The organism is Pseudomonas sp. P1_F7 (assembly GCF_056405655.1).
In genome coordinates this window covers 56683-112924 of sequence record NZ_JBFUBR010000013.1, presented here as the reverse complement: position 1 = coordinate 112924, position 56242 = coordinate 56683, and the positions used below count along the sequence as shown (strand labels likewise).

The 56242-nt window shown below is 59.1% G+C and carries 53 protein-coding genes and 1 pseudogene (2 of these 54 running past the window's edge); 25 read left to right on the top strand and 29 right to left on the bottom strand.

Annotation, left to right across the window (positions count from 1 at the left end; translation table 11 throughout):
• The 4 genes from AC1D1M_RS20005 to AC1D1M_RS19990 all read left to right on the top strand — a co-directional run.
• On the top strand, nucleotides 1-987 hold the 3' portion of the coding sequence (locus AC1D1M_RS20005; RefSeq protein WP_338582821.1) for a homoserine dehydrogenase. It extends 318 nt beyond the left edge of the window; only the last 987 of its 1305 coding nucleotides appear in the window; the start codon falls outside the window, past its left edge; its stop codon occupies nucleotides 985-987.
• Between the two features lie 66 nt (nucleotides 988-1053).
• A complete protein-coding gene (gene thrC / locus AC1D1M_RS20000) occupies nucleotides 1054-2463 on the top strand; it encodes a threonine synthase (protein ID WP_477776958.1) in 1410 nt (469 codons plus the stop codon).
• 118 nt (nucleotides 2464-2581) lie between these two features.
• Nucleotides 2582-3937 carry a transporter substrate-binding domain-containing protein gene (locus tag AC1D1M_RS19995; RefSeq protein ID WP_477776957.1) on the top strand — a complete coding sequence of 452 codons (1356 nt, stop codon included), beginning with the start codon at nucleotides 2582-2584 and terminating at the stop codon, nucleotides 3935-3937.
• Between the two features lie 161 nt (nucleotides 3938-4098).
• On the top strand, nucleotides 4099-4386 hold the full coding sequence (locus tag AC1D1M_RS19990; protein ID WP_477776956.1) for a DUF3509 domain-containing protein: 288 nt from the start codon (nucleotides 4099-4101) through the stop codon (nucleotides 4384-4386).
• Between the two features lie 170 nt (nucleotides 4387-4556).
• On the opposite strand, the gene AC1D1M_RS19985 is transcribed toward AC1D1M_RS19990, so the two are convergent.
• Nucleotides 4557-5525 (bottom strand): TIGR02285 family protein, encoded by a 969-nt coding sequence (locus AC1D1M_RS19985; protein WP_477776955.1) that lies wholly within the window; start codon nucleotides 5523-5525, stop codon nucleotides 4557-4559.
• The gene (locus tag AC1D1M_RS19980; protein ID WP_477776954.1) at nucleotides 5479-6678 is read right to left on the bottom strand and encodes a CaiB/BaiF CoA transferase family protein; all 1200 of its coding nucleotides are present in this window, start codon (nucleotides 6676-6678) and stop codon (nucleotides 5479-5481) included. Before AC1D1M_RS19980 ends, AC1D1M_RS19985 begins: the two co-directional genes overlap by 47 nt.
• A gap of 147 nt (nucleotides 6679-6825) precedes the next feature.
• On the opposite strand from AC1D1M_RS19980, the gene AC1D1M_RS19975 reads away from it, so the two are divergent.
• From AC1D1M_RS19975 to AC1D1M_RS19965, 3 genes are all read left to right on the top strand, one after another.
• Nucleotides 6826-7368, top strand: a complete 543-nt coding sequence (locus AC1D1M_RS19975; protein ID WP_477776953.1) for a YaeQ family protein — start codon at nucleotides 6826-6828, stop codon at nucleotides 7366-7368.
• 66 nt (nucleotides 7369-7434) lie between these two features.
• Nucleotides 7435-9144 (top strand): single-stranded-DNA-specific exonuclease RecJ, encoded by a 1710-nt coding sequence (gene recJ / locus AC1D1M_RS19970; RefSeq protein ID WP_150672386.1) that lies wholly within the window; start codon nucleotides 7435-7437, stop codon nucleotides 9142-9144.
• 329 nt (nucleotides 9145-9473) lie between these two features.
• Nucleotides 9474-10580, top strand: a complete 1107-nt coding sequence (locus AC1D1M_RS19965) for an NADH:flavin oxidoreductase/NADH oxidase (protein ID WP_477776952.1) — start codon at nucleotides 9474-9476, stop codon at nucleotides 10578-10580.
• 67 nt (nucleotides 10581-10647) lie between these two features.
• Here AC1D1M_RS19965 and glpD read toward each other — a convergent pair whose 3' ends face one another.
• From glpD to AC1D1M_RS19945, 4 genes are all read right to left on the bottom strand, one after another.
• Nucleotides 10648-12186: a glycerol-3-phosphate dehydrogenase gene (gene glpD / locus AC1D1M_RS19960; protein ID WP_477776951.1), complete on the bottom strand. Its 1539-nt coding sequence runs from the start codon at nucleotides 12184-12186 to the stop codon at nucleotides 10648-10650.
• Nucleotides 12187-12433: 247 nt separating this feature from the next.
• Nucleotides 12434-13189, bottom strand: a complete 756-nt coding sequence (locus AC1D1M_RS19955; protein ID WP_046042004.1) for a DeoR/GlpR family transcriptional regulator — start codon at nucleotides 13187-13189, stop codon at nucleotides 12434-12436.
• A 95-nt stretch (nucleotides 13190-13284) separates the two neighbouring features.
• Nucleotides 13285-14790 (bottom strand): glycerol kinase GlpK, encoded by a 1506-nt coding sequence (glpK, locus tag AC1D1M_RS19950; RefSeq protein WP_477776950.1) that lies wholly within the window; start codon nucleotides 14788-14790, stop codon nucleotides 13285-13287.
• Between the two features lie 74 nt (nucleotides 14791-14864).
• Nucleotides 14865-15716, bottom strand: a complete 852-nt coding sequence (locus tag AC1D1M_RS19945; protein WP_477776949.1) for an MIP/aquaporin family protein — start codon at nucleotides 15714-15716, stop codon at nucleotides 14865-14867.
• A 349-nt stretch (nucleotides 15717-16065) separates the two neighbouring features.
• On the opposite strand from AC1D1M_RS19945, the gene ybaK reads away from it, so the two are divergent.
• Together ybaK and AC1D1M_RS19935 are read left to right on the top strand one after the other, a co-directional pair.
• Nucleotides 16066-16536, top strand: coding sequence for a Cys-tRNA(Pro) deacylase (ybaK, locus tag AC1D1M_RS19940; RefSeq protein ID WP_477776948.1), 471 nt, complete (start codon nucleotides 16066-16068; stop codon nucleotides 16534-16536).
• Nucleotides 16537-16625: 89 nt separating this feature from the next.
• Nucleotides 16626-17408, top strand: coding sequence for a PhzF family phenazine biosynthesis protein (locus AC1D1M_RS19935; protein ID WP_477776947.1), 783 nt, complete (start codon nucleotides 16626-16628; stop codon nucleotides 17406-17408).
• A gap of 114 nt (nucleotides 17409-17522) precedes the next feature.
• Here AC1D1M_RS19935 and AC1D1M_RS19930 read toward each other — a convergent pair whose 3' ends face one another.
• From AC1D1M_RS19930 to AC1D1M_RS19920, 3 genes are all read right to left on the bottom strand, one after another.
• Nucleotides 17523-18632: an ABC transporter ATP-binding protein gene (locus AC1D1M_RS19930; RefSeq protein WP_477776946.1), complete on the bottom strand. Its 1110-nt coding sequence runs from the start codon at nucleotides 18630-18632 to the stop codon at nucleotides 17523-17525.
• Entirely contained in the window at nucleotides 18629-19549 is a 921-nt protein-coding gene (gene argF / locus AC1D1M_RS19925) for an ornithine carbamoyltransferase (protein ID WP_477776945.1), read from the bottom strand. Before argF ends, AC1D1M_RS19930 begins: the two co-directional genes overlap by 4 nt.
• Before the next feature lie 306 nt (nucleotides 19550-19855).
• Nucleotides 19856-20092 carry a hypothetical protein gene (locus tag AC1D1M_RS19920; RefSeq protein ID WP_477777079.1) on the bottom strand — a complete coding sequence of 79 codons (237 nt, stop codon included), beginning with the start codon at nucleotides 20090-20092 and terminating at the stop codon, nucleotides 19856-19858.
• 33 nt (nucleotides 20093-20125) lie between these two features.
• On the opposite strand from AC1D1M_RS19920, the gene AC1D1M_RS19915 reads away from it, so the two are divergent.
• The gene (locus tag AC1D1M_RS19915) at nucleotides 20126-22234 is read left to right on the top strand and encodes a molybdopterin oxidoreductase family protein (RefSeq protein WP_477776944.1); all 2109 of its coding nucleotides are present in this window, start codon (nucleotides 20126-20128) and stop codon (nucleotides 22232-22234) included.
• A gap of 97 nt (nucleotides 22235-22331) precedes the next feature.
• Nucleotides 22332-22673, top strand: coding sequence for a Grx4 family monothiol glutaredoxin (grxD, locus tag AC1D1M_RS19910; RefSeq protein WP_007971318.1), 342 nt, complete (start codon nucleotides 22332-22334; stop codon nucleotides 22671-22673).
• Nucleotides 22674-22834: 161 nt separating this feature from the next.
• Here grxD and bfr read toward each other — a convergent pair whose 3' ends face one another.
• Both bfr and AC1D1M_RS19900 read right to left on the bottom strand, forming a co-directional pair.
• Complete coding sequence (bfr, locus tag AC1D1M_RS19905; RefSeq protein ID WP_477776943.1) at nucleotides 22835-23308, bottom strand: bacterioferritin; 474 nt, start codon at nucleotides 23306-23308, stop codon at nucleotides 22835-22837.
• A 198-nt stretch (nucleotides 23309-23506) separates the two neighbouring features.
• A complete protein-coding gene (locus tag AC1D1M_RS19900; protein ID WP_008053520.1) occupies nucleotides 23507-23725 on the bottom strand; it encodes a bacterioferritin-associated ferredoxin in 219 nt (72 codons plus the stop codon).
• Between the two features lie 311 nt (nucleotides 23726-24036).
• Here AC1D1M_RS19900 and AC1D1M_RS19895 point away from each other — a divergent pair, with 311 nt between their 5' ends.
• Nucleotides 24037-24639, top strand: a complete 603-nt coding sequence (locus tag AC1D1M_RS19895; RefSeq protein WP_007971324.1) for a peroxiredoxin — start codon at nucleotides 24037-24039, stop codon at nucleotides 24637-24639.
• Between the two features lie 188 nt (nucleotides 24640-24827).
• On the opposite strand, the gene rnt is transcribed toward AC1D1M_RS19895, so the two are convergent.
• The gene (gene rnt, locus AC1D1M_RS19890; RefSeq protein ID WP_477776942.1) at nucleotides 24828-25505 is read right to left on the bottom strand and encodes a ribonuclease T; all 678 of its coding nucleotides are present in this window, start codon (nucleotides 25503-25505) and stop codon (nucleotides 24828-24830) included.
• Nucleotides 25502-26548, bottom strand: coding sequence for a dihydroorotase (gene pyrC, locus AC1D1M_RS19885; RefSeq protein WP_477776941.1), 1047 nt, complete (start codon nucleotides 26546-26548; stop codon nucleotides 25502-25504). The genes rnt and pyrC overlap by 4 nt, the downstream gene beginning before the upstream one ends.
• Before the next feature lie 158 nt (nucleotides 26549-26706).
• Here pyrC and AC1D1M_RS19880 point away from each other — a divergent pair, with 158 nt between their 5' ends.
• Nucleotides 26707-27612: a flagellar protein MotY gene (locus tag AC1D1M_RS19880; protein ID WP_477776940.1), complete on the top strand. Its 906-nt coding sequence runs from the start codon at nucleotides 26707-26709 to the stop codon at nucleotides 27610-27612.
• Between the two features lie 129 nt (nucleotides 27613-27741).
• Nucleotides 27742-28959, top strand: a complete 1218-nt coding sequence (locus AC1D1M_RS19875; protein WP_477776939.1) for an argininosuccinate synthase — start codon at nucleotides 27742-27744, stop codon at nucleotides 28957-28959.
• A 144-nt stretch (nucleotides 28960-29103) separates the two neighbouring features.
• On the opposite strand, the gene AC1D1M_RS19870 is transcribed toward AC1D1M_RS19875, so the two are convergent.
• Nucleotides 29104-29799 carry a hypothetical protein gene (locus AC1D1M_RS19870; RefSeq protein ID WP_477776938.1) on the bottom strand — a complete coding sequence of 232 codons (696 nt, stop codon included), beginning with the start codon at nucleotides 29797-29799 and terminating at the stop codon, nucleotides 29104-29106.
• Nucleotides 29800-30341: 542 nt separating this feature from the next.
• Here AC1D1M_RS19870 and AC1D1M_RS19865 point away from each other — a divergent pair.
• On the top strand, nucleotides 30342-30968 hold the full coding sequence (locus AC1D1M_RS19865; RefSeq protein WP_008053528.1) for a response regulator transcription factor: 627 nt from the start codon (nucleotides 30342-30344) through the stop codon (nucleotides 30966-30968).
• An 80-nt stretch (nucleotides 30969-31048) separates the two neighbouring features.
• Here AC1D1M_RS19865 and AC1D1M_RS19860 read toward each other — a convergent pair whose 3' ends face one another.
• From AC1D1M_RS19860 to metG, 8 genes are all read right to left on the bottom strand, one after another.
• A complete protein-coding gene (locus tag AC1D1M_RS19860) occupies nucleotides 31049-31228 on the bottom strand; it encodes a PA3496 family putative envelope integrity protein (RefSeq protein WP_223459949.1) in 180 nt (59 codons plus the stop codon).
• A 106-nt stretch (nucleotides 31229-31334) separates the two neighbouring features.
• Nucleotides 31335-31973 carry an endonuclease III gene (nth, locus tag AC1D1M_RS19855; RefSeq protein WP_007972326.1) on the bottom strand — a complete coding sequence of 213 codons (639 nt, stop codon included), beginning with the start codon at nucleotides 31971-31973 and terminating at the stop codon, nucleotides 31335-31337.
• A 25-nt stretch (nucleotides 31974-31998) separates the two neighbouring features.
• Nucleotides 31999-32583 carry an Rnf-Nqr domain containing protein gene (locus AC1D1M_RS19850; RefSeq protein ID WP_477776937.1) on the bottom strand — a complete coding sequence of 195 codons (585 nt, stop codon included), beginning with the start codon at nucleotides 32581-32583 and terminating at the stop codon, nucleotides 31999-32001.
• Entirely contained in the window at nucleotides 32576-33187 is a 612-nt protein-coding gene (locus AC1D1M_RS19845) for an RnfABCDGE type electron transport complex subunit G (RefSeq protein ID WP_477776936.1), read from the bottom strand. The genes AC1D1M_RS19850 and AC1D1M_RS19845 overlap by 8 nt, the downstream gene beginning before the upstream one ends.
• Complete coding sequence (locus AC1D1M_RS19840) at nucleotides 33184-34170, bottom strand: RnfABCDGE type electron transport complex subunit D (RefSeq protein ID WP_477776935.1); 987 nt, start codon at nucleotides 34168-34170, stop codon at nucleotides 33184-33186. Before AC1D1M_RS19840 ends, AC1D1M_RS19845 begins: the two co-directional genes overlap by 4 nt.
• On the bottom strand, nucleotides 34157-35170 hold the full coding sequence (gene rsxB, locus AC1D1M_RS19835; RefSeq protein ID WP_477776934.1) for an electron transport complex subunit RsxB: 1014 nt from the start codon (nucleotides 35168-35170) through the stop codon (nucleotides 34157-34159). The genes AC1D1M_RS19840 and rsxB overlap by 14 nt, the downstream gene beginning before the upstream one ends.
• On the bottom strand, nucleotides 35167-35736 hold the full coding sequence (locus tag AC1D1M_RS19830; protein ID WP_477776933.1) for an electron transport complex protein RnfA: 570 nt from the start codon (nucleotides 35734-35736) through the stop codon (nucleotides 35167-35169). Before AC1D1M_RS19830 ends, rsxB begins: the two co-directional genes overlap by 4 nt.
• A gap of 239 nt (nucleotides 35737-35975) precedes the next feature.
• Nucleotides 35976-38027, bottom strand: a complete 2052-nt coding sequence (metG, locus tag AC1D1M_RS19825; RefSeq protein WP_477776932.1) for a methionine--tRNA ligase — start codon at nucleotides 38025-38027, stop codon at nucleotides 35976-35978.
• Nucleotides 38028-38210: 183 nt separating this feature from the next.
• On the opposite strand from metG, the pseudogene apbC reads away from it, so the two are divergent.
• Nucleotides 38211-39236: pseudogene (apbC, locus tag AC1D1M_RS19820) on the top strand (iron-sulfur cluster carrier protein ApbC); the annotation flags it as partial.
• Nucleotides 39237-39296: 60 nt separating this feature from the next.
• On the opposite strand, the gene AC1D1M_RS19815 reads toward apbC, so the two are convergent.
• On the bottom strand, nucleotides 39297-40055 hold the full coding sequence (locus tag AC1D1M_RS19815) for an SDR family oxidoreductase (RefSeq protein WP_477776931.1): 759 nt from the start codon (nucleotides 40053-40055) through the stop codon (nucleotides 39297-39299).
• A gap of 163 nt (nucleotides 40056-40218) precedes the next feature.
• Between AC1D1M_RS19815 and AC1D1M_RS19810 the strand changes: the two genes are divergently transcribed.
• From AC1D1M_RS19810 to groL, 4 genes are all read left to right on the top strand, one after another.
• Nucleotides 40219-40950 carry a HugZ family pyridoxamine 5'-phosphate oxidase gene (locus tag AC1D1M_RS19810; protein WP_477776930.1) on the top strand — a complete coding sequence of 244 codons (732 nt, stop codon included), beginning with the start codon at nucleotides 40219-40221 and terminating at the stop codon, nucleotides 40948-40950.
• A gap of 66 nt (nucleotides 40951-41016) precedes the next feature.
• Nucleotides 41017-41493 (top strand): FxsA family protein, encoded by a 477-nt coding sequence (locus AC1D1M_RS19805; protein WP_477776929.1) that lies wholly within the window; start codon nucleotides 41017-41019, stop codon nucleotides 41491-41493.
• 248 nt (nucleotides 41494-41741) lie between these two features.
• Nucleotides 41742-42035: a co-chaperone GroES gene (locus tag AC1D1M_RS19800; protein ID WP_007985847.1), complete on the top strand. Its 294-nt coding sequence runs from the start codon at nucleotides 41742-41744 to the stop codon at nucleotides 42033-42035.
• 49 nt (nucleotides 42036-42084) lie between these two features.
• Nucleotides 42085-43731, top strand: a complete 1647-nt coding sequence (gene groL, locus AC1D1M_RS19795; protein ID WP_150728305.1) for a chaperonin GroEL — start codon at nucleotides 42085-42087, stop codon at nucleotides 43729-43731.
• 142 nt (nucleotides 43732-43873) lie between these two features.
• Here groL and AC1D1M_RS19790 read toward each other — a convergent pair whose 3' ends face one another.
• Both AC1D1M_RS19790 and AC1D1M_RS19785 read right to left on the bottom strand, forming a co-directional pair.
• A complete protein-coding gene (locus tag AC1D1M_RS19790) occupies nucleotides 43874-44617 on the bottom strand; it encodes a phosphatase PAP2 family protein (protein ID WP_477776928.1) in 744 nt (247 codons plus the stop codon).
• A gap of 54 nt (nucleotides 44618-44671) precedes the next feature.
• Nucleotides 44672-46621 carry an LTA synthase family protein gene (locus AC1D1M_RS19785; protein WP_477776927.1) on the bottom strand — a complete coding sequence of 650 codons (1950 nt, stop codon included), beginning with the start codon at nucleotides 46619-46621 and terminating at the stop codon, nucleotides 44672-44674.
• Between the two features lie 202 nt (nucleotides 46622-46823).
• Between AC1D1M_RS19785 and colR the strand changes: the two genes are divergently transcribed.
• From colR to AC1D1M_RS19760, 5 genes are all read left to right on the top strand, one after another.
• Entirely contained in the window at nucleotides 46824-47507 is a 684-nt protein-coding gene (gene colR, locus AC1D1M_RS19780; protein ID WP_007985839.1) for a two-component system response regulator ColR, read from the top strand.
• The gene (locus tag AC1D1M_RS19775) at nucleotides 47497-48765 is read left to right on the top strand and encodes a sensor histidine kinase (protein ID WP_477776926.1); all 1269 of its coding nucleotides are present in this window, start codon (nucleotides 47497-47499) and stop codon (nucleotides 48763-48765) included. The genes colR and AC1D1M_RS19775 overlap by 11 nt, the downstream gene beginning before the upstream one ends.
• A gap of 160 nt (nucleotides 48766-48925) precedes the next feature.
• Nucleotides 48926-49594 (top strand): class I SAM-dependent methyltransferase, encoded by a 669-nt coding sequence (locus tag AC1D1M_RS19770; protein WP_477777074.1) that lies wholly within the window; start codon nucleotides 48926-48928, stop codon nucleotides 49592-49594.
• 4 nt (nucleotides 49595-49598) lie between these two features.
• Nucleotides 49599-50312: a lipopolysaccharide kinase InaA family protein gene (locus tag AC1D1M_RS19765; protein WP_477776925.1), complete on the top strand. Its 714-nt coding sequence runs from the start codon at nucleotides 49599-49601 to the stop codon at nucleotides 50310-50312.
• Nucleotides 50313-50314: 2 nt separating this feature from the next.
• Complete coding sequence (locus AC1D1M_RS19760) at nucleotides 50315-50542, top strand: hypothetical protein (protein ID WP_015096670.1); 228 nt, start codon at nucleotides 50315-50317, stop codon at nucleotides 50540-50542.
• Between the two features lie 99 nt (nucleotides 50543-50641).
• On the opposite strand, the gene AC1D1M_RS19755 is transcribed toward AC1D1M_RS19760, so the two are convergent.
• The 4 genes from AC1D1M_RS19755 to AC1D1M_RS19740 all read right to left on the bottom strand — a co-directional run.
• Nucleotides 50642-53668: a multidrug efflux RND transporter permease subunit gene (locus AC1D1M_RS19755; RefSeq protein ID WP_477776924.1), complete on the bottom strand. Its 3027-nt coding sequence runs from the start codon at nucleotides 53666-53668 to the stop codon at nucleotides 50642-50644.
• Nucleotides 53669-53681: 13 nt separating this feature from the next.
• Nucleotides 53682-54830, bottom strand: coding sequence for an efflux RND transporter periplasmic adaptor subunit (locus AC1D1M_RS19750; protein ID WP_477776923.1), 1149 nt, complete (start codon nucleotides 54828-54830; stop codon nucleotides 53682-53684).
• Nucleotides 54831-55031: 201 nt separating this feature from the next.
• The gene (locus AC1D1M_RS19745) at nucleotides 55032-56132 is read right to left on the bottom strand and encodes a DUF1513 domain-containing protein (protein WP_477776922.1); all 1101 of its coding nucleotides are present in this window, start codon (nucleotides 56130-56132) and stop codon (nucleotides 55032-55034) included.
• Nucleotides 56133-56146: 14 nt separating this feature from the next.
• Nucleotides 56147-56242, bottom strand: the 3' portion of a protein-coding gene (locus AC1D1M_RS19740) for an imelysin family protein (protein WP_477776921.1). Its footprint extends 969 nt past the window's final position; 96 of the gene's 1065 nt are visible here — the last part of the coding sequence; the start codon falls outside the window, past its right edge — the gene reads right to left on this strand; it ends in the stop codon at nucleotides 56147-56149.

The following is a 56242-nucleotide window of genomic DNA, read 5'->3' as shown; positions in this document are numbered from 1 at the left end:
GCCGTTCACGGTAATGAAATTTTCGCCAAGGCCCGCGAGAAGGGCGTGATCGTTGCGTTCGAAGCGGCGGTAGCCGGTGGCATCCCGGTGATCAAGGCGATCCGCGAAGGCCTGTCCGCCAACCGCATCAACTGGGTAGCCGGCATCATCAATGGCACCGGCAACTTCATCCTGACGGAAATGCGCGAGAAGGGTCGCACCTTCGAAGACGTATTGGCCGAAGCCCAGGCCCTGGGTTACGCCGAAGCGGATCCGACCTTCGACGTTGAGGGTATCGACGCCGCCCACAAGCTGACGATCCTGGCGTCCATCGCGTTCGGTATTCCGTTGCAGTTCGACAAGGCTTACACCGAAGGCATCACCAAGTTGACCACCGCCGACGTGAACTACGCCGAAGCGCTGGGTTACCGCATCAAGCACCTGGGCGTGGCGCGCAGCACCGCGGCCGGTATCGAACTGCGCGTGCACCCGACGCTGATCCCGGCCGATCGCCTGATCGCCAACGTCAACGGCGTGATGAACGCGGTGATGGTCAACGGCGATGCTGCCGGTTCGACCCTGTTCTACGGCGCTGGCGCCGGCATGGAGCCGACCGCTTCGTCGGTGATCGCCGACCTGGTGGACGTGGTTCGCGCCATGACATCCGACCCGGAGAACCGCGTGCCGCACCTGGCGTTCCAGCCGGATTCGCTGTCGGCTCATCCGATCCTGCCGATCGAAGCCTGCGAAAGCGCCTACTACCTGCGCATTCAGGCCAAGGACCATCCGGGCGTATTGGCTCAGGTCGCGAGCATCCTCTCGGAGCGCGGCATCAACATCGAGTCGATCATGCAGAAGGAAGCCGAGGAGCACGACGGCCTGGTGCCGATGATCCTGCTGACCCACCGCGTGCTGGAACAGCGTATCAACGACGCCATCGCTGCATTGGAAGCCTTGGCGGGTGTGGTTGGTCCGGTTGTACGGATCCGTGTCGAGCACCTGAACTAAGCCGATATCGTTGACCGGGCTCGCTTGCGGGCCCGGCACTACGAACACTGTCCATTGGAGTCAGTCATGCGTTACATCAGTACCCGCGGCCAGGCACCGGCCCTGAATTTCGAAGACGTCCTGCTGGCAGGCCTTGCCACCGACGGCGGTCTGTACGTCCCGGAAAACCTGCCACGTTTCACCCAGGAAGAAATCGCTTCCTGGGCCGGCTTGCCGTATCACGAGCTGGCTTTTCGGGTGATGCGCCCGTTCGTCACCGGCAGCATTCCCGATGCCGATTTCAAGAAAATCCTTGAAGAAACCTACGGCGTGTTCGCCCACAGCGCCGTTGCACCTCTGCGTCAGCTGAACGGCAACGAATGGGTGCTGGAGCTGTTCCACGGCCCGACCCTGGCGTTCAAGGACTTCGCCCTGCAATTGCTCGGTCGTTTGCTCGACTACGTGCTGGAAAAGCGCGGCGAGCGCGTGGTGATCGTCGGCGCCACCTCCGGTGACACCGGCTCGGCCGCCATCGAAGGCTGCAAGCACTGCGAAAACGTCGACATCTTCATCCTGCACCCGCACAACCGTGTGTCCGAAGTGCAGCGTCGGCAGATGACCACCATTTTTGGTGAGAACATCCACACCATCGCCATCGAAGGCAACTTCGATGACTGCCAGGAAATGGTCAAGGCTAGCTTCGCCGACCAGGGCTTCCTCAAGGGCACGCGCCTGGTGGCGGTGAACTCGATCAACTGGGCGCGGATCATGGCCCAGATCGTTTACTACTTCCATGCGGCCCTGCAACTGGGCGGCCCGGCGCGTTCGGTGGCGTTCTCGGTGCCGACCGGCAACTTCGGCGACATCTTCGCCGGTTACCTGGCGCGCAACATGGGGCTGCCGATCAACCAGTTGATCGTCGCCACCAACCGCAACGATATCCTGCACCGCTTCATGAGCGGCAACCAGTACGTCAAGGAAACCCTGCACGCCACGCTGTCGCCGTCCATGGACATCATGGTGTCGTCGAACTTCGAACGCCTGTTGTTCGACCTGCACGGTCGCAACGGCGCGGCCATCGCCGGGCTGATGGATTCGTTCAAGCAGGGCGGCGGTTTCAGCGTCGAGCAAGAGCGCTGGACCGAAGCCCGCAAGTTGTTCGACTCGCTGGCCGTGGATGACGCGCAAACCTGCGAAACCATCGCTGAAGTCTACGAGCAGACCGGTGAAGTGCTGGATCCGCACACTGCCATCGGCGTGAAAGCTGCGCGGGAATGCCGTCGCAGCCTGGACATTCCAATGGTGATCCTGGGCACTGCCCACCCGGTAAAATTCCCGGACGCCGTGGAAAAAGCCGGTGTAGGAAAAGCTCTTGAACTGCCTGTACATCTTTCTGATTTGTTTGAACGAGACGAACGTTGCACCGTATTGCCAAATGACCTGAAGGCCGTGCAGGCCTTTGTCAGTCAGCATGGCAACCGCGGCAAGCCGCTGTAACCTTCAGCGCCGTAACATTTTGAAGCCCGTCTCCTGACGGGCTTTTTCATTTCTGCATGCACACTTGTCGTGTTATCGCCGCGAAAGGACAGGCGAGTGGATCACCAAGGACGTGGGAATGCTGTTTACAAGTGTGTTCAAGTCGGTTGTGCGCTGGCTGTTTTTGCTCGGCATCCTGGGTGTTGCCCAATGGGGAGGGGCGAGCCCTGCATCGATTCAGGAGCGTGGGAAGTCTGTCGCTCGTTCAATGGTCGTGCTGGATGACCAGGAGTTGCAGTGGATGGCCAGCCATCCACGGGTCGTGGTCACGGCACTGGAATACCCGTTGTACCTGTTCAAGGATGAACATGGCCAATGGACGGGCTTGAACAGTGACCTGCTCAAACGCATCAGTGACATGACGGGGTTGCAGTTCGTTTACGAACAGTCTTTTTCCACCGATCAGATGCTGGCCCATCTGGAAAGCGGCGCGGCGGATTTGAGTACGACCCTGTCGATGAATGAAGAACGCAAGGCGTTTCTCGACTTCAGCCATGCGTTCGGCGGTGCAGGATGGGTCTTTGTCGGGCAGGTTGGGGCGCCGCCGGTGCAGTCGCTGGAGGATCTGGCGAAGCGGGTACTGGTGCTGCCGACCCGGCATGCACTGGAAGCGATGATCCGTCGCGATTATCCGTCTATCGAATTGCGTTCGGTTAAAACCTACGCCGAAGCCCATGCCTGGGTTGAAAGCGGCGAAGCCTACGCCACCATCGAAAGCGAAATCGGCGCCCGGCTTTTTCCGTCGGGCCGGTTGCAGATCGGGGCTGTGGTGCCGGGCAAATGGGATGCGGATTATCTGGCGGTGCGCAAAGGTCAGCCGCAGTTGCTGAGTATCCTCAACAAGGCGCTTGAGGCGTTTCCTGCGCAGGAGCTGCGCGATCTTCGCCTGAAGTGGTTCGGTGGCGCTACCGTGCCACAGCCGCCTGGCCTCTGGCAGCGGATTGACCAGTGGGTTTGCTGGGGGGTGTTGGTGCTCAGCCTGTTCGGCCTGTTGTCCCTGCTGTGGAATCGGCGATTGGCGGTGGTGGTCAGGCAACGGGTCGAGGCCCAAAGGAGTCTGCGCGATCAGCTCGCATTCCAGCATGCCCTGATGGATGCCATGCCTGACCCGATGTTTGTCCGTGATCTGCAAGGGCGTTTGATCATGTGCAACAAAAGTTATGAGGACGCCTTGTCGACGCGTTTTGACCGGATGCAGGGGCGGCAGTTGATCGAGGTCGATGTCATGCCCAGACAAACCGCGGAACTGCTGCATGCTGAGTTTCTGGCGCAGTTGAGTACGCGCAGGACGCGCTTCTTCGAGCGTCAATTGATGTTCAAGGAAGGTGTCAGGGATATCTACCAGTGGACCGTGCCGTTCTACACGGCGGATGGCCAGCTACGAGGATTGTTGGGGGGCTGGGCTGACATCGCCCGGCGTACTCGACAGACGTGATGGTTGCGTTTTTTCTCTGTCATGTTCGCCGTGCATGCTCTCTTGACTGGGCTGCAGGTTCGCTTGCGGTCAGTACCCAGAACTTTCTTCTCGGGCCAGTGGTTATCTGTTGCAGGCATACCCCAGGCACGTTGTTTTCGGACTATTGAGTGGTGATCGGGATGGAAAGTATCAGTTTGTTGCTCGGTGAGGCGCTGAGCCCGTATCAGGTCACACTGACCCCGTCAGGCATTCGTGGCGAATGCCGGGTGACCCTGAAGGATGCTATCGGCGCGACAGTGGTCGAGCGCGAGTTCAATCAGGTCCAGTTGAAAGATAAACGCTTGCTGACGGATGTGGTCGACGGTTTGCATCGCGACGTGCTGATCGCTGAAGGACGCCTTGAGCCTTGTGTCATCGCGGCATTGCGTAATGCGGCACAGGACAAGCTTCTGGCCAGCCGCAATTGAACGGATATTTGTGGGAACCTTCCCGCGCCCAGGTCAGTCAGACTTTGTAACAGCAGGATCAAGCATTGTGCTCCGGTGCTTGTAGCTTGCTGCTACTGGTCTCCAAGCAGGCCATGTTTAACCCCGAGTCGTCTCCCCACTTCTCGGGGTTTCTTTTTGCCCGGGATTTGTCATGGCTGCGCCAGATTGTCGAAAAACGCCTTGGTGTCTTTCAGGTAATCGCTACGGCTTTCAGGGTCCAGCCAGGCGGCGTAGGCCTCGTCAAGGCGTTCGCGGGGAAGGGTGCGCAGCACCTGGTTGATCTCGACAATGGCCTTCCGGCCATTTGGCGTGTCGGTGCAACCGATGTAACCGGAGAGGTATTTGCCCGTGCCACGAATCGGATAGAACTGCAGTTCATCCTCGGCGATGCCATGCAGCGAGGCCAGGTAGCGAACTTCCGGACGATAGCCCAACAGCAGACGCAAGCGTCCCAGGCGCTGCATTTGCAGCAGGCTGCCCAAGGCGTCGTTGCCGTAATGAGCGGTCAGCGCGTCGGCTGGCGCTTGCTTGAGCAGTCCGTCGAGGTATTCGCCGTAATTGCGCTCGGCAATAATCCCCAGTTTTTCGCGGCCGCTGGCGAGCAGCTCTGCCAGGTCCACTTCGCCATCCTTGATAAAGGGGGCCAGCACGTTCTGGTCAACGCGCCGCACGGCCAGGCCATTGCTCATGGCGCGGAAGACCGGGATGGAAAAGGCGATCCACTTTTCCCGTTCCTTGCTCCAGTTAAGCGCCGCGTCGCAGACCAGGGACGGTTCGTGGAGCATCTGCAGTCCACGCGCGCGATTGACCCTCATCACGCTGTGCTGGTATTGCGGCATGCCGGCAATCAACAGTGGAAGCAGTTGATCGATAACGCCCTGACCCTTTTTCGGCCCGTCGAAGATCGTCAGCGGCGGCAGGTCACGCTTGAGCCAGATCAGGGTTTCCTTGGATTGCGCCAAGGCTGACGGGGTCGGTTCAAGAAGCAGGATCAAGGTTGCCAGCACGCACAGCAGCCAGCCGCCGCGCGACGGGCAGTGTCGAATGGCCCATACAGGCCGGCGCCTCAGTTCAGATGGCTCCGTCTTTGCGCAACTGTGCGATCTGCATCGCGTCATAGCCAAGTTCCTGGAGTACCTGTGCGTTGTGCTCACCCAGTTGTGGCCCGACCCATTCACATTCACCGGGCGTCTCTGAGAGTTTCGGCACAATTCCCGGCATCTTGAAGTCTTTGCCATCCGGCAGCTTGGCTTGCAGGAACATTTCCCGCGCCAGGTACTGAGGGTCATTGAACATGTCTTCGGCGCTGAAGATCCGGCTGGCCGGCACCTCGGCCTGATTGAGCTGCGCCAGCACCGTGTCGAGCGGCAACGAGTTGACCCAGCGATCGATGACGCCATAAATCTCGTCGCGTCGGGCATCGCGGCCATCGTTGCTGGCAAGCAGAGGGTTGTTGGCCAGGTCTTCCCGGCCAATGATCAGCATGAAGCGTTTGAAAATCGCGTCGCCATTGGCGCCGATCTGCACGTGCTTGCCATCGCCGCTGGTGTGGATCGAAGACGGGGTGATGCCCGGCATGATATTGCCCGTGCGTTCGCGGATGAAGCCGAACACGTCGAACTCCGGGACCATGCTTTCCATCATTGCGAAGATGGCTTCGTACAGCGCCACGTCCACCACTTGCCCCTGGCCGCCGTTGACTTCGCGATGACGCAGGGCCATCAACGCGCCGATCACGCCCCAGAGGGCGGCAATCGAGTCGCCGATGGAAATGCCGGTGCGCACCGGTGGCCGGTCTTCGAAGCCGGTGATGTAACGCAGGCCGCCCATGGATTCACCGACCGCGCCAAAGCCGGGCTGATCTTTCATCGGGCCGGTCTGGCCGAAACCCGACAGCCGCACCATGACCAGTTTCGGGTTCAAGGCGTGCAGGACATCCCAGCCCAGGCCGAGTTTTTCCAGGACGCCGGGGCGAAAGTTTTCGATCAGGATGTCTGCCTCACCCAGCAGCTGTTTCAGGATCGCCTGACCGTCGGGGTGCTTGAGGTTGAGGGTCAGGGACTTTTTATTGCGGGCCTGGACGAACCACCACAGCGAAGTGCCTTCATACAACTTGCGCCATTTGCGCAATGGATCACCGCCGTCCGGGGATTCGATCTTGATCACGTCGGCACCGAATTCAGCGCAAATGCGCGAGGCAAACGGGCCTGCAATCAAGGTGCCCAATTCAATGACTTTCAGACCGGAAAGCGGTTTGGCGGTGAACGGCATGCTGGATCCTGTGGGGCAAAGGTTGGGCGAATAGAGCGTTTTAGCATAGCCGACTGTCCGACGCTCCAGCTTGATTGTGTTCAATTCGTGGATTGCCCGTCGCATCGGTTAGACTTGCCGCCTTTCCTCGTATCAAGAAGCCCGTTCATGGCCCAGCCGTCCACGACCTACAAGTTTGAACTGAACCTCACCGACCTCGACCGCAGCGTCTATGAGAGCGTGAAGCAGACCATCGCCCGTCACCCTTCGGAAACCGAAGAGCGTATGACCGTGCGCCTGCTGGCCTACGCCCTCTGGTACAACGAGCAGCTGTCTTTTGGCCGTGGTCTGTCAGAAGTGGATGAACCGGCCTTGTGGGAAAAAAGCCTGGATGACCGGGTCCTGCATTGGATCGAAGTCGGCCAGCCGGATACCGAGCGCCTGACCTGGTGCTCGCGTCGTACTGAACGCACCAGCCTGCTGGCCTATGGCAGCCTGCGCGTGTGGGAAGGCAAAGTGGTGCCGGCGGTGAAAAACCTGAAGAACGTCAACATCGCTGCCGTGCCTCAGGAAGTCCTGGAAACCCTGGCCAAAGACATGCCGCGCGTCATCAAGTGGGACGTGATGATCAGCGAAGGGACGATCTTCGTCACCGACGACCGTGGTCAGCACGAAGTCCAGTTGCAGTGGCTGGCCGGTGAGCGCGGCTGATTTTTCGCCGCTTTAGCGCATCACCCGGTCTTATCCTACGTATTGAAGAGAAGCATCTTTCACCCCATGCGCATCGAACCTCGCCTGCTGCCCGACACCCTGCCATTCCTCGGTGATATTCCGCCGCTGCTGACCCGCCTGTACGCGGCGCGGGGCGTGCAATCCGAGGCGGAACTGGACAAGAGCCTGGCGCGGTTGATTCCGTTCCAGCAACTCAAGGGCATCGATGCGGCGGTGGATTTGCTGGTCACGGCACTTGAACAGCGTCAGCGCATTCTGATCGTCGGCGACTTTGATGCCGACGGCGCGACGGCTAGCACCGTGGGCACGTTGGGTTTGCGCCTGTTGGGCGCGGCGCATGTCGATTATCTGGTGCCAAACCGTTTCGACTATGGCTACGGCCTGACGCCGGAGATCGTTGCGGTCGCGCTTGAGCGTCAGCCGCATTTGCTGATCACCGTGGACAACGGCATCTCCAGCGTCGAAGGCGTGGCAGCGGCGAAAAAGGCCGGGCTCAAGGTGCTCGTCACCGACCACCACTTGCCCGGTGACGAGCTGCCGTTGGCCGACGCCATCGTCAATCCGAACCAGCCGGGTTGCGAGTTCCCGAGCAAGGCGCTGGCCGGTGTCGGGGTGATTTTCTATGTGCTGATGGCCCTGCGTGCGCGGTTGCGCGAGCTGGGCTGGTACACCAGCAAGCCGCAGCCGAATATCGGCGAATTGCTCGATCTGGTGGCCTTGGGCAGCGTGGCCGACGTGGTGCCGCTGGACGCCAACAACCGGATTCTGGTGCATCAGGGCCTGGAGCGGATTCGCGCTGGACGTGCCCGGCCGGGGATCAAGGCGATCCTCGAAGTGGCCAAGCGCGATCATGCGCGCATCACCTCCACCGATCTGGGCTTCATCGTCGGCCCGCGCTTGAACGCCGCAGGGCGCTTGGACGACATGAGCCTGGGCATCGAATGCCTGCTGACCGAAGACGCAGGTCTGGCCCGTGAAATGGCTGCTCAATTGGACGGCATGAACCAGGATCGCAAATCCATCGAGCAGGGCATGCAGCGTGAAGCGCTGGCGCAGCTCAAGGATCTGCCGGTGGAGTCGATGCCGTTCGGCTTGTGCCTGTTCGATCCCGAGTGGCATCAGGGCGTCATCGGTATCCTCGCGTCGCGGATGAAAGAGCGTTATTTCCGCCCGACCATCGCCTTTGCCGATGCCGGAGATGGCCTGCTCAAGGGCTCGGGGCGTTCGGTCCAGGGCTTTCATATCCGCGACGCCTTGAGCGTGGTGGCGGCGCAGCATCCGAATCTGATCACCAAGTACGGTGGCCACGCGATGGCGGCCGGCCTGACGCTGCCGGAAGCGAATTTCCCCTTGTTCGCCGAAGCCTTTGACGCTGAAGTGCGCCGGCAGATGCGCGAAGAAGACCTGACGGGACGCCTGTTGTCGGACGGCACTCTGGCGGTGGAAGAGTTCCACCTGGAGCTGGCCCGTGCCCTGCGGCACGCCGGTCCTTGGGGGCAGCACTTCCCGGAACCGTTGTTTCACGGGGTGTTCCAGTTGGTCGAGCAGCGCGTGGTGGGCGAACGACACCTTAAAGTCGTGCTCAAAAGTGAATGTGGCTCGGTGAAACTCGACGGCATTGCCTTCGGGATCGACCGCGACATCTGGCCGAATCCGACCATCAAGTGGGTGGAACTGGCCTACAAACTCGACCTCAACGAGTTTCGTGGCAACGAGACGGTTCAACTGATGATTGCCCACATCGAACCGCGTTGAACCCCTGTAGGAGCGAGCTTGCTCCGGGCGGCGTTCCGACGATGGTCGTGAACGATAACGCGCTAAACCTGATGCCCAGCGGCGCCATTGGGTTTTTCGCGAGCGAGCTCGCTCCTACAATAGCTAAAGCAATTTCCCCGACACCAAATCCCTCGGAACCCTCCCTGATCCGTCGATGTCGACTAGGCTCTAAACACTGCTTGATTTTGGTCTTGTGACGTTTTGTCGAATTCTTTTGCCCGCGGGGGCGGGTGCTGTACCTTTTTCCTGTCACTCGTCGACTATTCAAACAGAACCTGGAGCCTGCCCACTGATTCGAGAGGTGCCCCATGAGTCTGCTGCTTGAACCCTTTACCCTTCGCCAATTGACCCTACCCAACCGCATCGCGGTATCGCCGATGTGCCAGTACTCCAGCACCGATGGCCTGGCCAATGACTGGCACCTGGTCCACCTCGGCAGCCGTGCTGTCGGCGGGGCCGGGCTGGTATTTACTGAAGCCACGGCGGTCACCGCCGACGGGCGTATCACGGCCGAGGACCTCGGTCTGTGGAATGACGAGCAGATCGAACCCCTGCAACGCATCACCCGCTTTATCACCGCCCAGGGCGCCGTTGCTGGCATTCAGCTGGCCCATGCCGGGCGCAAGGCCAGCACCTACCGGCCGTGGCTCGGCAAGCATGGCAGCGTCAAACCCGATGAGGGCGGCTGGGTGCCGGTCGGACCTTCACCGATTGCATTCGATCCACAGCACACCCAACCCAGACAACTGGATGACGGCGAGATCGCCAAGGTCATCCAGGCCTTTGTCGATGCGGCAAAGCGCTCACTGACGGCCGGTTTCAAGGTGGTCGAAGTGCACGCGGCCCATGGTTACCTGTTGCATCAGTTCCTGTCGCCGTTGAGTAATCAGCGGCGCGATCAATATGGTGGTTCGTTCGAAAATCGCATTCGGCTGGTGCTGCAGGTCACCGAAGCGGTGCGTGCGGTGTGGCCTGAAGAGTTGCCGGTGTTTGTCCGGGTCTCGGCCACCGACTGGGTGGAAGACGGCTGGAATCCCGATGAAACGGTGGAGCTGGCGCGCCGCCTGAAAGACCTGGGGGTGGACCTGATCGACGTCTCGTCGGGCGGGACGGCGGTGAATGCGGAGATTCCCACAGGGCCGGGTTACCAGACCCGCTTTGCCGAACGTGTGCGCAAGGAGTCGGGCATGGCCACCGGCACAGTCGGCATGATCACCGAGCCGGCCCAGGCCGAGCACATCCTGCGCACCTGTCAGGCGGACATCATCTTCCTGGCCCGTGAGTTGTTGCGCGATCCGTACTGGGCGCTGCATGCAGATGACGATCTGGGCGGGCACAAGGCCGTGTGGCCGGCGCAATATCACCGGGCGACTCACCGTGAACAGCCGATTCACGAATCGGATTTGCGCGACTGAAATCCATCGATACGAAAAAGCCCCTGAATCGCGAGATCCAGGGGCTTTTGTTTATGCCGATGACCGATCAGGCCGCTTCGATCTTGCTGCGGTTCTGTTCAACCTTGTTCAGATAGTCCTTGAGCTTTTCCTGCTCGGCTACCGTCGTGAACAAGCCGAGCTTGCTGCGCCGCCAGAGGATGTCGTGGGCGCTGGTTGCCCATTCTTCACTGCACAGATAGTCGACTTCACGGGTGTAGAGACCGCCGCCGATGTGCTCGCCCATATCGCTGAGGTTCTGTACGCCTTCGAGCATGCGCCAGGTACGGCTGCCGTAGGAGGTGGCCCAGCGGCGCGCGATCTCGCTCGGTACCCAGTCGAATCTGTCACGGATTCGCGAGCTCAAGGCTTGCGGGGTGGTCATGTCTTCACCGCCCGGCAGCGTGGCGCTGGCGGTCCAGCTTGGCTGGATGTGCTTGAAGTACGGTGCCAGTTGCGCCAGCGCCGACTCGGCCAGTTTGCGATAGGTGGTGAGCTTGCCGCCGAACACCGACAGCAACGGAGCTTCTTCGCCAGTGCCAGACAGTGCCAGGGTGTAATCGCGGGTCACGGCCGACGGGTTGTCGGATTCGTCGTTGCACAGCGGGCGCACACCGGAATAGCTGTGCAGGATGTCGTCGCGGCTGATTTGCTTTTTGAAATGGGCGTTGACCACGTTCAACAGGTAATCGGTTTCGCCGTCAGTGATCGCAACGGCTGCCGGATCGCCGGTGTACTCGCGGTCGGTGGTGCCGATCAGGGTGAAGTGATTCAGGTATGGAATGGTGAACACGATGCGCTGATCTTCGTTTTGCAGGATATGCGCGTGTTCGCCTTCATACAGTTTCGGCACGATCAGGTGGCTGCCCTGGATCAGGCGGATGCCGTATGGAGATTCCATCTTCAAGTCATCGCGAATGAACTTGGCGACCCACGGCCCGGCCGCATTGACCAATGCCTTGGCGCGGATCGAAAACAGGCTGCCATCGGCGCGTTCCAGGTGCAGGTGCCACAGGCCCTTGGTACGGCGCGCGCTGACGCAGCGGGTTTGAGTGTGAACGTGGGCGCCGTTTTCCCGGGCGGCCATGGCGTTCAATACCACCAACCGCGCGTCATCGACCCAGCAATCGGAGTATTCGAAGCCTTTGGTGATCTCGCTTTTCAGGGCGCTGTGGGGGCCGAACTTCAGGCTTTTCGAACCTTGTAGTTGCTCGCGCTTGCCCAGGTTGTCATAGAGGAATAGACCGGCGCGGATCATCCACGCCGGGCGCAGGTGCGGGCGGTGTGGCAACACAAAACGCATTTGCTTGACGATGTGCGGAGCCTTGGTCAACAGCACTTCGCGTTCGGCCAGGGCTTCACGCACCAGGCGGAATTCGTAATGTTCGAGGTAGCGCAGGCCACCGTGAATCAGCTTGCTGCTGGCCGACGAGGTATGGCTGGCCAGGTCATCCTTTTCGCAAAGGAACACCGAGAGACCGCGACCGGCGGCATCCGCTGCGATCCCCACGCCATTGATCCCGCCACCGATGACGGCGATATCGTAGACCTCGGCGAGAGGGGGCGTGGGCAATGTGGAAGTGGGCATCGGCTCGGCCTCGGAATTCTTTGATGTTCTGTATTTGAATTCGAACATTAATGTTCATTTGCGAAAATACTAGCCCATAAAGACACGCGCAGCCAGTCAGTTTCGATTGAAAATGCTCATCGAAGGGCCGTTAAAGGAAAATATACGAACATAAAAGCAAAAGATCGCAGCCTTCGGCAGCTCCTACAGGATTGAGTGCATCCGTAGGAGCTGCCGAAGGCTGCGATCTTTTAAGACTGGGAAGGGCTTAAACGACTTCGAGCCGAACCTTGTGCTGGTTCAATAGCTGCGCCAGCGCCGGGGAAGGCTGCTGATCGGTGACCAGGCAATCGACCAGGCTGATCGGCCCCAGGCGAATCATGGCGTTGCGCCCGAATTTGCTGGAGTCGGCCGCGAGGATCACTTGCCGGGCATTGGCGATGATCGCTTGGGATACCCGTACTTCCTGATAGTCGAAGTCCAGCAGGCTGCCATCCTCATCGATGCCACTGATGCCGACCAGGGCGAAATCGACCTTGAACTGATTGATGAAATCGACACTGGCCTGACCCACCACACCACCGTCACGCCGCACGTTGCCGCCGGTCAGCAGCACATCGAAATCGTCCTTGGCGCTGAGCATGGAGGCGACGTGCAGGTTGTTGGTGATGATTTTCAGATGGTTGTGATTGAGCAGTGCCCGGGCAATGGATTCGGTGGTCGTGCCGATGTTGATGAACAACGAGGCATGGTCGGGAATCTGCGCGGCAATGGCTTCGCCGATACGCTGTTTCTCATCGCGCATCTGATCGGCGCGCATGGCGTAGGCGGTGTTTTCGACACTGGAGTCGTAAGCCGCGCCGCCGTGGTAGCGACGCAACAAATTGGCTTCCGCGAGCTGATTGATGTCGCGGCGAATGGTCTGTGGGGTAACAACGAACAGCGTGGCCATTTCCTCGATGCTGACATAGCCGCGTTCGCGGACCAGTTCGAGGATTTGCTGCTGACGGGGAGGCAGATTCATGGGGCGTCCTTTGGGCTGCCGTGCAAAATTTGCCCATGATGCCGCAGGAATCTGCTCCCTACCAGTTACATACAGATACGGGGGCTGGAGTTTACTTATTCAGCTGCGTCTTCAGCCGCCCAATCACGGGTGCGGCTGACGGCTTTTTTCCACCCTGCGTAGAGTTTTTCCTTCGCCGTTTCATCCAGCATCGGCTCGAACTTGCGCTCAATCACTGCCTTGCCACGCAACTCTTCCAGGCTGCCCCAGAAGCCACAGGCCAGGCCTGCGAGGTAAGCCGCGCCGAGTGCCGTGGTTTCGCGCATTTGCGGGCGCTCGACCTGCGTGCCGAGGATGTCGGCCTGGAACTGCATGAGGAAGTTGTTGGCCACTGCGCCGCCGTCCACGCGCAGAGCTTTCAGACGCTCCCCAGAGTCCTGCTGCATGGCGTCCAGCACGTCGCGGGTCTGGTAGGCAATCGATTCCAGCGCAGCCCGAATGATGTGATCCACGCGTACGCCGCGGGTCAGTCCGAACAATGCACCACGGGCGTACGGGTCCCAGTAAGGTGCGCCGAGACCAGTGAAGGCCGGCACCAGGTACACGCCGTTGCTGTCCTTGACCTTGTTGGCGAAGTATTCGGTGTCGTGGGCGTCGTTGATGATCTTCAGTTCGTCACGCAGCCATTGCACGGTGGAGCCGCCGTTGAACACCGCACCTTCCAGGGCATAGGCCACTTCGCCACGCGGGCCGCAGGCGATGGTGGTCAGCATGCCGTGTCGGGATTTCACGGCTTTGTCGCCAGTGTTCATCAGCAAGAAGCAACCGGTGCCGTAGGTGTTTTTCGCCTGGCCTGGCTCGACACACATCTGGCCGAACAGAGCGGCTTGCTGGTCACCGGCAATGCCACCGATGGCGATGCCGCTTTTGGTGTGGCCGTAGATCTCGGACGACGATTTGACTTGCGGGAGCATCTCACGCGGGATGTCGAGGACTTCCAGCATCTTCGCGTCCCACTCCAGGGTGTGGATGTTGAAGAGCATGGTGCGCGAAGCGTTGGTGTAGTCGGTGACATGCACCTTGCCGCCGGTAAATTTCCAGATCAGCCAACTGTCGACGGTGCCGAACAGCAGCTCGCCGTTGCGCGCGCGTTCGCGGCTTCCTTCGACGTTGTCGAGGATCCACTTGAGCTTGGTGCCCGAGAAGTAGGGGTCGGTGACCAGGCCAGTGGTTTCGCTGATGTATTGCTCGTGGCCATCGCGTTTGAGCTGCTGGCAGATCTCGGTGCTGCGTCGGCACTGCCAGACGATCGCGTTGTAGATCGGGCGGCCGGTGTTCTTGTCCCACACCACGGTGGTTTCGCGCTGGTTGGTGATGCCGATGGCCGCCACCTGGTCGTGGTGCAGGCCGGCTTGTGCCAGGGCCTCGACCATCACGGCGCTCTGGGTGGCGAAGATCTCCATAGGATCGTGCTCAACCCAACCGGCTTGCGGGTAATGCTGAGCGAACTCCCGTTGGGCGGTGCAGACCACGTTCGCGTCGCGGTCGAAAATGATCGCGCGGGAGCTGGTCGTACCCTGATCGAGGGCAATGATGTAGTTCTTATTCTGTGTGTCGGTCATGTCGATTGCCTTGGACGAAATAAGGGAGTGAGGTCTGGCGCGCGATCAAAGGGCAGGGGCACGCGCCAACGGTATCAAGAAGTTCTGGGTTTGCCGTCAATGGCAGCTGTTGCATCCTTTGTAGCAGGTACGGCGCTGGGCAGATGGCGGGCAATCAACCCACGATAGGCTGCAGCACCGAGGCAGGCACCGACAATCGGTGCAAAAACAGGAATCAGGAAATACGGAATATCGCGTCCGCCGGTGAAGGAAATTTCACCCCAGCCAGCGAAGAAAGTCATCAGTTTAGGGCCGAAGTCCCGCGCAGGGTTCATGGCAAAACCGGTCAGCGGTCCCATCGAGCTGCCGATCACCGCAATCAGCAGGCCGATCAGCAGCGGTGCCAACGGGCCTTTTGGCAGGCCATTGTTGTCGTCGGTCAGGGACATGATCACGCCCATCAGGATGGCCGTAATGATCACCTCGACCAGAAACGCCTGGGCGGTGGTCAGTACAGGATTCGCGAAGGTAGAGAACACGGAGGCCAATTCAAGGCTTGCCTGGGTTCCGCGGACCATATGGTGCGTTTGTTCGAATTCGAAGAATAGATTGCTGTAAAGCGTGTAAACCAACAGCGCTCCACAGAAGGCACCTGCCACCTGAGCGAGAATGTAGAAAGGCAATTTACGCTTTTCGAAGTCCGCGAAAATGCTCAAGGCAATGCTGACGGCAGGGTTCAGATGAGCCCCGGAAACCCCAGCGCTGAGGTAGATCGCCATGCTGACGCCGACGCCCCAGATAATGCTGATTTCCCACAAGCCAAAACTGGCACCAGCGACCTTGAGCGCGGCAACGCAACCTGTACCAAAAAAGATCAGCAGCGCAGTACCCAGAAATTCGGCCAGGCATTGGCTCGAGAGCGACGGTTGTTGTAAAGCAGTTGTCATTGAAACCTCAGTTTTTTTTGTTGTCTGGCGCTTTTTCCCATCATGGTTGGAGCGCGGTTTTCAGCGAGGCAGGATCCCCATCCTGGTCGCGGTTTACTGCTGGGTACAGCGGTAGGACGTTTCGTGCAGTTTCAGAAACGAAAAAATATAGACAAGAAACGCTGCTGTCAAAGGTCGAAAGTGAACCGTCGGTCATAAAAAAACTATTCATTGCATGAATGAACGAGCCATTGGGGGATGGGATGGCCAGGCAATGGCGTCATGGATGCGCTGCCCTGGAGCCTTTTAATGATCAATGTCCTAGAATCGGGCGCAGTATTTTTCTTCTGTCGCCCAGTCTGGAGCTGTCATGACCCCCGCATTGGATTTGTTGAAAAAGGTTCGGGCCGAACATCGCGTACACAGTTACGAACATGATCCCAAGGCCGCCTCCTACGGGCTGGAAGCAGCGGAAAAACTCGGGCTGGATCCGGCGCAGGTGTTCAAGACTTTGCTGGCGGCCAGCGAAAAGGGCGAGTTGCTGGTGGCCGTGGTGCCGGTTGTCGGCAGCCTGGACTTGAAAGGGCTGGCCCACGCCGCGGGCGTGAAAAAGGTCGAAATGGCCGACCCGGCGGCAGCGCAGCGCTCTACTGGCTATTTGTTGGGCGGGATCAGTCCGCTGGGGCAGAAAAAGCGTTTGCGGACATTCATTGATAGTTCGGCCCAGCCCTTCGCCAGCATTTTTGTCAGTGCGGGTCGGCGTGGGCTGGAAGTCGAACTGGCACCGGCCGTACTGGCCGAACACACCCAGGCGAAGTTTGCCGATATCGGTCGGGTGTGAGCGCTGTATGGTGAAAATCAGCCCGCTCTGTCACTGGTGCTGGTTCGGCCAGCGCGGCATGCTCTGCGGACAAACCAAGGGAGAAGGTTATGCAGCTTGAGTTTCATCAGGTCGACGCGTTCAGCAATCAGCCATTCAGTGGCAACCCGGCAATGGTCTATCGGCTCGATACCTGGCTCGCCGATGAGTTGATGCAAAAGATTGCGGCCGAACACAACCTCGCCGAAACGGCGTTTGTCGTGCGTGAAGGGCAGGGCTGGCACATCCGCTGGTTTACGCCGACCACCGAGGTGCCATTGTGCGGTCACGCGACGCTGGCTAGCGCCTATGTGCTGTTTGAGATCTATAAAGAGCCCGTCGAGCGACTGGACTTTATCTGCCAATCCGGCCCGTTGAGTGTGACCCGTGAAGGTGGGCGCCTGTGGCTGGATTTCCCGGCGATCATCCCCTCGGAAATCGGCGTGACCCTGGATGTCGAGCGTGCCCTCGGCGTTGAGGCTGTCGATGTGCTGGGCTCGAATGAGTTGTTTGTGGTGCTGGAGTCCGAGCAAGCGGTGCTCGACTGCAAGCCGGACATGGTGGCTCTGGCGAAACTGCCGTGGTTGGGCGCCATCGTGACGGCGCGTGGCAATCAGCACGATTTCGTCTCCCGCTATTTCGCACCGGCAATTGGTATCAACGAAGACCCGGTGACCGGATCGACCCATTGCCTCCTGATTCCGTACTGGTCGAAGCGTTTGGACAAGTCGAGCCTGACGGCTTTTCAGCGTTCAGCGCGGGGTGGGGAGTTGTTCTGCCGGCTGGACGGCGAGCGGGTGAAGATCGGCGGCAATGCAACGCTCGTTGCGAGCGGTACGCTGATGTTGGGCTGATCCAAAACCACTGTAGGAGCGGGCCTGCTCGCGATAGCGGTATCACATTCAACAGAGGTGTTGACTGATTCATCGCCATCGCGAGCAAGCTCGCTCCCACAGGGATTGTGTTGTTCAGTTAGCGGTGCTGTAACGGCGGACACCTGATTCAACAGCAGGAATCTGCGCCGCGGTGCTGCCAGACGCCTGGAACAGCACCAGGTGTTCAGCCGCGACACGAATACCCACATCCGCCCCAACCTGACGATCGACATGGCTCGGGAAGATCGACTCCAGCTGTGCGCCTGTCGGCAGCTGCAAGCGATACAGGGTCGACGCACCCAGGAACGTCTTGCCGGCGATTCGCGCCTTCAATTCGCTGTCCGGTGCATAGACGATATCGTCCGGGCGCAGCAGCACGTCCACAGCGCCGCCTACCGGCCAGGTGTAGGCCCGATTGCCGCGCAATTCACCCAGCTCGGTTTGCACCGATTCCGGGCTGCTCAACTGACCGCGAATGAAGTAGCCCTGGCCGATGAAGCTGGCCACAAAGGGTGTCAGCGGTTCGTGATACAGGTTGTAGGGCGTATCCCATTGTTCCAGGCGACCTTCCTTGAACACACCAACGTGGTCGCTGACCGCGAAGGCTTCTTCCTGGTCGTGAGTCACCAGAATCGCGCTAGTGCCACGGGCCTTGAGGATGTCGCGTACTTCGTGGCTGAGCTTGCGGCGCAATTCGCCATCGAGGTTGGAGAACGGTTCGTCGAGCAGCAGCAGTTGCGGTTCCGGCGCCAGGGCGCGGGCCAGGGCGACACGTTGCTGCTGACCACCGGAAAGCTCGTGGGGGAAACGCTTGCCGAGGTTCTTCAGGTTGACCAGTTCCAGCAACTCTTCGGTGATGCGATCCTTTTGCGGATGCTTGCGAATGCCGAAGGCGATGTTGTCGGCCACGCTCAAATGCGGAAACAGCGCGTAGTCCTGGAACACCATGCCGATGCGACGCTTCTCCGGCGCAAGGGTGAAACCGGCGCTGGAGATGGTTTCGCCAGCCAGCTGGATTTCGCCTTCGTGTACCGGTTCGAAACCGGCAATCGCCCGCAACGTTGTGGTTTTACCGCAACCCGAGGAGCCCAGCAGGCAACCGATGTCGCCCGCGTTCAGGTGCAGGTTGAGGTTCTGGACGACACGTTGATCCTGATAGCCGCAGGCGAGGTTGCGCAGGTTTAGCAGTAATGGCTGGCTCATGCGTGGTGGTACGAAGGCGGAACGAGGAATTCGAGCAGGGCCTTTTGCGCGTGTAGACGGTTTTCGGCTTGATCCCAGGCCACAGAGCGCGGGTCGTCGAGCAGGTCGACGCTGATTTCTTCGCCGCGGTGCGCTGGCAGGCAATGCATGAACAGTACGTCTTCAGCGGCCAGGTCGAGCAGGGCGCGGTTGACCTGGTACGGTGCGAACAGCTTCAGGCGCTTGGCGGTTTCTTCTTCCTGGCCCATGGAGGTCCAGACGTCGGTGCTCACCAGATGTGCACCGCGCACGGCATCTTTCGGGTCGCGAACGATGGTGACCCGGTCGCCGGCCTTGGCCACGAACTCAGGATTGGGCTCGTAGCCTTCCGGGCAGGCAACGCGCAACTGGAAGTCGAACTGGATCGCCGCTTCTATATAGCTGTTGCACATGTTGTTGCCGTCGCCGATCCAGGCCACAGTCTTGCCCTGGATGGAGCCGCGGTGTTCGAGGAAGGTCTGCATATCCGCCAGCAACTGGCACGGGTGCAGGTCATCGGACAGGCCGTTGATCACCGGTACACGGGAGTTGGCGGCGAATTCGGTCAGGTTGCTGTGGGCAAAGGTACGGATCATCACCGCGTCGAGCATGCTCGACATGACGATGGCGCAGTCGCCGATCGGCTCGCCACGGCCCAGCTGGGTGTCACGGGGCGACAGGAAGATCGCCTGGCCGCCGAGCTGGATCATGCCGGCCTCGAAGGAGATCCGGGTGCGGGTCGAGGATTTCTCGAAAATCATCCCCAGGACGCGGTTTTTCAGAGGCTCGAACAGTACGCCGCGGTTACGCAGGTCCTTGAGCTCAACGCCTCGACGGATCACGCTGACCAGCTCTTCGGGCGTGCAATCCATCAGGGAGAGAAAGTGCCTTGCGCTCATCATTGACTACCTTTTTGCTACAAACCGCAGATGCTCAAAGCCTTGTTTAACGGAACAACGGGCGAGACCTGCGGCGTAAGCCGCACGGGGCGACGAAATAGGGGAAGGCGCGATCTTATAATTAAATGTCGCGTCTTACCAATAGGGCTACAGTTTTTAGGGAGTTTCAGAGGTGCTACGGGTTCACCGAGGTAGCGCTTTTGAAGCCTGTTTCCTGATAGCAGCGGTTCATTTGTACACCGGCCTCTCGGGGCTTGGCAATCCGGCGGGGCGGCAATGGTGCGCTGACAGTCGGTTTCTGACCTGTCATTCATCAGCACCGGGCTCGACGAACACTGGCGCCTGATCGGCGAACTGACCGGCGTGCATGGCCCCTACGGACCGATTGAAACCCTTCAGGAAATCCAGTTGCAGGCGCCCGCCCAGTCTGCCTTCGAACTGAGCTCTTGCGGCTATCGGCTGGCCTGATAACCCTCGATTCACAAGACGAACGTCGCTGGCGTGGTGGCGGGTCTGGCGCCATAGTTTTGTTTCCGTGGCCAATGTTGCCCGCCCATAACAAGACAGAGACTGGCCATGACCAAGACTCTCCATCACCGTGCTTGCCATTTGTGCGAAGCCATCTGTGGCCTGACCATCGAAACCACCGAAGTCGAAGGCGGTAATGTCCAGATCACATCGATCAAGGGTGACCCCCAGGATACGTTCAGCCGTGGGCACATCTGTCCCAAGGCCGTGGCCCTGCAGGACATTCAGAACGATCCGGATCGCCTGCATCAGCCGATGCAGCGGGTGGGCAATGAATGGCTGCCCATCGAGTGGGAAGCGGCATTCAATCTGGTCGCCGAACGCCTCGCCGCCATTCAGGAGCGTCACGGGCAAAACGCCGTGGCGGTCTATCAAGGCAACCCGAGCGTGCACAATTACGGGCTGATGACCCATAGCAACTACTTCCTCGGCCTGTTGAAAACCCGCAACCGGTTTTCCGCCACCTCGGTCGATCAATTACCCCATCACCTGACCAGTCATTTGATGTACGGCCACGGTTTGTTGCTGCCAATACCGGACATCGATCACACCGATTTCATGCTGATCCTGGGCGGCAACCCACTGGCTTCGAACGGCAGCATCATGACCGTGCCGGATGTGGAAAAACGCTTGAAGGCGATACAGGCCCGGGGTGGCAAAGTGGTGGTGGTCGACCCTCGTCGTAGTGAAACGGCGGCGATAGCCGATCAGCATCTGTTCGTGCGCCCGGGCGGTGATGCGGCGCTATTGTTCGGCCTGCTCAATACCTTGTTCGCTGAAGGTCTGCCCCGAGACAGCCATCTGCCGGTGGACGGCCTGGAAGACGTGCGGGAGGCCGTCGCGCCGTTCACCGCCGAGGCCATGAGCCCGTTGTGCGCCGTACCGGCGGAACAGATCCGCCAGCTGGCGCGGGACTTCGCTGCGGCGCCGAGTGCAGTCTGCTATGGACGCATGGGCGTCTCGACCCAGGCCTTCGGCACGTTGTGCCACTGGGTGGTGCAGTTGATCAATCTGGTCACCGGCAACCTCGATCGCGTAGGTGGTGCCTTGTGTACTGAGCCGGCGGTGGATCTGGTGGCGACGACTTCGGGCGGGCATTTCAATCTGTGGCAGAGCCGGGTTTCCGGGCGCCCGGAATACGCCGGAGAACTGCCGGTGTCGGCGCTGGCTGAAGAGATGCTTACCGAAGGGGAAGGGCAGGTGCGGGCGCTGATCACGGTGGCGGGCAATCCGGTGCTGTCCACGCCCAATGGCCGAAAGCTAGAGCAGGCGCTGGACGGGCTGGAGTTCATGGTTAGTATCGACCTGTACATCAATGAAACCACGCGTTACGCCGACCTGATCCTGCCGTCCACATCGGCACTGGAAAACGACCATTACGACACCACGTTCAACCTGTTCGCGGTGCGTAACGTCAGTCGCTTCAATCGCGCAATCCTCGCCAAACCCAAGGGTGCGCTGCACGACTGGGAGATCTTCGTCGGGCTGGCCAGGGCATTTGCCGCCAGGACCGGCAAAGAGTTGAAGCCCACCATCACCCCGGCGCAAATGATCGATCGCGGCCTGCGCATGGGGATGTACGGCGACACGTCAGAGCACAAGCTGTCGCTGGCAACATTGTTCGATCATCCCCATGGTGTTGATCTGGGCGCGCTCAAGCCTAACCTGGCACCGCGCCTGAAGACTGCCAATCAACGCATCCAGGCAGCTCCGGCCGAGATTCTCGCTGACCTGGCGCGCTTCGCAGCCTTGCAGGCACCGGCCGCCGACGAGTTGTTGATGATTGGCCGCCGGCATGTACGCAGCAACAACTCATGGATGCATAACTATCATCGGTTGGTGAAGGGTAAGCCGCGTCACCAGTTGCTGATGCATCCGGACGATCTGGCCAGTCGCGGGCTCAGTGACGGGCAGCGCGTTCGGGTCAGCTCGCGGGTGGGTGTGATCGAAGTCGAAGTGCTTGGCAGTCTGGACATGATGAAAGGCGTGGTCAGCCTGCCTCACGGCTGGGGCCATGCGCGGCCGGGCGTGCAAATGTCGATTGCCAGCAATCAGCCAGGCTCCAGCGCCAACGACCTGACCGACGAATGCCAGATCGACGAACTGTCGGGAAATGCCGCACTCAATGGCGTGCCGGTGACCGTGGCGGCCGCTTGAATCAGTCTGACGGAGAGACCGAGCAGGGCGCTCGGCTTTCCGTTACAATGCGCCACCGTGCCGACCCATGAGTCGGAAAGTTCAGCCGAGGTGCTCCATGGATATCATCGAAACGATTAAAGAGCAGATTGCCAACAACACCATTCTGCTTTACATGAAAGGCTCGCCGAATGCCCCGCAGTGCGGCTTCTCCGCGAAAGCTGCACAGGCCGTGATGGCTTGTGGCGAAAAGTTTGCGTACGTGGACATCCTGCAGAACCCGGAAATCCGCGCCAACCTGCCAAAATACGCCAACTGGCCAACCTTCCCACAACTGTGGGTTGCCGGTGAGCTGGTCGGCGGTAGCGACATCATGACTGAAATGGCTGCTGACGGTTCGCTGCAGAGCCTGATCAAGGACGCCGCCGCCAAGGCCGCCGCTCCAAAGACTGAAGCCTGATTCGTTTGGCTCCCCTGTAGGAGCTGCCGGAGGCTGCGATCTTTTGATCTTCAGCAATAAAAAGCCCCGCTACTCGAAAGAGTGCGGGGCTTTTTATCAGGTTCGAAAAGTTACTGCATAGTTGCCGCTGCAATCGCCAGGATCGCAGCCTGCGGCAGCTCCTACTCTTCGCCCATCTGCGATTGCAGGTAGTTCTCGATACCGATTTTGTCGATCAGGCTCAACTGGGTTTCCAGCCAGTCGATATGTTCTTCTTCGGATTCGAGGATATCTTCAAGCAGCTCACGGCTACCGAAGTCGCCGACTGTTTCGCAATGAGCGATAGCCACTTTGAGATCCGCGTGACCGGTGCGTTCGATACGCAGGTCGCACTCCAGCATTTCCTTGGTGTGCTCGCCGATGTGCAGCTTGCCCAGGTCCTGGACGTTTGGCAGGCCTTCAAGGAACAGAATGCGCTTGATCAGCTTGTCCGCATGCTTCATCTCGTCGATGGATTCGTGGTACTCGTGCTTGCCGAGCTTGTTCAGGCCCCAATCTTCATACATGCGTGCGTGCAGGAAGTATTGATTGATCGCGACCAGCTCATTGGCGAGGATCTTGTTGAGATGCTGGATGACTGTAACGTCGCCTTTCATGATGGGGTCCTGCCCTGTAATAGCTGTCAATAGAGCAGAGTTTGAGCCGCGTATTTAAGGGTGTCAAACCTAAGTTATTGAAACTTAAATGAAAATTAATCGGAATAAGAATGTTTGTGTTCCGCGTCTAGAGCATAACTAGTTGATTTTGAGGCATAAAAAAACCGGACATATGTCCGGTTCTTTGAAATTCGATATTTAAGCTGCTGTAAATTCTGCTGGAAAAGGAATTGCAGCCTGGGCCGTTTGCAGTTTGGTCAGGGTCTCGCGGACCACTTCCTTGGCGAGGCAGGCACATTTGCCGCATTGACTGGCAACGCCGGTAGCCACACGGACTTCCTTGTAGCTGCAGCATCCTTCATAGATCGCATCGCGGATTTGACCGTCGGTGACGCCAGTGCAGAGGCAAACATACATAAGGAAGGTCCGTCGCTGATTGTGACTCAATTGCGATGGATCTTAATGTTAACGAGAATGATTGTCAAAGTGGTTTCAGGGCGCTTTTCGCCATAAGCGGGTATGGCTGACGAACGGTCGCCCTCGCAAATCGGTGATACAAAACCATCGGGGATTTCATCCTACGGGGAAAAAACAGCTAAGCCAGCTCAAACACGCGGTGTATGATGGCCGGTCTTTTGCGACCGGGGATCGTGTCACAGGGCTGTCGCCTCAGGGTGGCAGGCTGGTGCGAACCCTGTTTCTCACGCTATTACACCAGGAGATATCCAATGAGCGTACTCGTAGGCAAGCAAGCCCCTGACTTCACCGTACCGGCCGTACTCGGCAATGGCGAGATCGTTGACAGCTTCACCCTGTCTTCGGCGATCAAAGGCAAATACGGCCTGGTGTTCTTCTACCCACTGGACTTCACCTTCGTTTGCCCGTCCGAGCTGATCGCTCTGGACAACCGCATGTCCGAGTTCAAGGCGCGCAACGTTGAAGTGGTCGCCGTGTCGATCGACTCGCACTTCACCCACAACGCCTGGCGCAACACCCCGGTCAACAATGGCGGTATCGGCGAAGTTCGCTACACCATGGCTGCCGACATCAAGCAGGAAATCATGAAGGCCTACGACGTTCAGTCCGCTGACGGCGTGGCTTTCCGTGGTGCGTTCCTGATCGACGACAAAGGCGTTGTCCGCTCGCAGATCATCAACGACCTGCCGCTGGGCCGTAACATGGAAGAGCTGCTGCGTCTGGTCGACGCTCTGCAATTCCACGAAGAGCACGGCGAAGTCTGCCCTGCCAACTGGAAGAAAGGCGACAAAGGCATGAACGCTTCGCCAGAAGGCGTTGCGGCCTACCTGACCGAGCACGCTGCCGCTCTGTAAGGCGCACGCTCCAGCTATAAAAAGCAGGTACAAAAAAACCGGCCATCGAGGCCGGTTTTTTTATGGACGTTTTTTGTGTTCTCTGTAGGAGCGAGCTTGCTCGCGATGGACTTGAGAACGCCGCTGGGTGTCAGGCTCCCCGCGTTATCGTTCACGACCATCGCGAGCAAGCTCGCTCCTACAACACATCAATCGTTGAAGTCTTCCCAGCCGCCCATCTGTTTCCAGCGATTGACGATGCCGCAGAACAGCTCTGCCGTCTTCTCGGTGTCATAGCGAGCCGAGTGAGCCTCACGACCGTCGAAGTCGATGTCCGCTGCCTGGCAGGCTTTGGCCAGCACGGTTTGACCGTAAGCCAGGCCAGCCAGCGTTGCGGTGTCGAAACTGGAGAACGGATGGAACGGATTGCGCTTCATGTCCAGGCGCGTAACCGCCGCATTCAGGAAGCCCAGGTCGAAGCTGCTGTTGTGCCCGACCAGGATCGCCCGTTTGCAGCCATTGGCCTTGAGGGCCTTGCGCACGCCGCGGAAGATATCGTTCAGGGCAGACTCTTCACTCACGGCCATGCGCAGAGGGTGATCGAGCTTGATCCCGGTGAATTCCAGGGCAGCCGCTTCGATGTTCGCGCCTTCGAACGGCTCGACACGGAAGAAGTAGGTGTGATCCGGGTAGACAAAACCCTTTTCATCCATGGCGATGGTGGTCGCGGCGATCTCCAGAAGGGCATCGGTGGCCGAGTTGAAGCCACCGGTTTCTACATCGACGACAACCGGCAGGTAACCACGGAACCTTGCCGCCATTGGATGACGAGGGCCGCCTCCGCCGCCGTTGCCTTCCAGTTCGTCGTCGAAATGGTCTTCACTCACGCGTGTTCCTCCAGCAGGCGCCAGCGCAGTTTTTCACCGGCGCGCAGCGGGATAACGGTCAGCTCGCCAAATGGCAGGCTGGTAGGGGCGGTCCATTCTTCGCGGACCAGGGTGATGCGATCGGTGTTGGCCGGCAGACCATAGAACCGAGGGCCGTTGAGGCTGGCGAAGGCTTCGAGCTTGTCCAGCGCATTGCGCTGTTCGAAGGCTTCGGCGTACATCTCGATGGCAGCAAAGGCGGTGTAGCAACCGGCGCAGCCGCAGGCCGCTTCCTTGGCGTGCTGGGCGTGGGGGGCCGAGTCGGTGCCGAGGAAGAACTTCTCGCTGCCGCTGGTGGCGGCGTCGAGCAGGGCTTCCTGGTGGGTATTGCGCTTGAGGATCGGCAGGCAATAGAAGTGCGGCCGAATCCCGCCCACCAGCATGTGGTTACGGTTGTACAGCAGGTGATGCGCGGTGATGGTCGCGCCGACGTTGGCCGAAGCCGAGTTGACGAACTGCACGGCGTCAGTGGTGGTGATGTGTTCGAAGACCACTTTGAGGGTCGGGAAACGCTCGACCACACGACGCATGTGCTCGTCGATGAAGATTTTTTCGCGGTCAAACACGTCGACATCACCACGGGTGACTTCACCGTGAACCAGCAACGGCATCCCGACTTCGGCCATGGCCTCGAGTGCAGGGAAAATCTTGTCGATGCTGGTGACGCCAGAGTCCGAGTTGGTGGTCGCGCCGGCCGGGTACAGCTTGGCGGCGTGAATGAATCCGCTGGCCTTGGCCTCGCGAATTTCTTCAGGCTGGGTGCGGTCGGTCAGGTACAGGACCATCAGTGGCTCGAACAGGCTGCCGGCCGGGCGGGCAGCGAGAATCCGCTGACGATAGCCGTCGGCTTCGGTCGCGTTGCGCACTGGTGGAACCAGGTTGGGCATGATGATGGCGCGACCAAAGGTGCGCGCGACATCCGCGACGGTATTGGTCAACACGGCACCATCGCGAAGATGAATGTGCCAGTCGTCGGGACGCAGCAGGGTCAGGCGGTCGGACATGAGGGGATTCCAGGCGGGTCAAACTAAGGGAATGCTACCGGAAAAGACACTTGCAGGCACTCGCTATCAAGTTTTGCAGGAAGCTTCCGATATCCAACAGGTATGCCGTAAACATGCGTGTGTCGGTCTTTTTGTTGTAGAAGCCAGTGGAGCCTCCCGTGCGCCAGCGTTATTTAGCCTTGCTCAGTGTGTTTGCCAGCCTTCCCGCGATGGCGCTCACTTTTCAGACCCGTCTGGAGAGCATTGAGTGGACGGTCGAGGGTGACAAGTTCGAATGCCGCCTGACTCAGCCGATTACCGACTTCGGTTCGGGTGAGTTCGTACGTCGTGCCGGCGAGCAGGCGACGTTTCGTCTGAAAACCTACAACCCGATGATTGGCGGTGGCTCGGCGACGCTGCTGGCCGCTGCCGCGCCGTGGCAACCGGGACGTGACGATATCAACCTGGGCACGGTGAGAATCGGCAGTGGCAATGTTTTGTTCAACAGCTCACAGGTTCAGGCCGGGCGCCTGATCAGCGGTCTGATGGACGGTCGCAGCCCGGTCGTTCGACATTCCTCGGGGGATGGGCGGGTGTCGGAAGTACGCTTGTTGCCGGTCAGGTTCACCAAAGCATTTGCCGACTACCAGGGTTGCGTGGCGAAACTGTTGCCACAGAATTTCGAGCAGGTGAAGCAATCCGAAATCGCCTTCCCCGGCGGCGGAATCGAACTCGACAGCGCCGCGAAGGCCAAGCTGCAGGTGATGCTGGAGTACATGAAGGCCGATCCGACGGTCAATCACATCGAGCTCGACGGTCACTCCGACAACAGCGGCAACCGCCTGACCAACCGCGACCTGTCGCGGCGCCGAGCCCTGGCAGTGATGGAGTTCTTCAAGGCCAACGGCATCCAGGAGTCGCAAATCACCGTGCGTTTCCATGGCGAACGTTATCCGTTGGCGCCTAATACCAACAACGCCAACCGCGCGAAGAACCGACGGGTAGCGGTACGCCTGGAGCGGGGAGCGCCTGTGGAACAAGTCGCCCCGCAAGCGACGAAGGCGGCCACTTCGGCCACTTCCTGACCCGGCTGTAATCGTCGCGCCTTCGACAGAATCTGTCGCTTCGTCGTCATAAGCTGTCGCGCCCCTGTAAATTATCCTGCATGAGCGGTAGACTTGACGGCTTTCCGTAGAACCCCGTGGAGTGATGGCATGGCGGACGTAAACAAGGTCGTTCTGGCGTATTCCGGCGGCCTGGACACTTCGGTGATCCTCAAGTGGCTGCAGGATACTTATAACTGTGAAGTGGTGACCTTCACCGCTGACCTGGGTCAGGGCGAAGAGGTCGAACCTGCACGCGCCAAGGCTCAGGCCATGGGCGTCAAAGAGATCTACATCGACGACTTGCGCGAAGAGTTCGTGCGCGATTTCGTTTTCCCGATGTTCCGCGCCAACACCGTTTACGAAGGCGAGTACCTGCTGGGTACTTCCATCGCTCGTCCGCTGATCGCCAAGCGCCTGATCGAAATCGCCAACGAAACCGGCGCTGACGCCATTTCCCATGGCGCCACCGGCAAGGGTAACGACCAGGTTCGTTTCGAACTTGGTGCCTACGCCTTGAAGCCTGGTGTGAAAGTGATTGCCCCTTGGCGCGAATGGGACCTGCTGTCCCGTGAAAAGCTGATGGATTACGCCGATAAGCACGCGATCCCGATCGAACGCCACGGCAAGAAGAAATCCCCGTACTCCATGGATGCCAACCTGCTGCACATCTCCTATGAAGGCGGCGTGCTGGAAGACACCTGGACCGAGCACGAAGAAGACATGTGGCGCTGGACCGTTTCCCCGGAAAACGCTCCAGACAAGCCGCAGTATCTGGAACTGACCTACCGCAACGGCGACATCGTCGCGCTGGACGGCGTCGATATGACTCCGGCCACCGTGCTGGCGACCCTGAACCGTATCGGTGGCGAACACGGTATCGGCCGTCTCGACATCGTCGAGAACCGCTACGTGGGCATGAAGTCCCGTGGCTGCTACGAAACTCCTGGCGGCACCATCATGCTGCGTGCCCACCGTGCGATCGAATCGATCACCCTGGACCGCGAAGTGGCTCACCTCAAAGACGAGCTGATGCCCAAGTACGCCAGCCTGATCTACACCGGCTACTGGTGGAGCCCTGAGCGTCTGATGCTGCAACAGATGATCGATGCGTCCCAGGTCAACGTGAACGGCGTTGTGCGCCTGAAACTGTACAAGGGCAATGTGATCGTTACAGGCCGCAAGTCCGACGACTCGCTGTTCGACGCCAACATTGCGACCTTCGAAGAAGATGGCGGCGCGTACAACCAGGCGGATGCAGCGGGCTTCATCAAGCTCAACGCCTTGCGCATGCGCATTGCGGCGAACAAAGGCCGGAAGCTGTTCTGAGACCTTTGAGATCGTGATGGATGCCTGATCTCGTCCAGGACGAGGTCAGGCACCTGAAAAAGGGGGATGACGCCAGTTACTACGTTGTCGGGTGTTTTCGTTTCCGCTGACGGTTTCCTGTTTTTCTCCTTCCAATGGTCTGTTCTACGTGTTGTTTGCCGGTTGTCCGGCTTGATCAACGACCGACAACCTGTGCGAGTCCAGATTGTAGGCAACATAAAAGGCGGCACAGCGCTTCCTGGTCTGCTTTGAATATTTAAGTGCACTGGCTTTCAGTAAAGTCTCCGAAACGGCACAAGTGACAAACAGAATCACGTACGCCATCTTTTCCCGTGGCCGCTGGATTTTTTCCAGCAGCGCTCCAAACTCGACCTCCTTGCTCATCCAGCGTGCATCCACGATGTACAGGTCTTTTATAAGTTCCGGTAGCTGAAGCTGATGCTGAACAAAGACGGTGGTTTGCAGACCAATCTCTGTTGGCGGGTCCTGTGCGCCGCAGGGCGTCCGAGCTGACTTCCGGTCATGCGTTGGCGTCTCCAGAGCGGAATTCCCAGACGACTTCCCGGACGCTTTTTTTTCCGGCCGCCCGGCATCATCCATGACTTTCATGAAGTGTTTTCCCTTTTCAAAGTCGGAAGGTGCATAAAGTGATTTGTAGTTGAAGTTGAGTGTCGCGAAAAAAAGCAAAAGCAAGTAAAACGGAAAGCTGATCAGAAACCAGACATAGAGTTCTCTTTCCTCTTGGTCAAGGAAAGGTAGAGAAACGGCTGCCGAAGTTTCAGAGAGTGCTGCGAATATCGCGATAATTGTCATCGGGTTGGTGATTCGTTTTTTTATCATATTCTGTGCTCATGCTGGATTGTCTTTTTTCGAATGATTATGAGATTGGTTTGATGTGCTAATTATTGTAGTGATTTTTATTTCTTGTTGGTTTTTATAGGTGTTTTTGTTTTGTTGTGTTGCTCTTCGGTTTTTTGAATGTTGGGTGTGTTTTAATGATTGCTCAAAAAATATTATTTGCTGTAAGAGTAATTGGATGCTTGATGTGTGATATTTCTGGTATGAATGTTGAGTGCGAAAATATTAGTTACGTTTTAACGAAGGGGTAAAGGCTTATGTTTGTCAGGGTGCAACCATTCAGGCTGGCTCTCGGAAAATTTTGGTCGTAAATCGATAGAGGCGAGTGCTGGAAAGTGCGACACACTGACGCTGATACAGTTTTCAACTCATTCCGTTCGAGGGATTTTTGTAGGAGGAATCCGTGTTGTTTGTAGGGGATGTCTCTTGGTGTGGGTGTCCGGAAGGGGCGACATGCCATGGGCGAAACGACTAGGCTATTGTGCGGGCTCTAAAAATTCGAACAGCGAAAATTGGACTTGCCCATGAATAAAGTGCTGATCGTGGATGATCACCCCGTCATTCGTCTTGCGGTACGTATGCTAATGGAGCGTCATGGCTACGAAGTTATTGCAGAAACCGATAATGGTGTGGATGCACTGCAACTGGCCCGTGAACTTATGCCGGATATTGTCATTCTGGATATCGGGATTCCGAAGCTGGACGGGTTGGAAGTCATCGCGCGTTTGTCTTCGACCTCAATGCCGATGAAAGTTCTGATTCTGACTTCCCAGGCGCCGGGGCATTTTTCGATGCGTTGCATGCAATCTGGTGCGGCCGGTTATGTCTGCAAACAACAAGACCTGACGGAATTGCTCAGTGCAATAAAGGCTGTGTTGTCAGGCTACAGTTATTTTCCTAATCAAGCCTTGCATACCGTGCGTTGCAGTTTGGGGAACGCCAGTGAGGCCGATATGGTTGATCGATTGTCGGGGCGGGAAATGATGGTCCTGCAACAGTTGGCCCGAGGAAAGACCAATAAAGAGATTGCCGATGGAATGTTTCTCAGCAATAAAACAGTCAGTACTTACAAGACCCGCCTGTTGCTCAAACTGAATGCGCGGTCTCTGGTCGATCTGATCGAGCTGGCACAACGCAATGGTCTGGTGTGATGAGGTAACTGTGCGACAAGGGGCGTCTACCGGAGTATGGCACTTAGAAAAAAGCCTCCGTTTCGGGAGGCTTTCAGGTGTCATAAGTCAAAATCGTAATCGGCCAATTGCTTTTGCAGTCGGCGCTCCTCCAGCAGATTGTCGATGGTGCGGCGTTTGCTCAGATTAGTTTTCGCTGCTTCAACCACCGGCTCGGCGTCATCGGTTTCGGCGGTGGTGAAGTCGTCTTCTACGTCCAATTGCTCTTTGCCAGTACTCATTTAGTTACTCCAGGCTAAGAAGGCCTTTGGCGCTCCTTATATCGACAATCTCCCGGCGGGTAAAAAAGATTTTTTCAATCGACAATTCAATAAACCTAATAGCGCCTCAATCGTCGGAGGTTTTGTGCTTGTATTCGCACAAGTCCTCGATCCGGCAGCTTCCGCATCGCGGCTTGCGGGCCAGGCAAACATAGCGGCCGTGAAGGATCAGCCAGTGATGGGAGTCGAGCAGGTACTCCCTGGGCACGAATTTCATCAGCTTTTTCTCGACTTCCACCACATTCTTGCCGGGAGCAATGCCAGTCCGGTTGCTGACTCTGAAAATATGCGTGTCGACGGCCATGGTCAGCTGACGGAATGCCGTATTGAGTACCACATTGGCGGTTTTGCGGCCGACGCCGGGCAGTGCTTCCAGCTCTTCGCGGGTTTGTGGCACTTCACCGGCGTGACGCTCGACCAGCAAGCGGCAGGTTTCGATCACGTTTTTCGCTTTGCTGTTGTACAGACCGATGGTCTTGATGTACTCCGACAGTCCTTCGACACCCAGGGCATGGATCGCTGCCGGGGTATTGGCGACCGGGAACAGCTTGGCAGTGGCTTTGTTGACGCCGACATCGGTCGACTGCGCCGAGAGAATCACGGCAATCAGCAATTCGAACGGTGAGGAATAGGCCAGCTCGGTCTTTGGTTCCGGGTTGTCCTCGTGCAGTCTGCGGAAAATTTCCAGACGTTTTGCGGCATTCATGGGCAGTACGTTTCCTCGAAGGCAATCAATGTGTGGGCGTGGGGCGCCAGGCCTGCCAGGCGGCGATCAGCAGTCCGAGCAGAATGAACCCGCCGGGGACCAATGTGGCCAGGCGCAGACCGCCATCGGCCACCAGCACCCAGCCTTGCCAGTCAGTTTGCGTTGCGCCGATCAGCCACGCCAGGTGATTTCCGAGTGTCCCGTTGCCGATGAGTTCACGCAGCAGGCCCAGCACGATCATCAGCGTGGCAAACAGGCCATTGAATCGTAGCTGTTGATGCCAGCTGTTCTGAAAGAACCCGGTGTGTTCCAGTACGACGCATTGCAAGGCGATCAAGGCGCCATAAAACCCAAGATGCTGCTGCCATTGCAGCGACCAGGCCTGTGCCATGAGTTCCGCGCAACTGGTGAGCGTGGTCGCCAACAGGACGCTGGCCAGCAAGCGGGTCGCCGGGACCAGTCGGGACCGCAGGGCGCCCATGGCCAGACTGAACAACTGGGTCACCACCATGAACATCAGGCACAGGCCAAGTGCGGCCATCAGCGAGTGGGTGGCGCCGATCAGCGGCGTCAGCATCAAGGCGTTGCGCAGATTCGATGAATTATCCATGGGCAGGGATTCCGAGCAGTTGTTGCCGGTGTTCATCGAAGTAGCGCAAGGCATCGTGGACGGCATTGATCACCGCTCTCGAGGTGATGGTTGCGCCTGCGATCTGATCGAACTGTCCCTGATCCTTTTTCAGCGCCCAGCCGCTGTCACCGGGTTCTGTTCGAGACTTGCCGGAAAAAACCTGGAGCCAGGTATTGGGCCAGTCGGCGATCCGTGCCCCCAGTCCTGGTGTTTCCGACTGTTTGAGGGTTTTGACGCCCAGCAACCTGCCGTTGGCGTCGACAGCGATCAACAGGTCGATGGCACCGGCGTAGCCAAGGGTTTGACTGCGCAGCAACACCGCGACGGGTTGATCGGCCCGGGTCACCAGATAACCACCCAGCAAGGTGCTGTTGGTCAGTGCGGCTGCTTCAATCGTTATGGGGTGTTCGAGTGGTTGATTGTCGTAGCTGTCCGGCGCAATCAGGTCCAGCAGGTTACGGCTGTCGATCAGGCGCTGTTCGGCTGCAATGCGCGGCGCGCTGCCGAGCTGCACGAAGTACGTCACGCCAAGGCCCAGTGCGGCCAACAGCACCACAAACGCGATGCTTGATGTCCGGCTCATGGCGCCTCCGGCTGTTGCCTGGCCGCCACGAACCGCTCCAGCGCCGGCACGCAAAGGTTCATCAACAGCACGGCGAAGGCGATGCCGTCCGGGTAGCCACTCCAGGTACGAATCAGATAAGTCAGAAGCCCCACGCCGACGCCGAACATTAATTTTGCGCCAGGGCTTCTGGCGCCGGACACCGGTTCGGTGATGATGAAGAATGCCCCCAGCATGGTCGCACCGCTCAGCAGATGAAACAGCGGCGAACCGTGGGAGTCGGAGCCCGACCCGTTCCAGCACAGCAGGCTGATGATGAACAGGCTGGCCAGCATGCCCACCGGGGCATGCCAACTGATCACCCTTCGTTGCAGGAGAAACATTCCACCCGCCAAAAAGGCCAGGTTCAGCCATTCCACCCCCCGGCCGCCAAAGTGGCCGAATGCCGGGTTACCGGCAAACAGTTCATCCATGGTCAGGCTTTTGTTGATCCGCAGACTGTCCAGTGCGGTGGCCTGCACCCACGCATCCGGCATATGTCCGATGCCGAACACGTGCTGCAAGCTGCTCGGCAGATCCATGCCATGGGGCGATGGCCAAAGGGTCATTGGTTGTGGAAAGGTCACCAGCACCAGAGCAAAACCGAGCATCGCCGGGTTGAAGGGGTTCGAGCCGACGCCGCCATACAAGTGCTTGCCGAAAATCATCGCAAAAGCGGCAGCACTGAGGGTCAGCCACCATGGGCAGTAAGGCGGCAGCGCCAGAGCCAGCAATGTGGCACTGACCAGCGCGCTGCCGTCACTCAGGGTTGGTCGCAGCGGCCGCTTGCGTAATTGCACGATGGCGGCTTCGACGGCCAACGCGGCAGCGGCCGCCAGAACCAGATTGATCAACACGCCCCAGCCGTACAGCCAGAACGCCACCAGCATTCCCGGCAGCGTGGCCAACAGCACCAGTTTCATCGCCTGTTGCAGGCGATCATCAACCGCTTCAAGGGCTGGCATGAGCGTCCACCTGGCGTTCGGCTTCGCCGAGTGCGCGCTCCAGGGCTTCGATTTGTTCTGCCGGTGCTTCGTTGGCCTGAGCCTTCTTCAGTTCGGCACGGCGCATGGCCAGCTGGATCTTGGCCCGTTTCAGATCGGCATCATTTGACGACGCAGCTGCGACCGTCGGTGCAGGGGCAGGTTGGGCGACGCTTTCCAGTTGCGTCAGGTTTTGTTCGGCGGCTTCGAACTGTTGTTGCAGGACGATCAGCTGCGATTGCTGCTCGAAGGTCGGCGGATGCCCAAAGGCCTTCAGCGATTTGAGCAGCTGCGCCCGACTCATCGCCACATCGATCTTGGCCTTTTTCAGCGCGGCATCGGCATTGGCGGTTTTCTGTGCGCGGACGCGTTCGAGGGCCGCCTGCACCGGGTCGGCTGTCGTCTCGGCAGGTTGCGCGGCTCGCTGCCTTGCCTGGCGCTCGGCGATTTTCTGTTGCTCCTCACGCTGCAAGCGGGCATTGCGTTGTTCGAAGCGGCGCCGAGCGTGATCGCGCTTGAGGGTGCGGGCCTGCCGCGCCTGCGGTGTAAGGGCGAGGCCCCCGACAACGGGCAGTACCGTGTCCGGCGGCAGTGGGCGCATTTCGATGCAGTCCACCGGGCACGGTGCCACGCAGAGGTCGCAACCGGTGCACTCATCGATGATCACCGTGTGCATCAGTTTGGCTGCGCCGACGATGGCATCGACCGGGCAGGCCTGAATGCACTTGGTGCAACCAATGCACTCGGCCTCGCGGATATAGGCGATCTGCGCAGGTGCCGAGCCACGGCTGACATCCAGCTCCAGCACCGGCACCTTCAGCAGTTCGGCCAGGGCCGCGATGGTTTCGTTGCCGCCGGGCGGGCACTTGTTGATTGGCTCACCGCTGGCGATGCCTTCGGCGTACGGCTTGCACCCGGGGTGGCCGCACTTGCCGCATTGGGTTTGCGGCAAGAGTGCGTCGATGAGTTGAATCAGACTCATGTTTTGATCAGTCCGCTGAATCCGAGAAAAGCCACTGCGATCAGGCCGGCACCAATCAGGTCGATCGGCAAGCCGCGAAAGGGCAGGGGAACATCGTTGTCGGCCGTGCGTTCACGCAAATCAGTGAACAGGCTCAACACCAGCCAGAAGCCCAGCCCTGCACCGAGGCTCAAGGCTGTGGCGTGAAAGAAACCTTTGTCTTCCTGAGCATTGAGCAAGACCACGCCGAGCACGCCGGCATTGCCCAGCAGCAACGGCCAGAGGCCTTCGAACGGCAGTGTTGAAAACACCCGTGCCAGCCACTTCAGCAGTGGGCTGATCAGCAGTACGCTCAATGGCAGAAACACAAACAGACGCAGCGGTGTCAATTGAAGCGGCACCAGCAGCCATTGATAGAGCGCGTAGCCGAGCATGCCCACGACCAGCATCAGGCAGGTCGTTGCAATACCCAAGGCATGGACCTGGCGGCGCTGACCGGCCAACAACGGATCGACGGCCAACGGCCAGTGCAACACGATGTTGTTGATCAGGGCGGCGCTGATAAGCGTAAGCAGGATCTCGGTCATTGTTCGTGCCGGCAGGAACGGTAGTTTTTGTAGGAGCGAGCTTGCTCGCGATGGACTCAAGAGCGCCGCGTCAACCTGTGGGCACGCATTATCGTTAACGACCATCGCGAGCAAGCTCGCTCCTACAGGAGATGGTCTGAAAAGCTTAGGCATTATCCGGCAAGGCGGGAGGGTGGGCCAGACATGAAAATCCCACAGTCGCGTCAGGCACGACTGTGGGATCGGTTCAGTGCAGAAATTTACTTGATGCGCTGACCTGGCTTGGCGCCGCTGTCAGGGCTGAGCAGGTAGATTTCTTCACCGCCAGGGCCGGCCGCCATCACCATGCCTTCGGAAATACCGAACTTCATTTTCCGTGGCTTGAGGTTGGCGATCATCATGGTAAGGCGACCATCGAGCTTGGACGGATCCGGGTAAGCACTCTTGATCCCGGAGAACACGTTGCGTTGCTCGTCACCGATGTCGAGGGTCAGGCGCAACAGCTTGTCGGCGCCTTCCACGTGTTCGGCTTTGACGATCAGCGCGACACGCAAATCGACTGCCGCGAAGGTGTCGAACTCGATTTCCGGCGACAGAGGATCCTTGGCCAGTTCGCCATTGCCGGCAGGTGCGGCTTCGCCGGTGTCGGTCTGGCTGGCGGTCAGGTCTTCCTTCGAGGCGTCGGTCATGGCTTGCACCTTGACCGGGTCGATTCGGGTCATCAACGGCTTGAACTCGTTCAGCTGGTGATTGCGGAGCAAGGTCGCGTGGTCGTTCCAGGTCAGCGGAGCGACGTTGAGGAACGCCTCGGCGTCGGCGGCCAGCAGCGGTAGCACCGGCTTGAGGAAGATCACCAACTGGCGGAACAGGTTGACGCCTGTGGCGCAGATGGCCTGGACTTCGTCCTGCTTGCCTTCCTGTTTGTTCAGCGACCACGGCGCCTTGTCGGCGATCCAGGCGTTGGCGCGGTCGGCCAGGCCCATGATCTCGCGCATGGCGCGGGCAAAGTCGCGGGCTTCATAGGCGTCAGCGATGCTCGGCGCGGCGGCCAGGAAGGCTTCGGTCAGTTCAGGCGCGGCGTTGGTGTCGACCATCACGCCGGCATTGCCCTTGTTGATGAAGCCGGCACAACGGCTGGCGATGTTGACGACCTTGCCCACCAGGTCGGAGTTGACCTTCTGCACGAAGTCTTCGAGGTTAAGGTCCAGGTCGTCGACGCCACGGCCCAGCTTGGCCGCGTAGTAGTAACGCAGGTATTCCGGCGACAGGTGGTCCAGGTAGGTCCGGGCCTTGATGAAGGTGCCGCGGGACTTGGACATCTTCTGGCCGTTGACGGTCAGGTAGCCGTGCACGTTGATGCCGGTTGGCTTGCGGTAGCCCGCGCCTTCGAGCATGGCTGGCCAGAACAGGGCGTGGAAGTTGACGATGTCCTTGCCGATGAAGTGGTACAGCTCGGCGGTGGAGTCCTTGCCCCAGAACGCGTCGAAGTCCAGCTCCGGCGTACGGTTGCACAGGTTTTTGAAGCTCGCCATGTAGCCGATCGGCGCATCCAGCCACACGTAGAAGTACTTGCCCGGCTCGTCGGGAATCTCGAATCCGAAATACGGCGCATCGCGGGAGATGTCCCACTGTTGCAGGCCGGCATCCAGCCATTCGGCGATCTTGTTCGCCACAGCGTCTTGCAGGGTGCCGCTGCGGGTCCAGGTTTGCAGCATTTGCTGGAAGTCTGGCAGCTTGAAGAAGAAGTGCTGGGAATCCTTGAGCACCGGGGTGGCGCCGGAAATCGCCGACTTCGGATCCTTCAGGTCGGTCGGTGCGTAGGTCGCGCCGCATTTTTCGCAGTTGTCGCCGTACTGGTCTTCGGTGCCGCATTTCGGGCAGGTGCCCTTGATGAAGCGGTCGGCCAGGAACATTTTCTTTTCCGGGTCGAAATACTGGGTGATCGAGCGCGTGGCGATGTGCCCGGCATCACGCAGCTTCAGGTAGATCTGGCTCGACAGCTCACGGTTTTCTTCGGCGTGAGTGGAGTGGAAGTTGTCGAAGTCCACCAGGAACTCGGCAAAGTCGGCGCTGTGTTCAGCCTGGACGTTGGCGATCAGTTGTTCCGGGGTGATGCCTTCCTTTTCCGCGCGCAGCATGATGGCCGAACCGTGGGCGTCGTCGGCGCAGACATAGATGCATTGATTGCCGCGGTGCTTCTGGAAGCGCACCCACATATCGGTCTGGATGTACTCCAGCATATGGCCAAGGTGGATCGAACCATTGGCATAGGGCAGGGCGCTGGTGACGAGGATCTTGCGTGGCTCGGACATGGGGCTCGGCTACTTGATGAAACGGAGGTCGGCCACTATAAAGCGCCGACGCATATTTTTCACCCTGTGAGCCTGTTTCATTGGATGAGTAACGGGTCGATGCAATTTTTTGAGCATCCCGTCTTACCCTCAGAACAGGTACGATACCCGTTATCTTTTCCAGTCCTGTTTTCGGAGTTGCCCATGAGCGCCGTCAATCGCGCAGCGGTGGAAGCCGTCCTTCGCCAATACACCGACCCTTACCTGAACCAGGACCCGGTCAGCGCCGGGTGCGTGCGCAACATCGAGATCCAGGGCGAGCGCGTCAGCGTTCAGCTAGAACTGGGCTACGCCGCCGGGCTGTTCAAGAGTGGCTGGGCGCAGATGCTGGAAATGGCCATTCAGGGCCTGGATGGCGTGGCAAGTGCCAAGGTCGAAATCACCAGTGTGATCGCTGCGCACAAGGCTCAGGCGCAGATTCCGGGCCTGGCGAACGTGAAAAACGTGGTGGCCGTGGCGTCCGGCAAGGGCGGCGTGGGCAAATCCACCACGGCGGCCAACCTGGCCCTGGCCCTGGCCCGCGAAGGCGCCAAGGTCGGGATTCTCGATGCAGACATCTACGGCCCGAGCCAGGGCATCATGTTCGGCATTCCCGAGCGCACCCGCCCCGAGGTCAAGGATCAGAAATGGTTCGTTCCGCTCAAGTCCCATGGCGTCGAAGTGATGTCCATGGCCTTCCTCACCGATGACAACACGCCGATGGTCTGGCGTGGTCCGATGGTTTCCGGCGCCTTGCTGCAACTGGTGACCCAAACCGCGTGGGGCGATCTGGACTACCTGGTCATCGACATGCCGCCAGGCACCGGTGACATCCAGCTGACCCTGGCGCAGAAAGTGCCGGTGGCCGGTGCAGTCATCGTTACCACCCCGCAGGACCTGGCATTGCTGGACGCGCGCAAGGGCGTGGAAATGTTCCGCAAGGTCAACATTCCGGTGCTGGGCGTAGTGGAAAACATGGCCGTGCACATCTGCTCCAATTGCGGACATGCCGAGCATCTGTTCGGTGAGGGCGGGGGCGTGAAGCTGGCCAACCAGTATGGTGTCGAGTTGCTGGCCTCGTTGCCGCTGTCGATGGTCATCCGCGAACAGGCCGATGGCGGCAAGCCAACGGTGATCGCCGAGCCTGACAGCCAGATTGCGATGGTTTACCAGGAACACATTCAACAGATAAGTTGACTGAACCACCGCTATCGCGAGCAAGCTCGCTCCCACATTTGTTTTGTAGTGGCCTTAGATGCGCAACCCGCCATCCATTTCCAGAATCCGGCCGGTGTAGTAGTCGTTCTCGAAGATGTAAGCCGCCGAATGGGCGATCTCTTCCGGCTTGCCCATGCGCTTGAGCGGAATCCCGGCGGTCATTTTTTCCAGCGCTTCAGGCTTCATGCCCAGGGTCATTTCAGTTTCGATGAAGCCTGGTGCAATGCCGGCGACGCGAATGCCGTAGCGCGCCAGTTCCTTGGCCCAGGTCACGGTCGCCGCCGCGACACCGGCTTTGGCCGCCGAGTAGTTGGTCTGACCGACGTTGCCGGCACGGGAAATCGACGAGATATTGATGATCGCGCCGCTGTTCTTCAGCTCGACCATCTTCGCCGCGACTTCACGGGTGCACAGGAACACGCCGGTCAGGTTGACGTCGATGACCGCTTGCCACTGGGCCAGGCTCATCTTGGTCATTTCGCCATCCTTGACCTTGAGCAGCAGGCCATCGCGCAGGATCCCGGCGTTGTTGATCAGGCCATGGATCGCACCGAAGTCTTCAGCGACCTGGGCAACCATGTGGATCACTTGCTCTTCGTTGGCCACGTTGCACAGGTAGGCGCGGGCCTCGACACCTTGGGCCTTGCAGGCCGCGACGGCATCGTCGAGTTTTTCCTGGTTCAGGTCCACCAGCGCGAGTTTCGCGCCAAGGCCTGCGAAATACTCGGCCATGGAGCGGCCTAAACCCTGGCAACCGCCAGTGATAATGATTACTTTGTCAGTGAGTTGCATTCGCATGCCCCGGTAGCAGGTCTGAGTGGTTTCCTTGTAGAGAGCCTCTCGATCTGCGCCTGACGTGGCCCGGCTGCACATGAGAACTGCCCCGATGGCGTGCTGGGACTTTCACCAGCAGCTCGTCCGTTTTTCTGACGGATTCTATTTAAGGAGTCATAAATTGAGCGTTGAAGCGGCTAAGCATGCACGAGAATTGCTCCTCAAGGAATACCGTGGGGTGCTCTCGACGCACTCCAAATCAATGCCCGGTTTTCCGTTCGGCTCCGTGGTTCCGTACTGCCTGGACGAGCTGGGCCGGCCGCTGATCCTCATCAGCCGCATCGCCCAGCACACTCATAATCTGCAAAAAGACCCGAAGTGCTCGCTCTTTGTCGGCGAACGTGGCGCCGAAGATGTTCAAGCCGTTGGTCGACTGACTTACCTGGCTGAGGCACAGCAGCTCGAAGACGAAATAGCCATTGAAGCCGCCTCCGAGCGTTACTACCGCTACTTCCCGGAGTCGCAGGGTTATCACCAGGCCCACGATTTCGATTTCTGGGTGCTCAAGCCTGTACGTCACCGTTACATCGGCGGTTTTGGCGCGATTCACTGGGTCAACGACCTGACCCTGGCCAACCCGTTCGCCGGCAAGGCCGAAGTGAGCATGGTCGAGCACATGAACGCCGATCACGCCAAGGCCATCGCCCATTACGTCGATCTGGCCGGACTGCCGAAAAACGTACCGGCGCAAATGGCTGGTATCGACAGCGAAGGCATGCACCTGCGCATCGGCCAGAGCCTGTACTGGTTGCCGTTTCAAGCGCCTTGTAATACGCCGACACAAGTCCGCGAAGCCTTGGTTTCTCTGGCGCACGCCGAGCATTGGCCGAAAAATGAAGTGGCCGACGCTTGAATTCACGAAACGGCGACGTCATCTAAGGTGAACTGGCAAGGCATTCTTGCGTTGAGGAACCATTTGATGCGCCCTTTTTTGTTGCTCTTTCTGCTGTTCCCGGTGTTGGAGCTGTTCGTATTCGTCCAGGTGGCAGGGTCTATCGGGTTTTTCCCGGCCCTGCTGCTGATCATTCTCGGTTCGATGTTCGGTGTGTTCGTGCTGCGCGTCGCCGGCCTGGCCACGGCCCTGCGTGCCCGTGAGAGCCTGAGCCGCGGTGAAATGCCGGCCCAGACCATGCTCGAAGGCCTGATGCTGGCATTGGCCGGTGGCCTGTTGATTCTTCCGGGTTTCATCAGCGATGTGATCGGCCTGTTCATGCTGCTGCCGTTCAGTCGTCGCCTGCTGGCGGGTAAAATGCGCCAGCGCGCCGAAGAGCAGGCGATGCGTCAGCGAGCGTTCGCCGACGACCTCCAGGCCCGTGGCGGCCCGGTGCCTCGCGAGCCGCTGGGCCGTGAGCCCAACGTGATCGAAGGCGAGTTCGAACACCGCGATACCAAGTAATACGCACATCGACACGGCACCTTCGGGTGCCGTGTTCGTTTGCGGGGCAGCGAACTGAAATTTTTTCGATCCCCGCCCTTGTAATAAGCTTATGCGCCCTTATGTAACGGTCACCGCAAGGTTTCTGGCGAACACGCCAGACAGACTTCCGCGGTTCGCTTGACGAACCGCAACCGGCACCGCCGGCCTTTGTTAAACCCGCCGGGAATACACCGGCCGATGAAAACCACAATTAGGAGAGATCGACAATGAAGCTTCGTCCTCTGCATGACCGCGTCGTCATCCGTCGCAGCGAAGAAGAAAAGAAAACCGCTGGCGGTATCGTCCTGCCAGGTTCGGCTGCTGAAAAAGCCAACAGCGGCGAAATCCTCGCTGTCGGCACCGGCCGCGTACTGGAAAACGGTGAAGTGCGTGCACTGTCCGTGAAAGTGGGCGACAAGGTTGTGTTCGGTCCTTACTCCGGCAGCAACACTGTGAAAGTCGACGGCGAAGACCTGCTGGTAATGAGCGAGAACGAGATCCTCGCTGTTATCGAAGGCTGATTTCCCGCTCATTTTCCCGCTACTACAAAGTATTTAAGGAATATCGATCATGGCTGCTAAAGAAGTTCTGTTTGGCGATTCCGCCCGCAAGAAAATGCTCAAAGGCGTCAACGTCCTGGCTGACGCGGTAAAAGCGACCCTGGGCCCGAAAGGCCGTAACGTGATCATCGAGAAGAGCTTCGGCGCTCCGACCATCACCAAGGACGGCGTTTCCGTCGCCAAAGAAATCGAACTCGAAGACCGTTTCGAAAACATGGGCGCGCAGCTGGTCAAAGACGTTGCCTCCCGTGCCAACGATGACGCTGGTGACGGTACTACCACCGCTACCGTTCTGGCTCAGTCGATCGTCAACGAAGGCCTGAAAGCCGTCGCTGCCGGCATGAACCCGATGGATCTGAAGCGCGGCATCGACAAGGCGACCATCGCCATCGTCAAAGAGCTGAAAAACCTGTCCAAGCCATGCGCTGACACCAAGGCAATCGCTCAGGTTGGCACCATCTCGGCCAACTCCGACAACTCCATCGGCGACATCATTGCCGAAGCCATGGAAAAAGTCGGTAAAGAAGGCGTGATCACTGTTGAAGAAGGCACTGGCCTGGAAAACGAACTGTCGGTTGTAGAAGGCATGCAGTTCGACCGTGGCTACCTGTCCCCGTACTTCGTCAACAAGCCGGAAACCATGGTTGCCGAGCTGGACAACCCGCTGGTTCTGCTGGTCGACAAAAAGATCTCGAACATCCGCGAAATGCTGCCAGTGCTGGAAGCCGTTGCCAAAGCCGGCCGTCCACTGCTGATCGTTTCCGAAGACGTTGAAGGCGAAGCCCTGGCGACTCTGGTCGTGAACAACATGCGTGGCATCGTTAAAGTCGCAGCCGTCAAGGCTCCAGGCTTCGGCGACCGCCGCAAGGCCATGCTGCAGGACATCGCCGTTCTGACCGGCGGTACCGTTATCTCCGAAGAGATCGGCCTGAGCCTGGAAGCAGCCACCCTGGAAAACCTGGGCAGCGCCAAGCGCGTGACCATCTCCAAGGAAAACACCATCATCGTTGACGGTGCTGGCGTAGCAGGCGACATCGAGTCCCGCATTGCTCAGATCCGTGCTCAGGTTGCCGAAACTTCCTCGGACTACGACCGTGAAAAACTGCAAGAGCGTCTGGCGAAGCTGTCCGGCGGCGTTGCAGTGATCAAGGTTGGCGCTGGTTCCGAAGTAGAAATGAAAGAGAAGAAAGCCCGCGTTGAAGACGCCCTGCACGCAACCCGTGCAGCCGTTGAAGAAGGCGTGGTACCTGGCGGTGGCGTTGCGCTGATCCGCGCTCTGGAAGCAATCCTCGACCTGAAAGGCGACAACGCCGACCAGGACGTGGGTATCGCCGTTCTGCGTCGTGCCATCGAAGCACCGCTGCGTCAGATCGCTGCCAACAGCGGTGACGAGCCAAGCGTTGTGGTCAACGAAGTCAAGAACGGCAAAGGTAACTTCGGTTACAACGCTGCGACTGGCGAATACGGCGACATGATCGAAATGGGCATCCTGGACCCAACCAAGGTCACCCGTTCCGCGCTGCAAGCTGCATCGTCGATCGGCGGTCTGATCCTGACCACCGAAGCTGCTGTTGCTGATGCACCGAAGAAAGACGGCGGTGCTGGCGGCGGTATGCCAGACATGGGCGGTATGGGCGGCATGGGCGGCATGATGTAAGCCAGCCTTACCCCTGTACGAAAAAACCCCGCCTGCGAAAGCAGGCGGGGTTTTTTATTGCCCGGACTTCAATGTTCACATCGCTCCCACAGGGAACTGCATAAATCCTGTGGGAGCGTGGCTTGCCCGCGAAAGCGTCAGATCAGGCGCCGACAGGTTCTGCAGTGGCCTCGCGTTCAGCCCTCAAAGCCGGTCGATACAGAACGTAGTAATACGACCCCAAACAAATCAGCCAGCAGAACACCGCCGTCCACACGTTGTGCGAGAAGAAGTGCGCGCCCTGCATCATCCGCCCGATGGAGAACACCGAGCCGAGGGCGAAGGCGAAGACAAACGCTGCGCGAGCCATGCGCGGGCGACGGTCACGCAATACGAAAAACAGGGCAAACAGGGTGAAACCGGTGGCTGCATGGCCGCCGGGCCAGCAACGTCCCGGTTTTTCGGTGTGCGGGCGAGGGCTCAACAGTTCGCTGTACGTCTCGTGACCACCGAACTGCTCAAGGCTCCATGGGCATTGCACCGCGGTCACTGCTTTCATGGGCGTGACAAAGGAAGTCGCCAGGCCCAGGGACAGCACCAGGCAACCCAGTTCGCGCTTGAACGGTTTGAGCCTGGCCATGAAAAACGAAGCGATGTAGCCGAGGATGGCGAACACCGAAAATGCAATGACTACCTGCTTGGCGCGGGTATGCAGGATGTTTTCCAGGAAGTAACTGTGCCGTCCGATGAAGTCACCCGCGACCGGGTCGTAGAACAGCTTGGCAAGGTCCATGTCCAGTGAAGTCAGTTCGAGCAACACCAGAATGATCGCCGCAACGGCGGGAAGCCCCAGGCACACCCAGAAGTTGAGCGGGCGAGGAGCAGGACGGACAGCGGTTGATGACATGGTGGATCCTGAACAATGGAAAAAGCCCCGGGGCATCAGCCCGGGGCGATTCGGTTAACGTTCGCCGACTTGACCGGCACCCTCCTTGGGCGCCTTCCAGCCAAGCAGCTGTTGCTTGAAGCCATAACTGGCGGTTTGGTAATAGGTGATTGCGCGGGTAATCAGCGGGTCATCGGCACTAGACCGGGACTCGCGGCTTTCGGTCAGCGCTTCATCGTGACGACGCAATCCCTGGCGAGGGCTCAAAATTGCCAGGTCCTTGCCGTCGAACAACCCCAGGTGCTGGTAGTTACCGACCACCACGCGTGGAGGCAGCGGGTTGTCCTGCAGCAGGTTACGGCCAAAGAACGTCGATTCATAATCCAGATTGAGCAGCCCGAGCAAAGTGGGCGCGAGGTCAATCTGGCTGGCCAGCTGTGCCGTTTCCCGAGCTTCGATCAACTTGGGCGCATAGATGAACAGCGGAATCTGATAGTTGGCGATGGGCAGGTCTTCCTTACCGGCGCTGCCTGCGGTGTGGTCGGCGACAAAGACGAAGATTGTATTGTCAAACCACGGTTTTTGACGGGCCTGATCAAGGAACTGACCAATGGCGTAGTCGGTGTATTTCACTGCGCCGTCACGGCCGTTACCGGACTTGATGTCGATCCGGTTGTCCGGATAGGTGTAAGGGCGGTGGTTGGACGTCGTCATCAGCTGCAGCAGGAATGGCTGCTGCTTGGCATAGTCGGCATCGGCCAGTTTCAGTGTCTGGTTGTAGAGATCCTCGTCAGCCATGCCCCAGGCATTCTTGAAGTGAATCTCCGACTCCTCGACGCTGCTCTGGTCCACGACGCGGTAGCCGTTGCCGCTGAAAAACGCATTCATGTTGTCGAAGTAACCGCGGCCGCCATAGACAAACACACTGTCGTAGCCCACGGCATTGAGTTGCTGGCCAAGGCTGGCAAAGCCGCTTTCACGCCCCACGCGCTTGACGATCGAGCGACCGGGTGTCGGTGGGATCGCCAGGGTGATGGCTTCCAGGCCGCGGTCGGTGCGGGTGCCGGTGGCGTAGAAATTGTTGAAATACAGGCTCTGCTTGCGCAAGGCATCAAGGTAGGGGGTCAGGTTACGGGTGTCACCGTTGCTGCCCATGTACTTGGCGCTGAAGCTTTCAATAGTGACCAGCACGATGTTGGGCTTGCGCGGTGCGCCCGGGTTATCGATCTGCCGACGAATGTCCTGCGGGTCCTCACCCACGAAGCGGGCATTGGGTTCTGCCAGTTCGGCGCGAATCTGTTGGGCAACCACGGCCGACGGCAGTGTGCTGTAGAACTGCGGGTAGTCCAGTTCGTTGTTGCGGAATGCCGCGAAGAATTGATACGGGCCATTGCTCGCCAGTTCGTTCTGATAGGCATTGCCGCCCTGGGCGCGCGGGGCATCCTGGCTGAGCAGTTGCATGCTCAGGCCGGCGACGATCAACAAGCCGAGTGCATTCAGCAAGCGGCCACGCAGCGGCGGCAACGGCGCATCGAGTGCAACGTTGAACGCTTTACGCAATGCAAGACTCAGAACCACGGCCAGCACGGCGAGGATGCTCAGCAGCGTGCCGATCGGGTACGACTCAAGCAGGTTGTTCAGTACTTCGTCGGAATACACCAGGTAGTCGACGGCGATGAAGTTGAAGCGCACGCCGAATTCATCCCAGAACAGCCATTCGGCCACCGAGGTGAACAGCATCGCGAACAGACTGACCGTCAGCAGGCCTTGAAGAAACCAGCGGTGCCCGCGACTGCGCCACAAGGCTGGCGGGCACAACAACAGGTAGAGGCCCATGGGCAGCGCTGCGTAAGCGATAAAGCCCAGGTCGTAAAGCAGGCCGATGCCGAATACCGACAGGAAGCCGCTTCCGGCCTCATCCAGATGCGTGAGGAGCAGGACTGTTCGAGTCAGAAAAAATATTGCCAGCCAGGTGCCGGTGATCAGCAGCAAAAAGCGCATGGGGGCTGTCTTCAAATAGTCCATTTTCTATATTCCTTATTATCAATCGCGTGACAGTCTTCACTGGCCGCTGTAGTCAGCGTGTGAATCGATAGTGAAAAACTTGTCAATCATACCTTTCAGTTGATCGAATTGATTCACCCATGGCCTTCCCCTAGCCGTGGGCCACGCTTGGCCTTAAGCTGCGCGGGCCAAGACGGCCGTTACTGTGGACCGAGAGATACCCATGCGAATTCTACTGGTTGAAGACAACCGCGATATCCTGGCCAACCTGGCCGATTACCTGGGGCTCAAAGGCTATACCGTGGATTGCGCACAGGATGGTCTGTCTGGTCTGCATCTGGCGGCCACCGAGCATTACGATTTGATCGTGCTCGATATCATGCTGCCCGGTATCGATGGCTACACCCTGTGCAAGCGCCTGCGCGAAGATGCCCGCCGGGAAACGCCGGTGATCATGCTCACGGCCCGCGACCAACTGGATGACCGTCTGCAAGGCTTCAAGTCTGGCGCCGATGACTACCTGATCAAACCGTTCGCCCTGTCTGAGCTGGCGGCGCGTATCGAAGCGGTCATGCGCCGTACCCAGGGCGGCGGACGGCGGACCTTGCAGGTCGGCGACCTGAGCTATGACCTCGACACCCTGGAAGTCACTCGCGAAGGCCGGTTGCTGAAACTCAACCCGGTCGGCCTGAAGCTGCTGGCCGTGTTGATGCAGAAAAGCCCGCATGTGTTGCGCCGTGAAATTCTTGAAGAAGCGCTCTGGGGCGACGACTGCCCGGACAGCGACAGCCTGCGCAGCCATGTCCACCAACTGCGCCAGGTGATCGACAAGCCGTTCGCCAAGCCATTGCTGCAAACCGTGCACGGTGTGGGGTATCGCCTGGCCGAGGGGCGTGATGGAGTTTAAGCAGAGCCTTTCTCAACGAATCATCATTGCCTTTGCGCTGATGAGCGCACTGGTGGCGGGTGCCTTTGCCATGGGCATCGTGGCGACCGTGCACCTGGTGGAAGAAAAACTGATTTCGGCAGGTCTGGGCGGCGATTTGCAGCGCCTGTTGCTGATGGACAATGTCACGGACTGGAGCCATCGTCCCGAGCCGGACCAATTGTTCTACTTCAGCAGCGGACCGGGTGATTTCAGGCTGCCCAAGGATTTGCGGCACCTGGAGCCGGGTTTCCACGAAGTGTTCCGTGAAAACCTGTCGTACCACGCCATGGTCGAAATCGTCGACGGCCGACGGTACGTGCTGTTGCAGGACCAGAGCGACTTCGAAGAGCGTGAGCGGGTGCTGTTTGCCGTGGTGCTGGTGGGTTTCGTACTGAGCCTGGCGCTGGCGGTGTTTCTCGGCTGGATCCTGGCACGCAAGGTCATGGCGCCGGTGGTGCGGCTGGCCCGCCAGGTACGCCATCGCGATCAACTGCTGGGTTTGGCTCCCCCTTTGGCGCCGGATTATGCCGCCGACGAAGTGGGCGAATTGGCCGTGGCCTTCGACGCTACCCTCGGGCGCTTGCGTCAGGCCCTGACCCGCGAGCGGTTGTTCACCAGCGACGTCAGCCACGAATTGCGTACGCCCCTGATGATATTGGCCAGCTCCTGCGAGTTATTGCTGGAAAACCCTGGTCTCGATCAACGCGGTCGCGCCCAGGTCGAGCGCATCGCCCGGGCATGTGAAGAAATGCGTGAGCTGGTGCAAACCTTCCTGATGCTGGCCCGTGCCCAGCGCGAAGACGCCAGCATGTCGCCGCAGCAGTCCCTGGGCCAGGTAGCCGAGGGCCTGATCGGTCTGTGGCGCGAACCTATCGAAAGCAAAGGGTTGGAACTGATCTTCGAACCGGGCGACCCCGAGGCCAAGGGCTACAACGCGACGTTCCTGCATGCGGTAATGGGGAACTTGCTGCGCAATGCCTTGCATTACACCGAACAGGGCTTCATCCGCCTGACCCTGACGGGCACAGGCTTTCTGGTCGAGGACAGTGGTGTGGGCATTCCCGAGGAAAAACGCGAGGCGATGTTCGAACCCTTCGTTCGGGGCAACGAAAAGCGTGGAGAAGGCCTGGGCCTGGGGCTTTCACTGGTGCAGCGGATCTGTGAAAACCAGGGCTGGAGCGTCAGCCTGACAACCATGGAACCTAGTGGCTGCCGTTTTCAGGTGGAGTTGTCCTGAATTTGATCAGTTGAGTCGGGCGTTCAGCAAACGCTACCTATTCTGTAAAACTCTGTAATATTTTTGGGTTTCCCGTGACAAAATTTTCACAAGTGGATGACCTGTCGCCGACACCCCAAAACCTAAGGTAGTTGCTATCAGAAGTTCAGGAGACCTGATGATGGACGGCCCGATCAAGCTCGATTTTTCAGAAAAGTACGACGATCAACACGCCCAACGCTATTTGCGCAAACACCAGGAAGGTCTCGGCCGTCGATTGTCCCATTGGCGTGACGAGCAACTGGCGCGTAAGGCGCTGGCCCTGGTTGGCGAGCCTGGTCTGGTCCTTGATTTGCCGTGCGGTGCAGGGCGTTTCTGGCCCTTGTTGGCGGAAAAATCCAACCGCGTGATCATCGGTGCCGATAACTCGCAGTCCATGCTGAAGATCGCAACCCAGGCGCAACCTGCCGACGTGGTGAAACGGGTACAACCCTTGCACACGTCTGCATTCGACATCGCCTTGCCGGGCAACGCCGTCGACAGCATTTTTTGCATGCGCTTGCTCCACCACATCGGTGAAGCCGAGCATCGCATGGCTATTTTGCGTGAATTCGAGCGCGTTTCCCGTGACAGCGTGATCCTTTCGCTGTGGGTCGATGGCAACTTCAAGGCCTGGAAACGCAAGCGTTCGGAGAAAACCCGTGGGCAGGAAGGTTACCAAAACCGGTTTGTGTTACCGGTCGCTACCGTAGAAAAGGAGTTTGAGCAGGCGGGTTTCCGCATCCAGGAACAACTGGACTTTTTACCGCTCTATGCCATGTGGCGAGTTTACGTATTACGCAAGAGGTAACAGGATGGCAGTGCAGTATGCAGCAGAAACGGAAGTCGCTCCCCAGGACCGCTTCGATTACTTTTGGAATCAGCGCGGTGAATGGGTGGAAGAACCCAACGTCCGTCGCGGTGGGGAAAGCGGCGTTCAACGAGTGATGGGCAGTGATGGTCAGCTGCTCTATGTCAAGCGCCAGACCGGGCATATCCATCGTAGCTGGCAGCACCCTTTCGGTCGGCCTACGGTTATGCGCGAGCATGCCGCGTTCATCGGTGTGAACGAGCTTGGCGTACGGGTTCCGCAAATCGTTTTCTGCGGCGCACAGCGCGATCCTGTGCACAAATGGCGTGCCTTGCTGGTCACCAAGTCACTGGACGGCTTCGAGGAAATCGATCGCTGGTACGCCGGTGGCGGTCGCGAGCGTCATGGTGAAGCCATAAACGAACGAGTGCTCAAGGACCTGGCGGAAAACCTGGCTCGCATGCACAAGGGCCGCTGGCAGCACGGTTGCCTTTACGACAAGCACGTATTCGTTCGCGTGACCGGTGAGGGCGAGACGGCCAAGGTCGAAGTGGCGCTGATCGATCTGGAGAAATGTCGACAGCGTTTGACCGCCAATCGTGCAGCTGTCCATGACTTGAAGCAGTTGCGTCGCCACTCGTCGTTCAGCGAGGCAGACTGGAAAAAGCTCGTCTATTTTTATGAGACGGCGTTTGGCAGCGCCATCAAGGGTTTATAGCGATGAAACTCGAAATTGCACGAGGTTTGTTTCTGGTAGGAGCCTTGGCAGTTGCATCGATCGCGATGGCAACCTGGGAGCAACCGCGCCCCCAGGTTCTCAGCTCGATAAGCGCAGAAGAACATTGTCCATTACCACGGGTTGCAAAGGCATCCGTGGCCACCCGACCCGATCATGACTTATTGTTGTTCATGTTCGGACTTTCTCAGGGATTGAGGCCACAAAGTTGAACCGATTGAAGCCCAAATGAAAGGCCTCGCTGATGCGAGGCCTTTTTTTATGCCCTGACTTTCAGTACAACAGGTTCGTCTCCTACAGATACATCTGTTTCAGCGCTTATCGGGTTTGGCCAGCAACGTGTAGATGCAGGGCAACACAAACAGGGTGAACAACGTGCCGATCGACATGCCCGTCGCGATGACCGTGCCGATGTCGAACCGGCTGACCGCGCCAGCGCCGGTGGCGATGATCAATGGCACCATGCCGAACACCATCGCCGCGGTGGTCATCAAGACCGGGCGCAGGCGGATGGCCGCCGCTTCCTCTACCGCTTCGCGTGCCGTCAGTCCCTTGTCCTTGCGTAACTGGTTGGCAAACTCGACGATCAGAATGCCGTGCTTGCTGATCAGCCCGATCAACGTCACCAGCCCGACCTGGGTGTAGATGTTCATGCTCGACCAACCCAGGAACAGCGGAATCAATGCGCCGCAGATAGACAGGGGAACGGTGACGAGGATCACCAGCGGGTCGCGGAAGCTTTCGAACTGGGCCGCGAGGACCAGGAAAATGATCGCCAGTGCCAGGGCAAAGGTGACCCACAGTGCGCTGCCTTCCTGAACGTACTGCCTCGATGCGCCGGCGTAGTCGAAGGCAAAACCGGCGGGTGCCTCTTCCCGGGCGATCTGGCGCACGAGGTCGATGGCTTCCCCCATGCTCACCAGTGGCACGCCGGACAGGATGGCCGAGTTGAGTTGCTGGAACTGGTTCAGCTGTCGCGGTCGGGCACGGTCGGTGACGGTGATCAGGGTCGACAATGCCAGCAGTTCACCCTTGGTGTTTTTCACGTAGTAATTGTTCAGCCAGTCCGGGTTGTCGCGGAACGGTCGCTCGACCTGGGCAATGACCTTGTAGCTGCGACCTTCGATGGTGAAACGGTTGATCTCGGCTTCGCCCAGCAGGGTCGCCAGGGTTCCCCCCAGATCCTGCATGGAAACCCCCATCTGCGCAGCCTTGGCGCGGTCGATATCCACCACCACTTCCGGCTTGTCGAAGGCCAGGTCAACGTGGACAAACGCAAACTTGCCGGATTCCTTCGCCCGTTTTTTTACCCGGTCGACCACCTGCAGCAGCAATTCGTAATCGTTGGCGGAGTTGATGACGAACTGGAACGGCACGCCTTCGCCGGTGCCCGGCAGGGACGGCAGGTTGAAGCCGAAAATCTGCAACCCCGTGATCTTTTCCAGTTTGGCCTGCACCTCGGGCAGGATCGCCATTTGCGTACGGCTGCGCTCGTTCCATGGCTTGAGCAGGAAACCGCCGATACCCGATTGCACGCCGTTGAAACCGTTGATCTGGAATGACGAGTAGTACTCGGGAAACGCCTTGAAGATCGAGACGAACTCGTCGGTGTAGGTGTTCAGGTAGTCGAGGTTGGTCGGTTGCGGGGCGTTGGCTATCATGAAAATGATGCCCTGGTCCTCATCCGGCGCCAGTTCCGATTTGGTGAATTTGAGAAGGACCGGAATCAGGCACAACACAATCACGGCGAACACCAGCACCACCGGCCGGGTGTTGAGGGTGCCGTGAAGCAGGCTCTGGTAGCGACGCTTGAGGTTTTCGAAAATCATGTCCAGGCGATGGGCCAGACCACTGGGGTTCTCGTCGTGGCGCAGCAGAAACGCACACATCATCGGCGACAGGGTCAGGGCGACGATACCGGAAATCACCACCGCGCCAGCCAGGGTCAGGGCGAACTCCTTGAACAGCGCCCCGGTCAGGCCGGTCAGGAAACCGATCGGCGCATACACCGCCGCCAGGGTGATGGTCATCGAGACCACCGGCATGGCGATTTCCCGGGCGCCTTCAATGGCGGCGTCCAGCGGTGTCCTGCCTTCCTCGATGTGGCGGTGAATGTTTTCCACCACTACGATGGCGTCGTCCACCACCAGGCCGATGGCCAATACCATCGCCAGCAGGGTGAGCAGGTTGATCGAGTACCCCATCATCTGCATAAAGAACATGACGCCGATCATCGACAGCGGGATGGTCACCACCGGGATCACCACCGAACGCAGGGCACCGAGGAACAGGAACACCACCACGATCACGATCAGCACCGCTTCGAACAGGGTTTTCACCACTTCGTCGATCGAGGCCTGGATGAACAGGGTGGCGTCATAGGCGATTTCACCCTTGAGGTTCGGCGGTAGCTGGGCCTCAAGGTCCGGCATGATTTTGCGCACTTCCTTGATCACTTCCAGCGGGTTGGCGCCGGGTGTCGCCTTGATGCCGATGTACACCGAAGGGGTGCCACCGAACGAGCTGATGGTGTCGTAGTTTTCCGCACCCATTTCCACGCGCGCCACATCCCGTAGCAGCACACGGCTGTCGCCATCGACCTTGAGCGGAATTGCCCCGAAGGCTTCGGCGGACTTGAGTTCGGTATTGGCGTTGATGCTGGTGACCACGTATTCGCCTTTCACCTCGCCGGCGGCAGAGAGGAAGTTGTACTGGCGCACCGCGTTGGTCACATCGCTGGCACTCAGGCCGAAACCCGCCAGCTTCGCCGGGTCCAGCCACAGGCGCATGGCAAATACCTGGTTACCGAGGATCTCGGCTTCGGCCATGCCGGGCAACGTCGCCAGCTTGGGCTGGATCACCCGTGACAGGTAATCGGTAATCTGCGGGTTGCTCAATTCCTTGCTGAAAAAGCTCATGTACATCAGCACTGACGCATCGGCAGATTGTTTGCTCAGCACCGGGTCTTCAGCATCCTGGGGCAGCTGGCTCTTGACCTCGTTGGCCTTGGCCAGCAGTTCGGTAAACAGACGGTCGCTGTTGGCGCCGATGCGCGCGTAGATCGAAATCACCGAAAAATTCTGGCGACTCACCGAGGTCATGTAGTCGATGCCCTCGGCGCTGGCCAGGCTTTGCTGCATCGGTTGGGTGATGTAGCCCTGGATGGTTTCGGCGTTGGCCCCGGGGTAGGCAGTGGCCACCGTGATCAGGGCGTTTTCCATTTGCGGGTACTGGCGCAGCGGCAGCTTGCCCCAGGCCTGGAAGCCCAGCAGCACTATCAACAGGCTGACCACGGTAGCGAGAACCGGACGGCGGATGAACGGGTCGGTAAAAGCCATGGGAATTCCTTGATCAGTCCGCGCGTGGTGGGCTGTTCTGCCCGGCCAGGGTCTTGTCGTCGCTGATGGCAACGCGTGAGCCGTTATCCAGTTTGAGCTGGCCGGCGGTCACCACTTTCTCGCCGCTCTGCACGCCTTTGGTGATCATCACTTGCCCATCGCGGCGTTCGCCGGTCTCGACAAAACGCCGTTCGGCGATCAGCACCGGTTGGCCCTTGTCGTCCTTTACCAGACTGCCATCCTCGGCCTTCTTTGGTACGGCCACATACACCGAGTTGCCGTAGAGCGTGTAGGTAATCGCGCTTTCCGGTACCACGATGCGCGGTTGCGGGTCGGGCAGGAGCACCTGGAGGCTGGCGAACATGCCTGGAATCAACTTGCCATCGGGGTTGGCCAGGGTGGCGCGGACCTGCACGTTACGGGTGCTGTTCTCGACTTTAGGGTTGATTGCACTGATGGTGCCTAGGTACTCCAGGGTCGGATACGCCGCGACAATGACCTGCACTGGCTGGCCGAGCGCAATCTTCGGCACCGACTGCTCGGGCACAAAAAAGTCGACATACAGGCTACTGAGGTCTTGCAGGGTGGCGATCATGGTGCCGCTGGCAAGATAGTCGCCAACGTCTACCTGACGAATGCCGATGGTGCCGCTGAAGGGCGCGACGATGCTTTTTTTGCCGAGCGCAGCCTTGAGTTGATTGACCGTGGCCTTGGTCTTTTTCAGCACCGCCGAAAGTCGGTCGAACTCGCCTTTGGAAATGGCCTGGCTGCCGACCAGTTGGCTACCGCGACCGTAATCGAGCTGTGCCAGCCCGAGGTCGGCCAGAGCAGTTTCCAGCAGGGCACTTTCCACGGCGCTGTCGAGGCGCAGGAGTGGTTGACCGGCCTTGACCTTTTGCCCTGACTCGAACTGCAAATCGATGACGGTGCCATCGGTCTCCAGGCTCAGGTCCACGCCCTGCAATGCCTTGAGCGTGCCAACGGTAGGCAGGCGGGCTTGCCATGGGCGCTCGGTGGCGGTGGCCACGGCAACGCTGATGGCCGGTCTGGGTGCAGAGAAGCCTTGAACCATCGTGTAGATCGAGAAGGCTTTGTACGCGGCCAGGACCAGCACAATCAGTAGAACAACACCCAACATGATCAGCATGCGGCGACGCAGCATATCCAGTTCCTTGGAGAAAATCAGGTGAGACAGTGGGGGCACATTACCGGGAGTGTAGAGGGTAATCCAACTGCCGTTTTTACAGGTTGCGAGGTATTAGAGAGGTGAAAGCCGGAAAAGATTCGTCGTCTCGGGTCGCGCCTGCGGGGTGTACGTCATCCCGATGCAAGCGCGGCCCAAGGCGGCGATCTTTTTGATGATTCAGGCCATCAGATGCAGATGGTTGTCCCAGAGCCCTGCGGGTAGCTCCAGTGGTTTTGCGACGAGGTTTGTCTGGCGACAGTCGTAGTAGCGGCAGCGTCCCTGGCCCGAGGTCACGACAAAACCATCGGCCACGGCGCCGACCCCGGCGCAATCGGGCAGTGGCGCATCCAGGCGTACTTCACCGCTGTCCAGGTCCCAGATGAAAAAACGGTTGCCCCGCGGTGCAGTCAACGCCACCAGGCGCAAGTCGCTGTGTACCGCGACGCTGGCGGTGTAGTGCCCCATGGCCTGCAACTGGTGCTCGGGCACCGGGAACGCGACGAAGGGCTGACCGGGCCGCTTGATCGCCAACAGCTCCGACGACTCATGGGCCGCGCCCATGAACTGCTGGCTGGCGACGATGGTGCCGTCGCTGGCGATGGCCAGATGGCGCACGCTGTTCATCTGCTGGGCGAGGGTTTCCTTGCTCAGCAGGGTGCCGTCACGTTGCATCAGGACCAGGCTCGGTTCCATGGCGTTGAGGTTCATCTCCACCCGGCTTTCGGCCTCGGTGCGAATCCCGCCGTTGGCCACCACCAGGGTTTCGCCATCGGGCATCCACGACACCTGGTGCGGACCGAGGCCATGGGTGGAAATCTCACCGCTGTGCACCAGCCGTTCGCCTTCGAATCTGTACACGCCGAGCAGGCCGCGACCCGGATCGGTGGTGTCGTTTTCGGTGGCGTACAGCCAGTCGCCGCTGCGATGAATGACCGCGTGTCCGTAGAAGTGCCGGTTCGGCTGTGACACCACGGTTTGCAGGAGCGCGCCGTCGCGCAGGTCGATCAGGTAGCTCTCGGTACCCGGCCGGCGGGCGACAAACAGCGCAATCGGCAGTGTCGGGTGGTTGATGATGTCGTGGCACCGCTGGCCGACCCGGGTGGCGAACACCTGGGTGCCATCCAGTTGATAACCGACGGCGTAATGCTGGCCATCTGTATCGTCCCGTGCCGACAGCAACAGCGGACTCTTGTCCTTTTGCTTGAACAGCTTCCAGCCGCCCAGTGTCACTGCACCCAGCAGCAAACTACCTAATGTCAGAACCTGGCGTCGCAGCATGGAACTCGCCCTCATCAGTCACCGTCGTTGGCGTTGAAGCCCAGTTGGATGCCCAGCGCCTTGGCCAGATCGGCCTCGTGCAGGCGGTGGACGACGTTGAGGCTTTCGTA

Coding starts and splice junctions, on each gene's coding strand:
- thrC (WP_477776958.1), top strand. CDS start 1,054: ATGCGTTACATCAGTACCCGCGGCCAGGCACCGGCCCTGAATTTCGAA.
- AC1D1M_RS19995 (WP_477776957.1), top strand. CDS start 2,582: ATGCTGTTTACAAGTGTGTTCAAGTCGGTTGTGCGCTGGCTGTTTTTG.
- AC1D1M_RS19990 (WP_477776956.1), top strand. CDS start 4,099: ATGGAAAGTATCAGTTTGTTGCTCGGTGAGGCGCTGAGCCCGTATCAG.
- AC1D1M_RS19985 (WP_477776955.1), bottom strand. CDS start 5,525: ATGACGCGATGCAGATCGCACAGTTGCGCAAAGACGGAGCCATCTGAA.
- AC1D1M_RS19980 (WP_477776954.1), bottom strand. CDS start 6,678: ATGCCGTTCACCGCCAAACCGCTTTCCGGTCTGAAAGTCATTGAATTG.
- AC1D1M_RS19975 (WP_477776953.1), top strand. CDS start 6,826: ATGGCCCAGCCGTCCACGACCTACAAGTTTGAACTGAACCTCACCGAC.
- recJ (WP_150672386.1), top strand. CDS start 7,435: ATGCGCATCGAACCTCGCCTGCTGCCCGACACCCTGCCATTCCTCGGT.
- AC1D1M_RS19965 (WP_477776952.1), top strand. CDS start 9,474: ATGAGTCTGCTGCTTGAACCCTTTACCCTTCGCCAATTGACCCTACCC.
- glpD (WP_477776951.1), bottom strand. CDS start 12,186: ATGCCCACTTCCACATTGCCCACGCCCCCTCTCGCCGAGGTCTACGAT.
- AC1D1M_RS19955 (WP_046042004.1), bottom strand. CDS start 13,189: ATGAATCTGCCTCCCCGTCAGCAGCAAATCCTCGAACTGGTCCGCGAA.
- glpK (WP_477776950.1), bottom strand. CDS start 14,790: ATGACCGACACACAGAATAAGAACTACATCATTGCCCTCGATCAGGGT.
- AC1D1M_RS19945 (WP_477776949.1), bottom strand. CDS start 15,716: ATGACAACTGCTTTACAACAACCGTCGCTCTCGAGCCAATGCCTGGCC.
- ybaK (WP_477776948.1), top strand. CDS start 16,066: ATGACCCCCGCATTGGATTTGTTGAAAAAGGTTCGGGCCGAACATCGC.
- AC1D1M_RS19935 (WP_477776947.1), top strand. CDS start 16,626: ATGCAGCTTGAGTTTCATCAGGTCGACGCGTTCAGCAATCAGCCATTC.
- AC1D1M_RS19930 (WP_477776946.1), bottom strand. CDS start 18,632: ATGAGCCAGCCATTACTGCTAAACCTGCGCAACCTCGCCTGCGGCTAT.
- argF (WP_477776945.1), bottom strand. CDS start 19,549: ATGAGCGCAAGGCACTTTCTCTCCCTGATGGATTGCACGCCCGAAGAG.
- AC1D1M_RS19915 (WP_477776944.1), top strand. CDS start 20,126: ATGACCAAGACTCTCCATCACCGTGCTTGCCATTTGTGCGAAGCCATC.
- grxD (WP_007971318.1), top strand. CDS start 22,332: ATGGATATCATCGAAACGATTAAAGAGCAGATTGCCAACAACACCATT.
- bfr (WP_477776943.1), bottom strand. CDS start 23,308: ATGAAAGGCGACGTTACAGTCATCCAGCATCTCAACAAGATCCTCGCC.
- AC1D1M_RS19900 (WP_008053520.1), bottom strand. CDS start 23,725: ATGTATGTTTGCCTCTGCACTGGCGTCACCGACGGTCAAATCCGCGAT.
- AC1D1M_RS19895 (WP_007971324.1), top strand. CDS start 24,037: ATGAGCGTACTCGTAGGCAAGCAAGCCCCTGACTTCACCGTACCGGCC.
- pyrC (WP_477776941.1), bottom strand. CDS start 26,548: ATGTCCGACCGCCTGACCCTGCTGCGTCCCGACGACTGGCACATTCAT.
- AC1D1M_RS19875 (WP_477776939.1), top strand. CDS start 27,742: ATGGCGGACGTAAACAAGGTCGTTCTGGCGTATTCCGGCGGCCTGGAC.
- AC1D1M_RS19870 (WP_477776938.1), bottom strand. CDS start 29,799: ATGATAAAAAAACGAATCACCAACCCGATGACAATTATCGCGATATTC.
- AC1D1M_RS19865 (WP_008053528.1), top strand. CDS start 30,342: ATGAATAAAGTGCTGATCGTGGATGATCACCCCGTCATTCGTCTTGCG.
- AC1D1M_RS19860 (WP_223459949.1), bottom strand. CDS start 31,228: ATGAGTACTGGCAAAGAGCAATTGGACGTAGAAGACGACTTCACCACC.
- nth (WP_007972326.1), bottom strand. CDS start 31,973: ATGAATGCCGCAAAACGTCTGGAAATTTTCCGCAGACTGCACGAGGAC.
- AC1D1M_RS19850 (WP_477776937.1), bottom strand. CDS start 32,583: ATGGATAATTCATCGAATCTGCGCAACGCCTTGATGCTGACGCCGCTG.
- AC1D1M_RS19845 (WP_477776936.1), bottom strand. CDS start 33,187: ATGAGCCGGACATCAAGCATCGCGTTTGTGGTGCTGTTGGCCGCACTG.
- AC1D1M_RS19840 (WP_477776935.1), bottom strand. CDS start 34,170: ATGCCAGCCCTTGAAGCGGTTGATGATCGCCTGCAACAGGCGATGAAA.
- rsxB (WP_477776934.1), bottom strand. CDS start 35,170: ATGAGTCTGATTCAACTCATCGACGCACTCTTGCCGCAAACCCAATGC.
- AC1D1M_RS19830 (WP_477776933.1), bottom strand. CDS start 35,736: ATGACCGAGATCCTGCTTACGCTTATCAGCGCCGCCCTGATCAACAAC.
- metG (WP_477776932.1), bottom strand. CDS start 38,027: ATGTCCGAGCCACGCAAGATCCTCGTCACCAGCGCCCTGCCCTATGCC.
- AC1D1M_RS19815 (WP_477776931.1), bottom strand. CDS start 40,055: ATGCAACTCACTGACAAAGTAATCATTATCACTGGCGGTTGCCAGGGT.
- AC1D1M_RS19805 (WP_477776929.1), top strand. CDS start 41,017: ATGCGCCCTTTTTTGTTGCTCTTTCTGCTGTTCCCGGTGTTGGAGCTG.
- AC1D1M_RS19800 (WP_007985847.1), top strand. CDS start 41,742: ATGAAGCTTCGTCCTCTGCATGACCGCGTCGTCATCCGTCGCAGCGAA.
- groL (WP_150728305.1), top strand. CDS start 42,085: ATGGCTGCTAAAGAAGTTCTGTTTGGCGATTCCGCCCGCAAGAAAATG.
- AC1D1M_RS19790 (WP_477776928.1), bottom strand. CDS start 44,617: ATGTCATCAACCGCTGTCCGTCCTGCTCCTCGCCCGCTCAACTTCTGG.
- AC1D1M_RS19785 (WP_477776927.1), bottom strand. CDS start 46,621: ATGGACTATTTGAAGACAGCCCCCATGCGCTTTTTGCTGCTGATCACC.
- colR (WP_007985839.1), top strand. CDS start 46,824: ATGCGAATTCTACTGGTTGAAGACAACCGCGATATCCTGGCCAACCTG.
- AC1D1M_RS19775 (WP_477776926.1), top strand. CDS start 47,497: ATGGAGTTTAAGCAGAGCCTTTCTCAACGAATCATCATTGCCTTTGCG.
- AC1D1M_RS19770 (WP_477777074.1), top strand. CDS start 48,926: ATGGACGGCCCGATCAAGCTCGATTTTTCAGAAAAGTACGACGATCAA.
- AC1D1M_RS19765 (WP_477776925.1), top strand. CDS start 49,599: ATGGCAGTGCAGTATGCAGCAGAAACGGAAGTCGCTCCCCAGGACCGC.
- AC1D1M_RS19760 (WP_015096670.1), top strand. CDS start 50,315: ATGAAACTCGAAATTGCACGAGGTTTGTTTCTGGTAGGAGCCTTGGCA.
- AC1D1M_RS19755 (WP_477776924.1), bottom strand. CDS start 53,668: ATGGCTTTTACCGACCCGTTCATCCGCCGTCCGGTTCTCGCTACCGTG.
- AC1D1M_RS19750 (WP_477776923.1), bottom strand. CDS start 54,830: ATGCTGCGTCGCCGCATGCTGATCATGTTGGGTGTTGTTCTACTGATT.
- AC1D1M_RS19745 (WP_477776922.1), bottom strand. CDS start 56,132: ATGCTGCGACGCCAGGTTCTGACATTAGGTAGTTTGCTGCTGGGTGCA.